Here is a 57,671-nt window from a genome sequence, read left to right as displayed (position 1 = left end):
GTATCGTTGAATTCATGAGTTACTCCACGTTGCCGAGGATGGTGGCCAGATCGTTTTCCACGCTGCTAACCGGGATCATACCGAACTCTTTTTGCAACAGTGCCAGCAGGTTATCGGTGAGGAATGCCGGGGAGGTTGGGCCGGTACGAATGTTTTTTACCCCCAGTGATAACAGCGTGAGCAGTACGACAATGGCTTTTTGTTCAAACCACGAAAGCAGCAGTGACAGCGGCAGGTCGTTGACGCCGCAGTTGAGTTTTTCTGCCAGTCTGACCGCCAGCATAATGGCCGCGTAGCTGTCGTTACACTGGCCCACGTCCAGCAGGCGTGGTAACCCTTCGATATGGCCAAACTCCAGTTTATTGAAGCGGTATTTCCCGCAGGCCAGCGTCAGCACCAGGCAGTCCTGTGGGATCGCCAGCGCCATATCCGTGTAATAGCTACGCTGGTCACGGCTGCCATCACAGCCACCCACCAGGAACACATGGCGCAGTTTCTGGCGGCTTACCAGGTCGATGATACTGTCACAGGCATCCAGCAGCACTTTACGCCCGAAGCCGACAGTGATCTCATGAGGAATTTCACTCCAGGGGAAGCCCGGCATACTCTCTGCCTGGTCGATGACGGCAGAGAAATCGTCACCTTCCAGGTGATTGACGCCAGGCCAGCCGACGATGCTGCGTGTCCAGATACGCTGCTGATAATCGCCTACCAGCGGGTCAATAATGCAGTTGGAGGTCATCACTATCGGGCCTGGGAAGCGGGCAAACTCCGTTTGCTGGTTCTGCCAGCCACTGCCGTAGTTACCCACCAGATGCGGGTATTTTTTGAGTTCCGGGTAGCCGTGGGCAGGTAACATCTCGCCGTGGGTGAAAACGTTAATGCCTCTTCCGGCGGTCTGCTCCAGCAGGAACTGGAGGTCTTTCAGGTCGTGACCAGAAATCAGGATCGCCTTGCCGGCCACCGGGCGGACATTGACGGTGACGGGCTGTGGATCGCCATAAACCGTCGTTTGCGCTTCATCCAGCATCCCCATGATGGTGAAGTTCATTTTGCCGATCTGCATGGCGCAGGCCACCAGATCGTTGGTGGCAGAAGGGTTTGTCCCCAGCCAGGCCATGATCTGATGATACTCAGCATAGATCGCGTTATCGAAGCGGTTATGGACGTGTGCATGCTCCATGTAGGCTGCCGCCCCTTTTAGTCCATAGAGACAGAGCAGACGCAACCCGAGGGTATCGGCATCCGCGCCACCCTCGTTCAGTGCAAACTGTGCGGCCTGCTGCTGCAACCCGGCAATTTCATGGCTTGCCAGGTTGAGCGCGGCGAGCGGGTGATCGAGAAGCAGGCTACCCCCCCTCTGCACGCAGCGCTGTTGCAGACGATCGCGCAGGGCGATCGCTTCAAACGCATAATCCACGATACGCGCGGAATCAAAGTTGACGTTAGTCAGCGTGGAGAAAAACGCGCGCGGGGCGAAATTATCCACTTCGTGATCGATAATTCCCAGACTGCGTGCCTGAAGTGCCCAGGCTGACAAGCCCTGAAGCACCGCCACCAGCAGATCCTGTAGATCGGACGTTTCCGCTGTTTTACCGCACATACCTTGCGCGTAAGCACAGCCGTCGCCGACCGGAGTACGCATTGTTTGCTCACATTGAATACAGAACATGGTCTCACCTTTTATAAGATGTATTTAATATGCATCTTTATGTATGAGATTACGGCCCGGGATACAAGCAGCCGTAAAGATTAACCTGCCCTGGTTTGATCTGGCGCAATTCTGCAACGGCAAACAGCGTTTTTTCTCCGTGGCTTGACCCACCGACGCAGGCCGACCATTCTCAATACAAAAGCAAAAAGGGGCAAAGATGATTCTGGAAAAAATGGCCATCGTCGGCTTTCGTGGCATCAACCGCTTGTCGTTGCCGCTGGAAGGAAACAACGTTCTGATTGGCGAAAATGCCTGGGGGAAATCCAGCCTGCTGGATGCGCTGACGCTGTTGCTGGCTCCTCAGCAGGATCTGTACCAGTTCAGGCGGCATGATTTTCATTACCTGCCGGGTGAACGGCATCGTCGGGAACGCGATGTGCAGATCGTACTGACGTTTTGCGAACGCGAGGTGGGTGAGGCGGAAGCGGTGCAGTATCAGCCGCTTTCCTCCCTGTGGTGGCGAGGCGAAGGCGGATTGCGCCGTCTTGAACTCTGTATCGAGGGGCGGCTGCTGGACGAAGAACAGATAGTAACCCGCCGACAGTTTCGAGATGCTCGCGGACAAAGCATCATTAGCGGCGACCAGGCGACGGAGGCGATAACAGCACTGATCCGCCTGCATCCCGTGCTGCGCCTGCGCGATGCACGTTTCAGCCGACGCCAGCCACACGATGCAGCACCGTCTGCGCCGCTGACTGAACTGACAAGTATGATGGAAGATCTGATGCGTGACGTGGCGATCTGCCCGCAAAATCTGACGGATACCGCACTGCGCGAAGGGCTGAATACCCTGCAACAACTGGTGGAACACTATTTTTCTTTTCAGTCGTCCCAGGCCTCTCTTCCGGCCAGCCGTGTCCCTCCCCAGCAGCGTGAATCCGGCAGTGGCTGGCGTCATCTGCGGGAGATGAATCACCTGATTGCCGAAGGCGACCGCAGCCGTCGACTGATCCTGTTGCGCATGTTTGCCCTGCTGGTTCAGGCGCGTGGCGCGCAGCAGTTGGATGCGCAGGCCCGGCCGTTATTACTGGTGGAAGACCCGGAAACCCGCCTGCACCCGACCATGCTGGCAGTGGCCTGGGAGTTACTCTCCCTGCTGCCCCTGCAAAAAATCGTCACCACGAACTCGGGTGAACTGCTGTCGCAAGTGCCGGTGGAGCAGGTGTGTCGCCTGGTACGCGAGCCACAGCGCGTAGCCGCGTGGCGTATTGGCCCCGCAGGCATGAGCGCTGAGGACAGCCGACGCATCGCTTTTCACATTCGTTTTAACCGCCCGTCTTCGCTGTTTGCGCGCTGCTGGTTACTGGTGGAAGGTGAAACAGAGGTGTGGGTGATGAACGAGCTGGCGCGCCAGTGCGGTTATCATTTTGCGGCAGAAGGCGTGAAGGTGATTGAGTTCGCCCAGTCCGGGTTAAAGCCGTTGCTGAAATTCGCTCAACGTATGGGCATTGAATGGCATGTTCTCACCGATGGCGATGATGCCGGAAAGAAATATGCTGCTACGGCTCGCAGTATGCTGGATCAGGCGCGGGCAGACGAACACCAGCACCTGACGCAATTACCCGCACTGGATATGGAGCATTTCCTGTACAAAGCGGGTTTTGCTGCGGTCTATCATCGTATCGCCAGGCTGCCTCCCAATGTACCGATGAATATGCGGCGAATTATTGGCAAGGCCCTCCAGCACGCTTCCAAGCCGGAGCTGGCCATTTCAGTGGCGATGGATGCCGCTGAACGCGGAACGGAGTCAGTACCGCCTTTGCTGCGTAACATGTTTGCCAGCGTACAGGGGCTGGCGCGAGGGAAAGCGGATTAATGCCGTTATTTCCGTTCATGGCATTCTGCCTGGGTTGAAAAACGCATCTGTCCACCCATATTAGGAGAGTGAGCAGAGCGCCCAATAAAAATGCCAGCATCACTGGCTGGCATTTTGTCGCAGGGTTGTACAGAATGAGTAAAGGGTCATGCGCTGATAGCGATGGCCTCTTCAACAGGGACGATGAGGCTGGCATGATTGCCTTTTGGGCCCTGATGCAAATCAAACTGGACTTGTTGCCCGGCTTTCAGCGTTCTGTAACCGTCCATCTTAATCGTTGAGTAGTGAGCGAAAATATCCTCGCCGCCGCCCACCGGACAGATGAAACCGAAGCCTTTGGCGTTATTAAACCACTTAACAGTACCCGTCTCCATGCTTCTACATCCCTCGCAAGACATTCAAATTGAGTGAGGTGTCCAGGTTTAAAAACCTGACGGCTGGTTAATCTTCATTCAGCCTGTGTTTGTACTGTAGAGAATTGGCATCAAGGGTCAAGCAAACGGGCGGTTATGATGGGGATGAAATCATCAAAATTTGAAGCAGTTAACGCTATTGCGAATTTTGTGATGAAGGTCGCGATTGATGATTTCTGTACACAATTTCAACCGCGCTGTACAACATTGTGCTCATGTTATTCCTAACATGAATGATGTTAGTCTGGCGTAAGTAAGCAATGTTGATCACACTGGGTAGGTATGGGAAAGACTAACGATTGGCTTAATTTTGAAAAGCTTGCAGACGATAAAGTCCGTGAGGAGCTCAAGCCACCCTCGATGTATAAAGTTATTCTGAATAATGACGATTATACGCCTATGGAATTTGTTATTGACGTTCTGCAAAAGTTCTTTTCTTATGATGTTGAACGTGCAACGCAACTGATGCTCGCGGTTCACTACCAGGGAAAGGCGATATGCGGTGTGTTTACTGCTGAAGTCGCAGAGACTAAAGTCGCTAATGTGAACAAGTATGCCAGGGAAAATGAGCATCCGTTGCTTTGTACGCTGGAAAAAGCCTGAATAAGGCGATCTATTTGTGGGGGAGGTGCCTATGCTCAATCAAGAACTGGAACTCAGTTTAAACATGGCTTTCGCCAGAGCGCGCGAGCACCGACATGAGTTTATGACCGTCGAGCATTTGTTACTGGCATTGCTCAGTAACCCGTCGGCCAGAGAGGCACTGGAAGCCTGTACGGTGGATATTGTCGCGTTACGGCAGGAGCTCGAAGCTTTCATTGAACAAACCACCCCGGTCTTGCCGGTCAGCGAAGAAGAGCGCGACACACAGCCGACGCTAAGTTTCCAACGCGTACTGCAACGTGCTGTTTTCCACGTGCAGTCATCCGGCCGCAGCGAAGTTGCGGGCGCTAACGTACTGGTCGCGATCTTTAGCGAGCAGGAGTCGCAGGCTGCTTATCTGCTGCGCAAACATGAAGTCAGTCGTCTTGATGTGGTGAACTACATCTCACACGGCACACGCAAAGATGAACCAGGCCCGGCATCGGGTGCTGAGAATCCGGTTAATGAAGAGCAAGCAGGCGGGGAGGAACGTATGGAAAACTTCACCACCAACCTTAACCAGCTTGCTCGTGTTGGCGGTATTGACCCGCTGATCGGCCGTGATAAAGAGCTGGAACGCGCCGTTCAGGTTCTCTGCCGCCGTCGTAAAAATAATCCACTGCTGGTGGGCGAATCTGGGGTCGGTAAAACGGCAATTGCGGAAGGTCTTGCCTGGCGTATTGTGCAGGGTGATGTGCCGGAAGTGATGAAAGATTGCACCATCTATTCACTGGATATTGGTTCTCTGCTGGCGGGCACTAAATACCGTGGTGACTTTGAGAAACGCTTTAAAGCGTTACTGAAACAGCTTGAGCAGGACACCAGCAGCATTCTGTTTATCGATGAAATTCATACGATTATTGGTGCTGGCGCGGCATCAGGCGGCCAGGTGGATGCCGCAAATCTGATTAAACCGCTGCTGTCGGGTGGGAAAATTCGCGTGATGGGTTCTACCACTTACCAGGAATTCAGTAATATTTTCGAAAAAGATCGTGCGCTGGCACGTCGCTTCCAGAAAATTGATATTACTGAGCCAACGGTTGAGGAAACGGTGCAGATCATCAATGGTCTGAAGCCGAAGTACGAAGCGCACCACGACGTTCGTTACACCGCAAAAGCGGTGCGTGCGGCGGTGGAGCTGGCGGTGAAATACATCAACGACCGTCATCTGCCCGATAAGGCGATTGACGTTATTGATGAAGCCGGTGCCCGTGCGCGTCTGATGCCGGTCAGCAAACGCAAAAAAACCGTCAACGTGTCGGATATCGAAACGGTGGTGGCGCGTATTGCCCGTATTCCTGAGAAGAGCGTGTCGGCTTCCGACCGTGATTCACTGAAAACGCTCGGCGATCGCTTGAAGATGCTGGTATTTGGCCAGGATAATGCCATTGAAGTGCTGACCGAAGCGATCAAAATGAGCCGTGCAGGTTTGGGCCAGGATCGTAAACCTGTTGGTTCCTTCCTGTTTGCCGGCCCGACCGGTGTTGGGAAAACCGAGGTAACGGTTCAGCTGGCGAAAGCGTTGGGTATTGAGCTGCTGCGTTTTGACATGTCCGAGTATATGGAACGTCACACCGTCAGTCGTCTGATTGGTGCGCCTCCGGGCTATGTTGGTTTCGATCAGGGCGGCCTGTTAACCGATGCGGTGATCAAACATCCGCATGCGGTGGTGTTGCTGGATGAGATTGAGAAAGCGCATCCGGATGTCTTCAACCTGCTGTTGCAGGTGATGGATAACGGCATGCTGACGGATAATAACGGCCGTAAAGCGGACTTCCGTAATGTGGTGGTCGTGATGACCACGAACGCCGGGGTACGTGAAACCGAACGTAAATCTATCGGCCTGATCCAGCAGGACAACAGTACCGATGCGATGGAAGAGATCAAAAAGATCTTCACACCAGAGTTCCGTAACCGTCTGGATAATATTATCTGGTTCAAACATCTCGACCAGGTCGTGATCCATCAGGTTGTCGACAAGTTTATCGTCGAACTCCAGGCCCAGTTGGATGCGAAAGGTGTCTCGCTGGAAGTCAGTGATGACGCCCGTGACTGGCTGGCAGAGAAAGGCTACGACAAGGCAATGGGCGCACGCCCAATGGCCCGTACCGTTCAGGAGAGCCTGAAGAAACCGTTAGCCAATGAGCTGCTGTTTGGTTCACTGGTTGATGGGGGATCGGTGTCGGTGGCGCTGGATAAAGATAAAAACCAACTGACCTATCACTTCCTGAGTGCACAGAAGCGTAAAGCGGAGGGGACCGTGCATTAATTTGCCGGACCTGCGCGAATAAAAAAGCCTGATGATGATTCATCAGGCTTTTTTTTGTCTATTTACAGGCGGGCTGTTGCGCCAGTAGGGCGGTCCAGTGCGTTTCCCAATGACCCCCGTGTGTCAGCCCAGGAACCTCAACGATTTGTACGCAGGAAGAGTGGCTGGCATCCGCATAGCCTTGTGCCACGCTGTGCGGCACCACCCGATCCTCACTGCCAGAGAAGTGGATCTGTGGCAGCCCTGACAGCCTTGGGGCAACGTCTTTGGCATTCAGCGACTGTGGCATCGGGCTGGCCTGATGCAGACGGTTCACCTCATCCATATCGAGATTTCCCGCCACCGTGCGCAGCGACTGCACATCATGGCGCCGCGCCGTGACTAACGCAGCCACCGCACCACCACCCGAGTAGCCTACCAGCACGAGCGGCTGACCGGGGGCCTGGCGGGCAATCTGTGTGATGGCATTATTCATTGCATTAATCACCTCTGGAGCAAAGCGGCGGTCGGTCCACCAGCTCTTGTTACAGACGGGATTGCGCGTCATTGGGATGTACTGGCAGGGACGTGCCAGATAGACCACATTCAGGGCAGGGTCGGCAGCGGCAAGTTTAAGCGCAGTAGGGTTAAACGGGGTGGGATCGCGTGAGGGCTGACTGGGAGTGACCCAGGCAAAACCATCACCTTCAATATAGAGATGCACAGGCTGCTGAGGATCGCGAATGCGCCCCCACCAGCTGAGTACAAAGGGGGCGGAGTTGATTTCACCCTGCTGTAAACCCGCCGCACGCGCAATGGCGTCGGCGGTGACAACTCGGTTATCGGTGGCGCAACCGATGAGCAGGCTGCACCACAGTAACCCAACGCAACGGGATGTGAATTTCACCCGTGGCTTAGAACAGCTTACGCACTTGCAGACTGACGGTCTGACCCATGAACTGCGGTGCAGTTTGCAGGTCGTAACGCGCTTCCAGGGTCAGGTCATCGGCATGAGCCAGTGAAACACCGACGCTGGTATCTGCACTGTCTGCAGCCTGGCGGGCACCCTGCGAGGTAAAGCGGGTTTCCCCCAGACTGTCCGCGCTGAAACCGGAATTAGTGGTCATCGGGCTGCGATCGTACTGATGGCTCCACATTACCTGGACAAACGGAGACAGGTCGCCGGCAGGCGTTGACCAGCTGTGCGCCAGTTTACCGCCGAGGCTGCTTTCGACCGACTGGCTGTGGGCGCTGTCGACATCCAGCGCACTGCCGTTGTCGCTATTTTCCTGATAGCTGCCCTGATGAAGGTAGCTGTAGCTCAGGCTGGCCAGCGGGGTCAGGGTGGTGTTAGCCCCTAATGCCAGCGGGTAACCGACCTCCGACTTCAGTGCCACCTGCTGCCCGGTAAAGTGCGCGCTGGCGTTGTCGTTGAAGCCGTCGAAGGCCACCTGACGCTGGCTGTCGTAAGACTGACGGGTCAGGCTGGTGCTGAGGTTAACAAACCACGGCTCGCCGCTGTAGGTGGCATAAAGAATGCCGCCCCATGCGTCAACGTCGCTGCTGCTGCCTTTGACGTTGTCCTGGCCTTTAACGGAGGTGCGGCTGTAGCTTAACGCCGCACCGGCACGCCAGCTATCCAGAATCTGACGGTCAGCACCCAGCACCAGGCCGCCGTAATGGGCGCGGTAACCACTGACGTTATCGACCATGCCCTGACGCGCGCTGCCGTAGAAAGGTTTGCCCCATGCTGCCCAGTCGAGGCTGTCGTCACCGGTGGCGACACCACGTGCGCTGGCGCCCGGGGTGATGCGCAGGCCGTCCAGATGCGTGCCAACGACGCCCAGGGCATCCATGGATGCGGCCGAGGTGGCGGCGGATGCCATGCTGTTCTGGCCTGGCGAAAGCTGCTCGCCGATGCGGTTGGCTTCTGCTTCCGTGGTGATGGTTTTTGAGGCGTTGAAGAGATTCAGCAGCGCAGGGGAGGAGATGCCGCTGTAGCTCGACAGACCATTCAGTGACGAGATGGCATTGCCAGTTGTCGGAAGCGGTCTGCCCGTGCTTGGGGTATTGCCACCACCGTTGTTATTACCGCCACCGCTGTTATTACCGCCGGACAGATAGACGACCAGGTTGTCGGTATTACTGACTTCGTCGCTAATCGCTGTACCTGTCACTGTGCCATTAAACGTGTCAGCACTGTAGTGCAGCTTGCTGGCATTATAATCGGCAGTACTGGCTTTGATCACCACATAGCGCTGACCATCGGCAAAACCATAGCTGCCTGTATTGAGTAATTTGATTGAAGACCCTGCATCAATCACCGCATTTCCTCTGACGTTCAGGCGTCCATAGCCACTATCCAGCGCGCTTCCCAGCGCCTGGGAGGCATCGGAAACCCCAATACGCAGGATCGCGTTAGCGGTCTGATGGTAGTTGCCGTCGACCTTCAGACTCTCATTAACCAGAACATCAGCGTTGTTGGTCAGGGTATGAGTGCCACCCAGATACACGTTGTCGTTCAGCAGCAGCTGTCCCGTCTGGAAACGCACATCTGCCCCTGTGCTGTTTATCGCACCAATCGGTGAGGATGTTGGTAATGAGAATGAATAAATCATCTGATTACTACCGATCAGCGAACCGCGACGATTTACGCCCCCGTTGATCACCAGAGCATTACTGGTATTGTTGACAATGTCACCGGCGATGGTTCCGCTGTTGTTGATCGCGCCAATCGTACCTTTGTTGAGAATGGCAATGCTATCAGATGAGTTCAGCCCGTTACCATACACGCCAATATAACCATCGTTATTCAGAGTCGTTATCACGCCAACGTTAAAAATAGCTTTTGTTCCCCCGATGATTTCACCGGTATCGGTGTTAGTCAGCGTAGTGATCGTACCGAAGTTAGCGATCCCTGACATCGGATCCGACGTGCTTGATGTGTTGTTGCCAGAGGTGATTAGCCCGCTGTTTACCAGAGAACCAATCGTGTTGTCGTTTTCCAGCGCAATGAAATCTGTTGAGTTCATTACCCCTGAGTTTTTCAGAGAGGAAAGCGTTCCCCCGCCACCGTTATAGAAAGCAAGCTTGGAGTCGTTGTAGATACTGCCCTGATTATCCACTAAATCGGTATCTTTCATATTGGCTACGGTAGCAAGATACGACATGGATGTGGTAGTTGAACTCAAGGTTGCCGCAGGCTCAATCGTCAGAATATCGGTAGAGACGGTGAGCTGATTAATGACAGCTGAGTGACTAATTATCTCTTCGGTTTGTGCCGGGTCGGCGTGAGCAAGGTTAAAACATTGAGCCGCCGCCAGCGCAACAACCAGCGGCTTGAGTGGGAAAGAATACAGCGATTTATTCATTGTGTTTGCCACCATCAGAGTTAACAAGACGGTTTTCTCCGTCCGTTTTATAGGAATTATCTGATTTATCGGCAGCATTGAGAGGCACTTTAGATGTGCAAATCACTATATTTCAGGCATAAAAAAACCGGACTGAAAGCAGTCCGGTTTGGCGTAGCGGTACTGCAGGCAGCGCCCCGGTATAGAAGCCAGAGGCACCACTTTTGCAGCAGGATTACTGCGGCAGACTACACCGCAGTAATCCAACGCCTGGGGGCATGAATTTCACCCGTGGCTTAGAACAGCTTACGCACTTGCAGGCTGACGGTCTGACCCATGAACTGCGGTGCAGTTTGCAGGTCGTACCGCGCTTCCAGCGTCAGGTCGTCGGCATGGGCCAGTGAAACACCAACGCTGGTATCCGCACTGTCTGCAGCCTGGCGGGCGCCCTGTGAGGTAAAGCGGGTTTCCCCCAGGCTGTCCGCGCTGAAACCGGAGTTAGTGGTCATCGGGCTGCGATCGTACTGATGGGTCCACATCACCTGGACAAACGGAGACAGGTCGCCGGCAGGCGTTGACCAGCTGTGCGCCAGTTTACCGCCGAGGCTGCTTTCGACCGACTGGCTGTGCGCGCTGTCGACATCCAGCGCACTGCCATTGTCGCTGTTTTCCTGGTAGCTGCCCTGATGCAGGTAGCTGTAGCTCAGGCTGGCCAGCGGGGTCAGTGTGGTGTTAGCCCCTAATGCCAGCGGATAACCGACCTCCGACTTCAGTGCCACCTGCTGCCCGGTAAAGTGCGCGCTGGCGTTGTCGTTGAAGCCGTCGAAGGCCACCTGACGCTGGCTGTCATAAGACTGGCGGGTCAGGCTGGTGCTGAGGTTGACGAACCACGGCTCGCCGCTGTAGGTGGCATAGAGAATGCCGCCCCATGCGTCAACGTCGCTGCTGCTGCCTTTCACGTTATCCTGGCCTTTAACGGAGGTGCGGCTGTAGCTTAACGCCGCACCGGCACGCCAGCTGTCCAGAATCTGACGGTCGGCACCCAGCACCAGGCCGCCGTAATGTGCGCGGTAACCGCTGACGTTATCGACCATGCCCTGACGCGCGCTGCCGTAGAACGGTTTGCCCCAGGCGGCCCAGTCGAGGCTGTCATCACCGGTGGCGATACCGCGTGCGCTGGCGCCCGGGGTGATGCGCAGGCCGTCCAGATGCGTGCCAACGACGCCCAGGGCATCCATGGATGCGGCCGAGGTGGCGGCGGACGCCATGCTGTTCTGGCCTGGCGAAAGCTGCTCGCCGATGCGGTTGGCTTCCGCTTCCGTGGTGATGGTTTTTGAGGCGTTGAACAGATTCAGCAGCGCAGGGGAAGAGATGCCGCTGTAGCTCGACAGACCATTCAGTGACGAGATGGCATTGCCCGTCGTCGGAAGCGGTTTACCCGGCTTTGGCGTATTGCCGCCACCGTTGTTATTACCGCCACCGCTGTTATTACCGCCGGACAGATAAACGACCAGGTTATTGGTATTATTGACTTCGTCGCTAATCGCTGCACCTGTCACTGTCCCATTAAACGTGTCAGCGCTGTAATGCAGCATGGCGGCATTATAATCGGCCGTGGTGGCATTGATCACTACATAGCGCTGGCCGCTGGCGAAACCATAGCTGCTGCCAGTACTGGTTAAGCGAATGGACGACCCAGGGTCTATCTGTGCATTGCCATTCACGTTCAGGCGGCCGTAGCCCACATCGAGAGTGCTGCCGTTAGCGTTTGTAAAGTCGGTAACACCAATATTCAGGACGGCCGCAGCAGTTTGATGATAATTCCCATTAATGTTTACCGGTTGGGTAATCAGAACGTCAGCGCTATTGGTCAGTGTACCGTTGCTGCCGAGCCCGACATTATCATTCAACCAAAGCTTGCCCTGCTGGAAAGCGAGATTAGCATTGTAACTGCCCAGTGTACCGAGCGTTGAGTTTGGTAAGATTATCGAATCACTTGTGATGCCGGTCAGTATGCCACGTCGGATGTTCCCACCGTTTATCACCAGGTCGGTCATGGAGTAACTGGTGACATTCCCGATGATAGTACCGCTGTTATTAAGGGTCGTCAGCGTGCCGTAGTTGGTGATAGCCGTTCCAATATAGATGTTGCTATTACCCAACTGACGAATGGTGCCCTCGTTGTTCAGCTCGGTAATGGTACCTGAATTGAAGATGGCCGTATTAGTGCTGGAAATAGTGCCGAGCGCCTGATTAGTCAGTGTCGTAATGATTCCATTGTTCTGAATCCCCGCAGCTCCCATACCGGGCATCGGCATAGACGTACCATTGGTACTGATGGTACCGCTGTTAATCAGGTTAGTAATGGTGGCGTTATTGGTGTTGTAAATCGCGCCGCCCGATAAAACCATTCCACTGTTGGAACCAATAGTGAGCTGACCTGAATTGCGCAGGGTGTCGATGATCCCCTGGTTCATCAGCGTCGATGAGTAAATCGAGTTGAGAATGCCCTGATTATCCACCCGTTGGGTATGCTGCTGGTTATTTACCGCAATGCTGGAGATGGAAAAGTTGGCGTCAGGTGTGAACGTCAGAATATCAGTAGTGGGGCTCAGTGTTGTCGTATAGCTATAACTGGCGTCAACAACCTGCTCAGTCTGTGTTGGGATGGCATGTGCCAGAGACGTCAGACTTTGAGCCGCCGCCAGTGCAATAACCAGCGGTTTAAGAGGGAAAGAGTGCAGCGTTCTTATCATTTATTTGCCACCATCAGAATTATAAGGTTGAGGTACCCATTTTTTAAGAATTATCTGATTTATCGGCAAGGAGGCAACGGCACTTTAGGGGCACGAATCACTATATTTCAGGCGTAAAAAAACCGGACTGAAAGCAGTCCGGTTTGGCGTAGCGGTACTGCTGGCGATTAACGCGGCAGCACCTCAGAATGGGTCACTTAGCGACTACGGAAGACAATGCGGCCTTTGCTCAGGTCGTACGGGGTCAGCTCTACAGTGACTTTGTCGCCCGTCAGGATGCGGATGTAGTTTTTGCGCATTTTACCGGAGATATGAGCGGTAACCACGTGACCGTTTTCCAATTCAACGCGGAACATGGTGTTAGGTAACGTATCGAGTACGGTACCCTGCATTTCAATATTGTCTTCTTTGGCCATCGAATCCTCTAGGTGGACTACCTTAGTTTTGAACCGGCGAGATAATGCCGAATTTCACGTATTAAGTAAAGAATTGCGGATGAATTCATCCACATCAATCCCTCTGACGCGCACCTGGCGCAGACGGATTACGAATTAATCTGGAGTCAGTGACGTCAGCGTGGGGGAACAGCGGGCTAAGAATCTGTTTAAAATATGCTTTGGTCGCACGATTAAAACAGTTCTGAAAAGGTGCGTTGAGATTCCCAGCCTGGTATTCCGCATCACCATCTTGTACCGGTGAAAGGCGGACGACATACCAAACGCGCATATTATATCACTGTTCTTGCCCTGTTGCGTGCAAAACATAGAAGGATTGCATTAAAAAAGCCGACGTGGCTGCCAGCAATCAGCAGAAAGAGGCTGATGCGCCAGAGAATGGACATATTGCAGGTAGGCCGCGCGGGGAATTTCCTGCGCGCCCAGAGAGAGGGTATGAGGATTAAGCACCTGGCAGTCGATTAACTTGCCACCCTGTTGCTGAAAGTACTCACTGAAGACCAGCAATGCCGTTTTGGAGGCATTCTCGCTGCGGCTGAACATCGATTCACCGCAAAAGATTTGCCCCAGTTCCAGCCCGTACATACCGCCGACCAGGTCTTCACCACGCCATACTTCTATCGACTGTGCGTGTCCCAGCTCATGCAACTTTTGCCAGGCGCGTTTCACCTCATGGGTGATCCAGGTTCCTTCATTACGATCGCTGGCGCAGCCTTCTATCACCTGCTGAAATTGTTGGTTCAGTGTGACCTGATAAGGGGATTTTTGATGAAAGCGTTTCATACTGCGGCTGAGATGGAAATGTTCAGGCAGCAGCACTGCCCGCGGATCGGGTGACCACCAGAGGATAGGATCGCCAGGGGAAAACCACGGAAAAATGCCCCGATGATAAGCGTTAAGCAAACGCTGCGGACTGAGGTCTCCCCCCATTGCCAGCAGGCCATTGGGTTCCCGCAACGCCATTTCTGGCGGCGGGAAATTAAGCGATTCACGTGAGAGCTGGATCAGGCGCATCGGGCAATACTCATCAGCACGAGAGGTAATGACTATAGCGCAAAGCGCTGCAGAAATGTCCAGTATCGGCCCTGTTTTGAGACTAATTCCTGGTGATTGCCTTGTTCAATAATCTGGCCGCTATCCATAACACAAATTCGATCGAAATGTGCCAGACCCCGCAGACGGTGCGTCACCATAATCAGGGTTTTCCCGCGGGCGACCTGGCGCAGCAAAGCCAGGATCTGCTGTTCGGTTTCCGCATCCAGGCCTTCCGTCGGTTCATCCAGTAACATTAAATCGCCGCCGTGCAGCAACGCGCGCGCCAGACCCAGTCGGCGCAGCTCCCCACCGGAAAGCTGACGACCGCCTTCACCCAGCCAGGCATTGAGTCCCTGATCATTATCCAGCAGTGTCTCCAGCCCGACCTGATGAAGGGCATCACACAGCTGCTCATCGCGGAATGCCGGTGCGGCCAGCAGCAGATTGTCACGCAGGCTGGCGCTGAACAGATGCACACGCTGGGTGACCACGCTGGTGCGGGCACGTAAATCGGCTTCACTCCAGTCAGTCAGCGGTTGACCATTCAACAGGATAGTCCCTTGTTGCGGATCCCAGGCGCGGGTGAGTAGTTGCAACAGCGTGGACTTGCCGCAGCCAGTCCGACCGAGCAGGGCGATATGTTCGCCAGCGCCAATCTCAAGCGTCAGCCCGGCAAGGGCGTACGGGCCTTCGCCGTAACGGAAGCTGACATCACTCAGGCTCAGCGCCGCACCAGCACTCTGTAATGTTCCACTTTCCGCTGTGAAGTTAACGGCCGGTCGCTGTTCGATAATCTGTGAAACGCGTTTTGCTGAGGCGATAACGTGGCCGAGATGCTGGAATGCAGTACCGACCGGTGCCAGCGCTTCAAAGGCCGCCAGCGCACAGAAGACAAACAGCGCAATGTAAGCACCAGGATAAGGATCGCCGCCGATGCCAACAGCACTTAACCACAACAGCAGCGTGACGGCGATGCCACCCATCAACATCACCAGTCCCTGAGACATCCCGGTCAGGCTCGCCTGACGCTGTTGCGCAGCCAGCCAGTTCTGCTCGGTGGCATTCATTGTGCTGCGGAACTGGCTGGCAGCCCCATACAGACTTAATTCGGCTTGCCCCTGAAGCCAGCGGGTCAGGCCGCTGCGATATTCGCCACGCAGGCGAGTTAAATCAGCGCCTACCGGCAGCCCGGCACGGTAAAACACAGGAGGGATAACAATCAGCGTCAGCAGCATCAGTGCGCCAAGGGTCAGTGCCAGACTGGTATCCAGCCAGCTCAGGCCGATCGTCACCACCACAATGACGGCCAGCGCCCCCACCAACGGTGAAATGACACGCAGATAGAGATGATCCAGCGTATCCACATCCGCCACCAGACGGTTGAGCAAATCGCCTTCACGGAAACGGGCGATACCGGCAGGAGAGAGCGGCAGCAGCTTGCTGAAGGTGAATACCCGCAGATGCTGAAGCACACGGAAGGTAGTGTCGTGGCTGACCAGGCGCTCCAGGTAGCGTGCCACCGTACGGCTGATTGCCGTGCCGCGAACCCCGGCGGCAGGAAGCATATAGTTAAAGCTGTAGATCCCGGCGACGCCCGCCAGAGACGTCGCGGCGAGGAACCAGCCCGACAGCGTCAGCAGGCCGATACTGGCCAGTAGCGTCAGCACAGCCAGCACAATGCCCGCCAGTAACCGCAGGATATGGCGACGATAGAGTCTTAAAAACGGCAGCAGGGTTTTCATTCGAGCGATCCTCCTCGCTGGGCCATCAGGTCTGCAAATGGGCCTGGTTGATGGGCCAGAGCCTCCCAGCTTCCTGTCTGAACAATTTCGCCTTTGCGCATCAGCCAGATTTCATCCCACTGATCCAGGCGATCGAGCTGGTGGGTGATCAACAGCGTACTCTGGGCATGAGAAGCCTGTAACAGCGCGTGGTTAACATGCTGTTCACTGTGCGCATCGAGGCTGGCATCAGGTTCATCCAGCAGCAGCAGCTGGCAGGGCTTCATCAACGCACGTGCAACGGCAACACGCTGCGCCTGGCCAACAGAAAGCCCCGCAGCCTGATCACCGGTTTCACTGTCAAGACCCGCGGGTAACTGTGAGAGGAATTCATTCACACCAGCCAGTGCCAGCACCTGGTGCAGACGGGCTTCATCGCTATTACCGCTCAGCAAAATGTTCTGCCGCAGTGTACCGGCGGGAAGGTGCGGGTTTTGGCCCACCCAGGCCAGCTGCAGCTGCCAGTGCGGCAGAGCGATATCTCGCAGCTCTGTGCCATTAATCAGCAGCGAACCGCGATAGGGCAGGTAGCCGAGCAGCACATTCATCAGCGAAGTTTTGCCCGCACCGCTTTGCCCGACCAGCGCCACGCGTTGTCCCGGTTGTAAAGTAAAACTCAGTGGACCCGCAAGCGGTGTGCCTTCTGCCGTAGTGATGACCAGATCCTGGGCCACCAGACTCAATCCATTACTCAGGTCCGGAGTCAGCGATCCACGTTCAACTGAGGCAGACTCACTCTCTTCAAGGAAGGTTTGCAGCGCATCGGCGGCGCCAATCGCCTGTGCCTTGGCATGGTAGTAAGTCCCAAGGTCACGCAGTGGCTGGTAAAATTCAGGGGCGAGTATCAGCACGAGGAACCCGGCAAACAGGGTAACCGGGGTGCTGTAGTGACCAAAATTGAAGACGCCAAGATAAGAGAAACCGAAATAGACCGCGATCAGGGCAATGGAGATTGACGCGAAGAACTCCAGCACCGCCGAGGACAGAAACGCCATGCGCAGCACTTCCATGGTGCGCAGACGGAACTGCTCGGACGCTTCTGCGATGGTGGCGGTTTCAGCCTGTGCGCGGTGAAACAGACGTAACGTTTCCAGCCCGCGCAGACGGTCAAGGAACTGACCGCTCAGACGTGCCAGTGCCTGAAAGTTACGGCGGTTTGCATCGGCAGCACCCATTCCCACCATTGCCATAAATAAGGGGATCAATGGTGCAGTCGCCAGCAGGATCAGCGAGGCTGCCCAGTTCACCGGGAACAGCAGGATCAGTACCAGCAATGGGATGATCCCCGCCAGCATCATCTGCGGCAAATAGCGCGCATAGTAATCCTGCATCTCCTCAATCTGTTCCAGCAGCAATGTGGCCCAGCTCCCGGCGGGTTTACCCTGAATCCAGGCGGGCCCGAGATCAGACAGACGGTTCAATACCTGACGGCGCAGGGTCTGGCGGATAGCCTGGCCGGTTTTGAAACCGATCTTTTCGCGCAGCCATGCCAGAAAGGCACGACCCGCAAAGCAGGCCAGTAGCAGAATAAAATGCAGCAGCTGGCTATCACGCGGCTGATGGTCAATCAGCAGGGCCTGAAGCAGCGAGGCAAGAAACCAGGCCTGGGCTAAGATCAGCAGGGCGCTCAATGTGCCTAGCAGGTATGAGAGGCGCAGCCAGCGATGGCCATGCACACTCTGACTTTTCAGCCAGCGGGTGAGTTGTTGTTGTCGTGTTTTATTCATCTGTTGCCGTATTGCCCTGACGTAAACAGTAGTGAGGCAAAGGCCCCAGGAAGATAGGTGTCAAGCGCGGCAATGTTACAATGCGGAGGATAAAAAGGCGACAATTGCTCGTCGCCTTAGGCAAGATTAGCTCAGAGTTTTAACAACTTACTGATTATTTTTAACTAAACCGTCAAGATAACGCTCTGCGTCCAGGGCGGCCATACAGCCCGTTCCGGCAGAGGTAATCGCCTGGCGGTAAATATGGTCCATCACATCACCTGCGGCGAATACGCCCGGAATGCTGGTCTGCGTGGCATTACCCTGAAGTCCGGACTGGACTTTGATGTAACCATTTTCCAGTGCTAACTGACCATTAAAGATAGCGGTGTTCGGGCTGTGACCGATAGCAACGAACAAGCCTGCGACTTCCAGTGTTTTAGTCTGATCGTCTTTGGTGGAGCGCAGACGCAATGAGCTGACGCCCATCTGATCGCCCAGCACTTCATCCAGCGTGTGGTCAGTATGCAGCACGATATTGCCGTTTTTGACCTTTTCATTCAGACGGTCAATCAGGATTTTTTCCGCACGGAAGCTATCGCGACGGTGGATCAGATGCACTTCGGCGGCGATATTCGCCAGATAAAGCGCTTCTTCCACTGCGGTGTTACCACCGCCAATCACCGCGACTTTTTGGTTACGGTAGAAGAAACCGTCACAGGTGGCGCAGGCTGAAACACCGCGACCTTTGAACGCTTCCTCTGAAGGCAGACCCAGGTAACGAGCGGATGCACCGGTAGCAATAATCAGTGCATCAGCAGTGTACACACCTTCATCGCCGGTCAGCCGGAACGGGCGGTTTTGCAGATCCACGCTGTGGATATGATCGAAAATGATCTCGGTGTTAAATTTCACCGCGTGCTCGTGCATGCGTTCCATCAGCAGTGGCCCGGTCAGCTCGTTCGGATCGCCTGGCCAGTTTTCCACGTCGGTGGTGGTGGTCAGCTGACCCCCTTTTTCCAGACCGGTGATCAGCACCGGGTTGAGGTTAGCGCGGGCTGCATACACGGCAGCGGTATAACCTGCCGGGCCCGAGCCCAGAATCAGTAATTTACTGTGTTTAGCCGTACCCATGAGACCCTCATTAATTGACTGGCAAACCTATACCCGGATTGTAGGGAATTTAGCGAGGCAAAAAAAGCATTCTGCGATTTTGTTAACAATTAATGAAAAAGGTCTGGCCAATCGTTGTCCGTATGACAGGGTGAGGGTGGAAAAATAGCATTTCAGCCATTTTTTGTCATTTTGGCGACAAAATTGTCATTGAAAAACAGAGAGACAGCATTCGCTTTGGCATGTTGTACTGATTTTGTTTGTTTTGCTTTGACAATCGGCTGCGCTTTTGCGAAAACATTATGGGAAGCAGAGTGTATTTGGTCACCTAAGTCAGGGTTTCATCCCGGATTTTGCGTTTATCGCCCGATATACTCAGCCTGTTATTTGGAATGACGCATGGTGTGGACAGACAACATGCGTCATGCAGATAGAGCGTTTAATACCGCGACAGGCTCGATGTCTTCACTTAGATCAACCCTGTTACATTGAGTCGTTCAGGGTATGGCAGGTAAAGGGAAGAAATTTAAGAGAGACAATAATAATGGTAGACAATAAAAAACGGCCGGGTAAAGATCTCGACAGAATTGACCGCAACATCCTGAATGAACTGCAGAAAGATGGGCGTATTTCTAACGTCGAGCTTTCCAAGCGCGTAGGCCTATCACCCACGCCGTGCCTTGAGCGCGTTCGCCGTCTGGAGCGACAGAACTTCATTCTCGGCTACACTGCTCAGTTAAATCCGCACTATCTGGATGCATCACTTCTGGTATTCGTTGAGATTACTCTGAATCGTGGTGCGCCTGATGTGTTTGAGCAGTTTAACGCCGCAGTACAAAAACTTGAGGAAACTCAAGAGTGTCACCTCGTTTCCGGTGATTTTGACTATCTGCTAAAAACCCGTGTTCCAGATATGTCTGCGTACCGTAAATTGCTGGGCGAAACCTTGCTACGTCTGCCGGGTGTGAACGATACCCGTACTTATGTGGTCATGGAAGAAGTGAAACAAAGTAACCGGTTAGTGATTAAAACCCGGTAACACAGGGCAGGTGCAAAACCTGTTAGTTTTCGGTACACTCCTGTGAATTCATACAGGTTCAGCGCCGGGCATGCCCGGCGCTGTTACCTCCATAGTTTACAGGCACCTGGAGAGTACTCTTGAGCCAGGAATACACAGAAGATAAAGACGTTTCGTTAGAACCGTTGAGCAGCGGGCGTCGCCTGCTGGAAGCGCTATTAATTGTTGTTGCTCTTTTCGCCATTTATCTGATGGTGGCGCTGGTGAGCTTCAATCCTTCCGATCCCAGTTGGTCACAAACCGCCTGGCACGAACCTATCCACAACATCGGTGGTGGCGTTGGGGCGTGGCTTGCAGATACGCTATTCTTCATCTTTGGCGTGATGGCTTATGCGCTTCCTCCCGTGATTTTAGGCCTGTGCTGGATCACGTTCAGCCGACGCCACTTCCAGGATTACATTGACTATTTTGCCGTTGGTTTGCGCATGATTGGCGTGCTGGCGCTGGTGGTTACTTCCTGTGGTCTGGCCGCATTGAATGCTGACGATATTTGGTATTTTGCGTCGGGTGGTGTGATTGGGAGCTTGTTAAGCAATGCGATGGCTCCCTATTTTAGCGGGCCGGGCGGCACGCTAACCCTGCTGTGCATTTGGGCAGCGGGGCTGACGCTCTATACCGGCTGGTCATGGCTGACGATTGCCGAGAAGATTGGTGGCGTGGTGATGGGAGTACTGACTTTCGCCAGTAATCGCTCACGTGCTGATGAGAAATGGCATGAAGAAGACGATGAAGATGAAGTGGATGCGCCGGTAGCGGTACGCAGTGCACCGATGCATGCTGACGATCACGACGACGTACTGCTGACGAAACCACAGCCCGTTCACGCAGATGATGAGGAGGGCGAGCAGGACGATCCGCTGCTGGCCAAACCGACATCCAGCGATGTTGTTTCGGTTCCTGCGCAGCAATCTGCGATTGCCCCCGTTGCGCCGGTCATTGCTCCTGCTCAGGAATACGCAGCCCAGGCTGAGGTGCAGGTTTCCACACCAGTGGCACCGCCACAACCATCGCTCTATCGTTTTGAAGTGCCAGCAGAAGCCAGGACGCCAGCGCCTTCGCTACCGGTTGATGAAGAAGACGGTCCGCAGATGGGCAACTGGCAGGATACCTCAGCGGCTTCGCCGTTTGATTTCTCCACACCACATGCCTCTCATCCAGCCTCAGTAGCTGCTGCTGCAACCGGAGCTGCGCTTGGTGCTGTTGCACAGTCAGCCAGCAGTAATATGCCGTTTATGCCGGGCTTTACGGCAACCAGTGGCGACGATCTTAATCCCCAGGTTAAGCAGGGTATCGGCCCTGAACTGCCGCGCCCAAATCCAGTAAAATTGCCGACACGCCGCGAATTGGCTTCTTACGGCATTAAGTTGCCTTCGCAGCGCATGGCGGAAGAAAAAGCCAAAGAGCAGGAGTCCCTGCAGCCAGAGGTTGCTGAAGGAGATGCCTGGCAGGCTGTCACGCCTGACGAGCAGGATGATGCGGAACAGGCACAGCTACGTGAAGCGTTCCTGGCACGGGAACAGCAGCGTTACGGCGAAGAGTTTGCTGCTGAAGATGAAGAAGCACTGCAACAGGCGGCGCTGGCGCGTCAGTTTGCTGAACAGCAGCAGCAGCGTTATGCCGCCGAAACGTCAGGCCAAAGCCCAACCTTTACGCTTGATACCTCCGGTGCTTTCGATTTCTCACCGATGGACGATCTGGTCAATGACGGCCCGACTGAGCCATTGTTTACGCTGTCGGCAGCACCGGAAACAGAGTCCGTTGCCCCCGTTCAGTCACAGTGGCAACAGCCCGAAGAGGCGCAACCGCAGGCTCCCATTGCGCAGACTTCTCCTGCCTGGCAACCCGCTGCTGCACCTCCTGTGACGGCCCAGCCAGTGAAGCCGCAAGAACCGGATATGGACAGTTTGATCCATCCGTTCCTGATGCGTCATGAGCAGCCAACGTACAAACCAACCACGCCGCTGCCAACGCTCGATTTGTTAGCGTCGCCGCCAGCCGAAACGGAACCGGTAGACCAGTTTGCGCTTGAGCAGACCGCTCGTTTGATTGAGGCGCGGCTGGCTGACTATCGCGTGAAGGCTGAGGTGGTTGGGTACTCACCGGGTCCGGTTATCACCCGCTTTGAGCTGGATTTGGCGCCGGGCGTAAAAGCTGCGCGTATCTCTAACCTGTCGCGGGATCTGGCTCGCTCATTGTCAGCTGTTGCCGTGCGTGTGGTGGAAGTCATCCCTGGCCGTCCATATGTGGGGCTGGAGTTGCCTAATCTGAATCGCCAGACGGTTTATCTGCGAGAAGTGCTGGATTGCCCGGCATTCCGTGATAATCCCTCCCCGTTGTCGATTGTGCTGGGCAAAGATATTTCCGGCGATCCAGTGGTAGCCGATTTGGGCAAAATGCCTCACTTGCTGGTTGCCGGTACGACCGGTTCCGGTAAGTCGGTAGGCGTTAATGCCATGATCCTCAGTATCTTGTATAAAGCCACGCCAAAAGAAGTGCGCTTTATTATGATCGACCCGAAAATGCTCGAATTGTCGGTGTATGAAGGCATTCCACATCTGTTAACCGATGTGGTCACCGACATGAAAGATGCGGCCAATGCGTTGCGCTGGTGTGTGGTTGAGATGGAGCGTCGTTACAAGCTGATGTCGGCACTGGGTGTGCGTAACATCGCGGGCTATAACGAGAAGGTGGATATGGCTGAGGCGATGGGGCGTCCCATCCCTGACCCGTTCTGGAAGCCAACCGACAGCATGGATATGACACCACCGGTACTGGAAAAAGAGCCTTATATCGTGGTGATGGTGGATGAGTTTGCAGACCTGATCATGACCGTCGGCAAAAAAGTGGAAGAGCTGATCGCACGTCTGGCACAGAAAGCACGTGCGGCGGGGATTCATCTGGTGCTGGCCACACAGCGACCTTCTGTGGATGTGATCACCGGTCTGATTAAGGCCAATATTCCGACACGTATTGCCTTTACGGTATCCAGTAAAATTGACTCACGTACCATTCTCGATCAGTCGGGTGCAGAATCTTTGCTGGGCATGGGTGACATGCTGTATCTGGCACCTAACTCTTCTATTCCGGTCCGAGTCCATGGTGCCTTTGTTCGCGACCAGGAAGTGCATGCCGTCGTGAAAGACTGGAAGGCACGCGAACGTCCTCAGTATAAAGAAGGTATCCTTAGCGGCGGCGACGATACTGAATCGGGTGCGGGTGGCGTTGACGGTGACGAAGAACTGGACCAGTTGTTCGACCAGGCCGTTGAGTTCGTTGTCGACAAGCGTCGCGCCTCGATTTCCGGCGTTCAGCGGCAATTCCGTATCGGTTATAACCGTGCTGCGCGTATCATTGAACAGATGGAAGCGCAGGGAATTGTTTCGTCACCGGGGCATAACGGGAACCGCGAGGTGCTGGCACCACCTCCGCATGAGCGTTAAGTCTTCTTGTTTCGCTCACCATCAACGGGTCAGGCACTGCCTGGCCCGTTGAATTCCTGACAGCAGTCCCAATATTTGTAGGGTACGGACTGGGAGATTCAGTTTTTTCTCCTGTTGTTGTTATCAGCGCCTGGCTAAAGTTATCCACGTCACGCTTAACCCGAACGGGATACAAGAGTTTCAATAAGGATGCCGTAATGAAAAAATTAATGATTTCCTGCTGTGTGTTGGCTGCTTTTTCCTCGGTTACCGCCTGGGCTGATGCATCTGGCGATTTGCAGCAACGCCTGGATAAGGTGAAAAGTTTCCATGCCACGTTTAGTCAAAAAGTAACCGACAGCACCGGTGCATCGGTGCAGGATGGCGAAGGTGAGATGTGGGTTCAGCGTCCGAACCTGTTCAACTGGCATATGACAGCGCCGGATGAAAGCACCCTGATTTCCGATGGTAAAACGTTATGGTTCTACAATCCGTTTGTTGAGCAGGTTAGCGCCAGCTGGGTGAAAGATGCCACCAGCAATACCCCCTTTATGCTGATTGCACGTAACCAGGCGAGTGACTGGAAGCAATACAACGTTGCGCAAAAAGGGGATGACTTCTCTCTGACGCCAAAAAATGCTGATGGCAACCTGAAGCAGTTCACCATCAACGTGGCGACCAATGGCACCATCAATCAGTTCAGCGCGGTAGAGCAGGATGGGCAGCGCAGTAGCTATACGCTGAAAAGCCAGCAAAATGGCAGCATCAGTGCCGATAAGTTCAAATTTACGCCACCTCAGGGTGTGACTGTGGACGACCAGCGTCAGTGAGGTTTGCGTGAGTAACCTGTCCCTCGACTTTTCCCGTAATGAGTTTCAGCCTCTGGCCGCGCGTATGCGGCCACGTACGCTGGCCGAGTATATTGGCCAACAGCATCTGCTGGCAGCGGGTAAACCGCTGCCGCGCGCTATTGAGGCGGGTCATCTTCACTCGATGATTCTATGGGGACCGCCGGGGACGGGGAAAACCACGCTGGCCGAAATTATCGGTCACTATGGACAGGCTGACGTTGAGCGCATTTCCGCTGTCACCTCCGGGGTGAAAGAGATCCGTGAGGCGATTGAGCGTGCGCGGCAAAACCGCAATGCAGGTCGGCGTACCATCCTGTTTGTTGATGAAGTTCACCGTTTTAATAAAAGCCAGCAAGATGCTTTTCTGCCACATATTGAAGATGGCACCATTACCTTTATCGGTGCCACAACGGAAAATCCCTCATTCGAACTGAATTCAGCGCTGTTATCGCGTGCCCGCGTGTATCTGTTGAAATCTCTGACCACGGAAGACATTGCTGCCGTGCTGAACCAGGCGATGCAAGACGGTGAGCGTGGCTATGGTAATGACAACATCATCCTGCCTGAAAATACCCGCAATATGATTGCTGAGCTGGTCAACGGCGATGCGCGCCGCGCGCTGAATACGCTGGAAATGATGGCCGATATGGCTGAGGTGAATAGCAAAGGCAAGCGTGAACTGACGCCGCAGTTGCTCAATGAAGTGTCTGGCGAGCGTAGCGCACGCTTTGATAATAAAGGTGACCGTTTCTACGATCTCATATCGGCGCTGCACAAATCAGTGCGGGGGTCGGCCCCGGATGCGGCACTTTACTGGTATGCACGGATCATTACCGCAGGCGGTGATCCGCTGTATGTCGCGCGACGTTTGCTGGCTATCGCCTCCGAAGATGTTGGCAACGCGGATCCGCGTGGCATGCAGGTAGCGATCTCTGCCTGGGATTGTTTTACTCGTGTCGGCCCGGCAGAAGGTGAGCGGGCGATCGCCCAGGCGATTGTTTACCTGGCCTGCGCGCCAAAAAGCAACGCGGTGTATAACGCTTTCAAAGCGGCCATGCGTGATGCGCGTGAAAGCCCGGATTATGATGTTCCTGAACATTTACGTAATGCGCCAACCAAACTGATGAAAGAAATGGGGCTGGGAGCGGAATACCGTTATGCCCACGATGAACCTAACGCGTATGCAGCAGGTGAGGACTATTTCCCGGCGCAAATGGCACAAACCCGCTATTACCATCCGACCACGCGTGGGCTGGAAGGGAAGATTGGTGAAAAGCTCGCCTGGTTGATTGAACAGGATCAAAATAGCCCGACAAAACGCTACCGCTGACAGTGACGTTGCGGTAAGGTTAGCAATGAATTCAACGCATTCGATATGTCGGTGCGCCCCTTCTTTTTTAACTCAATCAATCATCACAGGACAAGCATGCTCGATCCCAATCTACTGCGTACTGAGCCAGACGCAGTCGCTGAAAAACTGGCACGCCGTGGCTATAAGCTGGACGTTGATACGCTGCGCGCACATGAAGAGCGTCGTAAAGTACTGCAGGTCGAAACTGAAAATCTGCAGGCAGAGCGTAACTCGCGATCCAAATCCATCGGGCAGGCCAAAGCACGTGGGGAAGACATCGAGCCATTGCGTCAGGAAGTGAACGTACTGGGCGAACGCCTGGACGCTGCAAAAGCAGAGCTGGATGCACTGTTGACCAGCATCAATGACTTTTCAATGGCCATTCCCAATATCCCTGCGGATGTAGTTCCACTGGGCAAAGATGACAGTGAAAACCAGGAAATCAGTCGCTGGGGTGAGCCGCGCAAGTTTGACTTCGCGGTGCGCGACCACGTTGAGCTGGGCGAAATGGCCGCAGGCCTCGATTTTGCCGCCGCAGTTAAACTGACCGGTTCACGTTTTATCGTGATGAAAGGCCAGATTGCACTGATGCATCGTGCTTTGAGCCAGTTCATGCTCGATCTGCATACCGAGCAGCATGGCTACCTGGAAACCTACGTACCTTACCTGGTGAATCATGCCAGCCTGTACGGCACGGGCCAGTTGCCTAAATTTGGCGAAGACCTGTTCCATACACGTCCGTTGGAAGAAGAAGCCTCCAGCAGCAACTATGCTCTGATCCCGACCTCCGAAGTCCCGCTGACCAACCTGGTACGCGATGAGATTCTGGAAGAAGAATCACTGCCGATCAAAATGACCGCACATACGCCATGTTTCCGTTCCGAAGCTGGCGCGTATGGTCGTGACACTCGTGGTCTGATCCGCATGCATCAGTTCGATAAAGTTGAAATGGTGCATATTACACGCCCTGAAGACTCAATGGATGCGCTGGAAGAACTGGTGGGTCATGCAGAGAAAGTGCTGCAACTGCTGAACCTGCCATACCGTAAAGTACTGCTCTGTACTGGTGACATGGGCTTTGGTTCTCACAAAACCTACGATCTGGAAGTGTGGTTGCCAGCGCAGGATACCTACCGTGAGATCTCGTCCTGCTCCAATATGGGCGATTTCCAGGCGCGTCGTATGAAAGCGCGCTGCCGTCCACGTGGTGAGAAAGCAACACGCCTGGTACACACCCTGAATGGCTCTGGCCTGGCAGTGGGTCGTACTCTGGTTGCGGTGCTGGAAAACTACCAGCAGGCTGATGGCCGTATCGCCGTACCGGATGTTCTGCGTCCGTATATGAAAGGCCTGGAGTTTATTGGCTGATCCACGCACAGGTTCGAGGCTGTACCAGCAGGATAAGTCGCCCTGAACAGTGTTTTGAAAAACCCGCCACTGGCGGGTTTTTTATTGTCAGAGATTGAGCAAAAATAATGATGGATAATAGTGATGCTATTCTGACTTATTACATGTGAATTCAATAAGATAATTCCGTCGACAGTCCTCTGCTAAACAGCTCTAAGCCATTGAAGATAAAAATTTTAAATCGCGTAGCTACAAATCGTGCTATTGCCTTTTTATTGTGCTTTTCCAATCGTCTACTCAGTGGCATGATGCGCGCAAAATCTCCCTCGTTTTCGGTCCCCCAACTACTATGTCCACCTGGTCACGTCCTGTTTTGGTGCTGCTGTGCGGCTTGCTGCTGCTAACAGTCTCTATTGCTGTGCTCAATACGCTGGTGCCGCTCTGGCTCACGCATGATGCACTGCCGACCTGGCAGGTGGGGATGGTCAGCTCGTCATATTACTGCGGGAACCTGCTGGGAACGCTGATGGCGGGTTGGGTGATCAAACGCTATGGCTTTAACCGTAGCTACTATCTCGCCTCTCTGGTCTTTGCTCTGGCAACGCTGGCACTGGCGCTGGGTACCGGCTTCTGGTCCTGGACACTATGGCGCTTTGTGGCCGGTATTGGCTGTGCGCTGATCTGGGTTGTGGTGGAAAGTGCGCTGCTGTGTAACGGGACGCTGCGTAACCGTGGACGACTGCTGGCTGCCTATATGATCATTTATTATATTGGCACGGTTATCGGGCAATTACTGGTCAGCAAAGTCTCGACTGAATTGATGCACGTTCTCCCCTGGGTCAGCAGTGTGATACTGGCTGCGGTTCTGCCATTGGTCTTTTGTCGTGTCACTGCCAGCCAGGAAGGTGACGAAGAAACACCTGCAGGGCGGCTGTGGCCGATGCTGCGCCGCCGTAATGCCCGTCTTGGTATCAATGGCTGTATTATTTCAGGCATTGTTCTGGGGTCGTTATATGGTCTGATGCCGCTTTACCTTTCGCATCAGGGGATGAGTGACTCAACGGTAGGTTACTGGATGGCGTTACTGGTGAGCGCCGGTATTATTGGCCAGTGGCCGGTAGGCCGTCTTGCCGATCGTTATGGGCGCCTTTTGGTGTTGCGGGTGCAGGTGTTTGTGGTGATCCTCGGCGCTCTGGCGATGCTGAGTAATGCTGCGATGGCACCTGCCTTGTTTATTCTCGGCTGTGCAGGCTTTACTCTTTATCCAGTGGCGATGTCCTGGGCGTGTGAAACCGTTGCCCACCATGAACTGGTTGCGATGAATCAGGCGCTGCTGCTGAGTTATACCGTTGGCAGTCTGGTGGGGCCGACGATGACCTCAATGTTGATGCAAAGCTATTCAGACCGCTTGCTGTTTGTAATGATTGCCGCGGTCGCAATGGTGTATCTGGCGATGTTGCTGCGTAAGGCCGATCACCACGTCAATCCTGTGGCACACGCATAAAACAGACATTAAAAAGGCTGACCTTCTGGCCAGCCTTTTTAATCACTAAAATTGAGTCCGAACCGCTAATACATCACGTAGTGACCGTAGCTTTCGAGAATACTTTTGACCCGTTCCATCGTGTCGGCTTTCGGTGGATGAACGCCGTCCAGCTTGTACTCTTCCCCCATTGCCACCCACTTATGTTTGCCCAGTTCGTGATAGGGCAGCAGTTCGATTTTCTCAACATTGCCCATATCGCGTGTGAACTCACCCAGACGATGAGCCGATTCATCATCATCAGAATAGCCTGGCACAACAACATAGCGGATCCAGGTGCGAATGTTACGCTTGGACAGATAACGAGCAAAATCGAGTGTACGGTGGTTGGATACGCCGACCAGAATCTGGTGGACATCATCATTGATCTGCTTAAGGTCGAGCATCACCAGATCGGTAACGTCGAGCAGTTCGTCAATCACCGGGTCATAGCGGCGAACAAAACCGTTAGTATCCAGGCAGGTATTAATCCCTTCAGCTTTACAGGCACGGAACCAGTCACGTACGAATTCGGCTTGCAGGATAGCTTCCCCGCCTGACGCGGTAACACCACCGCCAGAAGCATTCATGAAGTGGCGATATGACACCACGTCTTTCATCAGTTCTTCTACGGTGATTTCTTTGCCGCCGTGCGTATCCCAGGTATCACGGTTATGGCAATACAGGCAGCGCATCAGGCAGCCCTGGAAGAAGGTGATAAAACGGATGCCGGGGCCGTCAACGGTCCCGCAGGATTCAAAAGAGTGGATGCGACCGAGTACTGACATTGCGATGAATTCTCCACGGTGACACAGTCTTTAGCTGTGTTAAGTCTGTTTTGGCAGGCGTCCGTATCAGGCGACTGACAAAACCGGCTGGTGGTGAGCAGGCCCCCTTACGGGAGCCTGTTTAGAGCGCAGCGACTTACATAGACTGTGTAAAGGTACGTGTAATCACGTCCTGCTGCTGCTCTTTAGTCAGTGAGTTGAAGCGTACTGCATAGCCTGATACGCGAATGGTGAGCTGCGGGTATTTTTCCGGGTTCTCCATTGCTTCTAGTAGCATTTCACGGTTCATCACATTGACGTTCAAGTGTTGACCACCTTCGATGCTGGCTTCGTGATGGAAGTAACCATCCATCAGACCCGCAAGGTTGGTTTTGCGTACGTCGTCATTTTTGCCCAGTGCGTTTGGCACGATGGAGAAGGTGTAAGAGATACCATCTTTCGCGTAAGCAAACGGCAGTTTTGCAACCGAGGTAAGAGAGGCAACCGCACCTTTCTGATCGCGACCATGCATTGGGTTTGCACCTGGCCCGAATGGTGCGCCAGCACGACGTCCGTCCGGGGTATTACCCGTTTTCTTACCATACACCACGTTAGAGGTAATGGTCAGTACGGATTGAGTTGGCACTGCATTACGGTAGGTTTGCAGTTTCTGAATTTTCTTCATGAAACGTTCAACCAGGTCGCAGGCAATGTCATCCACACGTGAATCGTTGTTACCAAACTGCGGGTATTCACCTTCGATTTTGAAGTCTACAGCCAGACCATCTTCATCACGAATGGTGGATACTTTGGCGTATTTGATAGCAGACAGGGAGTCAGCCGCAACGGACAGACCTGCGATACCGCAAGCCATAGTACGGTAAACATCACGGTCATGCAGTGCCATCAGTGACGCTTCATAGCTGTATTTATCGTGCATATAGTGGATAACATTCAGCGCAGTGACGTACTGTTTTGCCAGCCAGTCCATAAAGTGATCCATACGGTTCATCACTTTATCGTAGTCCAGCACTTCATCCATCATTGGCGCTTCTTTTGGGCCAACCTGCATTTTCATTTTTTCATCCACGCCGCCGTTAATGGCATACAGCATGGTTTTCGCCAGGTTGGCACGTGCACCGAAGAACTGCATTTGTTTGCCGACGATCATCGGGCTTACGCAGCAGGCAATAGCGTAATCATCATTGTCAAAATCAGGGCGCATCAGATCATCATTCTCATACTGCAGAGAAGAGGTATCGATGGACACTTTTGCCGCGTATTTTTTGAAGTTCAGTGGCAGTTTTTCAGACCACAGAATGGTCATGTTTGGTTCCGGTGAAGGACCCATGGTGTAAAGGGTATTCAGGAAACGGAAGGTGTTTTTAGTCACCATGGTACGGCCGTCAACGCCCATACCTGCCAGTGATTCTGTCGCCCAGATTGGGTCACCTGAGAACAGTTCATCGTATTCAGGAGTACGCAGGAAACGTACCATACGCAGCTTCATCACCAGGTGGTCGATCAGTTCCTGTGCTTCCAACTCGTTAATCACGCCTGCTTTCAGGTCGCGTTCAAAGTAGATATCCAGGAAGGTCGATACGCGACCAAAGGACATTGCTGCACCGTTCTGGGATTTCACCGCAGCAAGGTAACCGAAGTAGGTCCACTGTACCGCTTCTTTTGCATTGGTAGCCGGACCAGAGATATCACAGCCATATTTTGCTGCCATCTCTTTAATCTGCTGGAGTGCGTGATGCTGGTCGGCAATTTCTTCGCGCAGGCGAATTGTCGCTTCCAGGTTAACACCGTTTTCCATATCGCTCTGCAGTGAGGTGAACTGAGCGAATTTATCTTTCATCAATGCATCGATACCGTACAGCGCTACACGGCGGTAGTCACCAATGATACGGCCACGACCGTATGCGTCAGGCAGACCCGTCAGCACACCTGATTTACGGCAGCGCATAATATCTGGAGTGTAGACATCGAATACACCCTGGTTATGGGTTTTACGGTATTCGGTGAAGATTTTTTTCACGGTAGGATCAAGTTCGCGGCCATACACTTTGCACGAACCTTCAACCATTTTAATTCCGCCGAAAGGGATCAGCGCGCGTTTCAGTGGAGCTTCTGTCTGCAGACCAACGATTTTTTCCAGGCTTTTATTGATATAGCCGGCATCATGAGAGGTAATGGTTGATGGCAGGTCGGTATCAAAGTCAACCGGTGCATGAGTGCGGTTTTCTTGTTTGATGCCTTCCATCACTTTGTCCCACAGGGCAGTTGTTGCCTCAGTGGCACCGGCCAGGAACGCTTCGTCGCCTTCATACGGTGTGTAGTTTTTCTGGATGAAGTCACGGACGTTAACGCTGGTCTGCCATTCGCCCTGTGCAAAGCTTTCCCAGGCAGTCGCCATTTTTTGATTAAGCTCGGTCATTTGATACCTACCTTATAACGTGAAGTTCGTTGTACGTTCCCGCCGTGTGACATCACACCGACGGTTGCAAAATTCTGTTAGTGGGTGAATCAGTGATGATCGCCATCACGCAGATAAATTACCCAGTAAGTTAAACCAACAAGCAAACCACCACCGATGATATTGCCCAGGGTAACCGGGATCAGGTTATCGGTAATAAAATGGCCAACGGTGAGGTGCGAAAACTGCTCTGCACTTGCTCCGGTAGCTTGCCAGAATTCGGGAGTCGCAAAGTCTTTAATGATGATCGCCATCGGGACGAGAAACATGTTGGCGATGCTGTGCTCAAATCCACTGGCAACAAACATCGCAACCGGCAGTACCATGGCAAACATTTTATCCATCAGACTACGACCGGAGTAACTCATCCATACTGCCATGCACACCATCAGATTCGCCAAAATGCCAAGGCAGACTGCTTCAGTGAAGGTATGGTGCATTTTGTGGTCAGCGGTTTGCAGGACATTCAGTCCCCAGGCACCGTTGGCCGCCATGTATTGCCCGGCAAACCAAATCAGAGCGACAAATAAGATGGCACCGATAAAGTTACCGACGTAGACGATAATCCAGTTGCGTGCGAGCTGCGCCCAACTGATACGACCGCTGGCTTTAGCAACCACGGTGAGAACAGTGGAAGTAAACAGGTCAGCACCGCAAACCACAACCAACATCAGACCCAGTGAAAAGCAGATACCACCAACCAGTTTTGCCAGCCCCCATGGGACAGCAGCCGTACCCGTTGTCGCAGTAATATAGAAAGCAAAGGCGATGGAAATGAAGACTCCAGCGGTAATTGCCAGAAAAAATGTGGTGAAGGGGTGTTTCGTTGCTTTATAGACACCTGCATCTTCAGCAACTTTCGCCATTTCTGACGGTAATAATAAATCAAAGGGGTTGCCAGCTTTCACACTAACGTCCTCCCAAAAGTAATCAGCGAGGAAAGTCTAACAAAGGAGTATAGGAAAGAATTTGATGTGGATCATATAGGCCCGGCTAATTCGCGGATAAGACCCTATTTTTATCATGGGTTTATTGTTTAAGTTGTTGTTTTATTTAAATAAAACTTTTTTAATTATTAAAAAAATATTTGAATCTCAGATGTGTTTCGCGAAAGAGTGGGTGAATAAACGAGAGTAAATATAGCCAGGTTGTAACAATTAAAAAGGTAACAGCCTGCGCTGTTACCTTTTATTAACCTGCAGATAGAGATCGGCTGCGGTGAAATAATCTTGTCTGTTTATAACCCCCTTTAACCGGGTGCTATTTTTATAGTCAATTATTTCCAGTAAAGACGTTTGGCCGCCTGAAGTTTTTCATAAGCCGCCAGCAGAGATTGGTGTGCCGGGAACGCTTTCAGATCGTTATCAACCGCCTGCAAACCATAAAATGGCGCTTCACCACTGATAGCTGCTGAAGCTGTGTCTACGGCTTCCTGCCCATACATACGGACGAATGCCGTATGATACTGCAAAGGGTCGCGACCTTCTTCCTGGCTCAATAACAGCAGTGTTTGCAGGCAGCGATAGTAGTTGGCGCGTTCGGCGCTGAAGATCGACTGATTGAACTCCATGGTCCATTCCGTCCAAATCAATGCCTGTTCCAGATCGCCTGCTGCCAGTGCTAACATCGCCTTAAGTTCACCAATACGCAGTGTGTACCAGCCGTTATCTTTACCCGTTGCAAGGCCCAGCAGTTCGCGTACACGGGTGAAGTCGTCATGGCCGTCTTCATCCAGCTGCTCCAGCAGAGACAGATAGTCTTCTTTTTCCCAGCTGCTTTCCGGCAGGCTGAGTAGTGTATCGCGCAGGTAAGCACCCATGCTGTTGTTCGCCAGCAGCAGGTCTTCTGCCGGGTAGATATCAGACATGCCCGGCACGATGATGCGGCAAGCGTACACATCCAGATGCTCATAGTCCGCGATGTAAACTTCCTGATCTTCTGACTTGAATATGTCCATCAGTGTCGAGAACTCTTCTTCAGTGCTGCCTTTAAAGCTCCAGTCAACAAACGGATAATCGGCGTCATCCTTAAACATATCCCACGAGATCAGACCGCTGGAATCGATAAAGTGTGTTTCCAGGTTGGCGTGTTCCGCCACTTCTTCATCGTCGAAGGTCGGCGGTGTGAACACATCCAAATCTTTGAGGCCACGACCTTGAAGCAGTTCGGTGACGGTACGCTCAAGCGCTACGCCAAAGTCAGGGTGAGCACCAAAGGAGGCGAAGCACGTGCCATTAGCAGGGTTAAACAGCACCACACAGATAACAGGATATTTACCGCCCAGTGAGGCGTCGTAAGAGAAGATTGGGAAACCTTCTGCTTCCAGCGAGGCGATGGCTTCGACAACGCCTGGATAACGATTTAACACGTCTTGCGGAATGGCTGGCAGGCTGATTGATTCCGCGATAATACGGTTTTTAATATAGCGCTCGAATACCTCTGACAGCCCCTGAACGCGGGCTTCGTTGGCGGTATTACCGGCAGACATACCGTTTGATACATACAGGTTGCCGATAATGTTCATCGGGATGTAAACGGTTTGCTGATCCGACTGACGGGTAAACGGCAGGCCACAGATGCCGCGTGCGGCATTGCCCGACTGCAAGTCAACCAGTTCGCTGGCGCTCACTTCGTTTTCCGGGTCGTAGAATTTACGCAGTCGTGGATCCAGAATGCCTTCTGGCAATTGGTCATCTTCCGGCAGTGGGAACCACTTCTCGTTAGGGTAGTGAACGAAGTCGCCGTTAGCGATCTTCTCGCCTAACCAGAAGTCAGCGAAGAAATAGTTGGTGGACAGGCGTTCAAAGTATTCGCCCAGCGCAGAGGCCAGAGCCGCTTTTTTGCTCGCGCCTTTACCATTGGTAAAACATAGCGGGCAGTCGCGATCGCGGATATGAACTGACCAGACATTCGGGACCGGGTTCAGCCAGGATGCTTCTTCGATGTTGAAGCCAAGATCCTGCAGTTTTTGCTGAAAGCGTGCGATGGAAACTTCCAACGCGGCGTCTTTGCCTGGGATATAAGTTTGAGTCATTTTGCCCACTCGTTATTGATTGTGCGGAAAGCGCGCAATGATACGGGGTTTCCGGCGGAATCGCTATCCGACATCATTAATTTCATGAACGCAAGAATGCCATTTTAGGATGAAAAGATAACGGGTCTGTTTTTCAAACAGGAAAACACCTCACAAAATATCGTCTGCTGTTGCATTTCCCCTACAAGCTGTTGCGGCACAGGCCGGTGAACTGGTCGGTCGACCTGATAAATCATTGCAGCAACGGGGTGGCAATGATAAAACCGATAGAGGAATCAAAACCGATTGATCTGAAAGTGGTGAGGGGAAATGAGTCAGGTTTTCAATTTTAGCTCAGGCCCGGCTATGTTGCCGGTAGAAGTACTTCGTCGCGCTGAACAGGAACTCTGCAACTGGCAGGGTTTAGGAACCTCCGTAATGGAGATCAGCCACCGTAGTAAGGAATTTATTCAGGTCGCGGAAGAGGCTGAAAAAGATTTTCGTGATCTGCTGAAAATCCCCTCCAACTATAAAGTTTTATTCTGCCATGGCGGTGCACGCGCTCAGTTTGCTGCCATCCCGATGAATCTGTTGGGGCAGCATGCTACGGCGGACTATGTTGATGGCGGTTATTGGGCAGCCAGCGCAGTAAAAGAGGCTCAGAAATACTGCACGCCAAATGTGATCGATGCCAAAACGACGATTGATGGCCTGCGCGGTATCAAACCAATGAGCGAGTGGGCACTGTCTGATGATGCTGCCTACGTTCATTACTGCCCGAACGAAACGATCGACGGTATCGCGATCCCGGAAACCCCGGACTTTGGTGATAAAGTGGTAGTGGCCGATCTTTCTTCCACGATTCTGTCGTCCCCGATCGATGTTAGTCGTTACGGCGTGTTGTATGCCGGCGCACAGAAAAATATTGGTCCTGCCGGGTTAACACTGGTCGTTGTGCGTGAAGATCTGTTGGGTCAGGCGCGTAAAGAATTGCCTTCCATCCTGGATTATAAGGTCCTGGCGGATAACGAATCTATGTTCAACACGCCACCGACCTTTGCCTGGTATCTGTCCGGCTTGGTGTTTAAGTGGCTGAAAGAGCAGGGCGGCGTGGCGGAACTGGATAAACGTAACCAGGCAAAAGCCGATCTGCTGTATGGCACCATCGATAACAGCAGTTTCTATCGCAACGATGTGGTAGCCGCTAACCGTTCACGTATGAACGTACCCTTCCAACTGGCTGATGCCACACTGGACAAACTGTTCCTTGAAGAGTCATTTGCAGCAGGTCTGCATGCTCTGAAAGGCCACCGTGTGGTCGGCGGCATGCGTGCTTCGATCTACAATGCGATGCCGTTGCAGGGCGTGAAAACGCTCACCGATTTTATGGTCGACTTCGAACGTCGCCACGGCTAAGGTACGCCTGCATTGGCAGTAAGTTTTGAATCTGAAACCCCGCAGCCCAGCGGGGTTTCATTGTAATTATTTTGGAGAATACGTTTCACATGCAGGATTCCCTGACGTTACAACCTATCGCCCTGGTCGATGGCACCGTTAACCTTCCCGGCTCTAAGAGTGTGTCTAACCGCGCGCTGCTGCTTGCCGCACTGGCAAAAGGCACCACCCGCCTGACGAATCTGCTTGATAGCGACGATGTTCGCCATATGCTGAATGCACTACAGGCGTTGGGTGTTCATTTCACACTGTCTGCCGATCGCACGGTGTGTGAAGTCGAAGGTCAGGGCGGTGCACTTCAGGCAGAAGGCGCGCTGGAACTGTTTCTTGGCAATGCCGGAACGGCAATGCGCCCTCTGGCGGCGGCACTGTGCCTGGGCAGCAACGACATCGTTCTGACCGGTGAGCCTCGCATGAAAGAACGTCCGATTGGCCACCTGGTTGATGCTTTACGTCAAGGGGGGGCCGATGTCGAATACCTTGAGCAGGAAGATTACCCGCCGCTGCGCCTGAAAGGCGGGTTCCGCGGTGGCGAAGTCGCCGTCGATGGTAGCGTTTCCAGTCAGTTTCTGACGGCGTTGCTGATGGCCGCACCGTTAGCCGAAAACGATACTCGCATTGTGATTAAAGGCGATTTGGTATCAAAACCCTATATCGATATCACGCTCAACCTGATGGCGACTTTTGGCGTTAACGTTGAGAATGAAGATTACCGCGCGTTCCACATTCGTGGCCAGCAGCAGTATCAGGCACCCGGCGACTACCTGGTTGAAGGTGATGCATCCTCTGCGTCTTATTTCCTTGCCGCGGCAGCAATCAAAGGTGGAACGGTGAAAGTTACCGGTATTGGCCGTAACAGTATGCAGGGCGATATTCGTTTTGCCGACGTACTGGAAAAAATGGGCGCCAGCGTGGAGTGGGGCGATGATTTTATTGCCTGTACGCGTGGGGATCTTAATGCTATCGATCTGGATATGAATCATATCCCTGATGCTGCGATGACCATTGCAACAGCTGCCCTGTTTGCGAAAGGTACAACGGTTATGCGCAATATCTATAACTGGCGTGTGAAAGAGACCGACCGTCTGGCGGCGATGGCCATTGAACTGCGTAAAGTGGGTGCTGAAGTTGAAGAAGGCCATGACTTCATTCGCATTACACCACCCGCGCAGGTTAAATTTGCTGAAATTGGAACCTATAACGATCATCGTATGGCGATGTGTTTCTCCCTGGTTGCTCTTTCCTCAACGCCAGTGACCATTCTTGATCCAAAATGCACGGCGAAAACGTTTCCCGACTACTTCGAACAGCTCGCCCGTATCAGTCAACTGGCGTAACGGGCATCTTCGTCAGGAATGCGTGCCGCCTATGACAGAATACGGTGCGCAACCAACGCAGTTGCAGCTTCATGCATGAGGGGTATAATGCGCGTCGATATTTGTCTGGGCACCCGTTGCCCAGGCATTCCACCGACAGGAGAACGACATGATGGCAATAGCCCCAGTGATCACCATTGATGGCCCAAGTGGTGCAGGGAAAGGTACATTGTGTAAAGCGATGGCCGAGGCGTTGCAGTGGCACCTGTTGGACTCCGGTGCAATTTATCGCGTTCTGGCCCTGGCTGCGCTGCATCATCAGGTGGATATGGCTTCTGAAGAAGCTTTGGTTCCTATCGCCGCCCATCTTGATGTGCGTTTTGTTTCTAACAACGGCGAAATGGAAGTGATTCTGGAAGGTGAAGATGTTACCGGTGAAATCCGAACTCAGGATGTCAGTAACACCGCCTCCAAAGTGGCCGCATTCCCTCGTGTGCGTGAAGCATTGCTGCGTCGTCAGCGTGGTTTCCGGGATTTTCCGGGATTGATTGCCGATGGTCGCGATATGGGCACGGTGGTTTTCCCTGATGCACCAGTGAAAATTTTCCTTGATGCCAGCTCTGAAGAACGTGCTAACCGTCGTATGCTACAGTTGCAGGAAAAGGGCTTTAGTGTTAACTTTGAGCGCCTTTTATCTGAGATAAAAGAGCGTGATGAGCGAGATCGTAATCGAGCCATTGCACCACTGGTGCCGGCTGATGATGCGTTAGTGCTTGATTCGACAACGATGTCGATCGAGCAGGTTATCGACATTGCATTAAAGTATGCGCGTGAGAAGCTCGCGCTGGCGTAAATATCAACTACGCTTAATGACCTCTGCATGAGCTTCGGCTTGCAGAATGATTTATCTAACTCTGTGATATGGATGTCATGGAGCATGTGAAACAACCCCACCCGGCAGGATGTCAGGTGGACGTTAAATTGAAGAATCCTGAAGATTATCAATATGACTGAATCTTTTGCTGAACTATTTGAAGAATCCCTAAAAACAATCGAAACCCGTCCGGGTTCCATCGTTCGTGGCGTTGTTGTCTCTATCGACAAAGACGTAGTCCTGGTTGATGCGGGTCTGAAATCTGAATCTGCGATCCCTGCAGAGCAGTTCAAGAACGCAGCCGGCGAACTGGAAATCCAGGTAGGCGACGAAGTTGACGTTGCGCTGGATGCAGTGGAAGACGGCTTCGGTGAAACTCTGCTGTCTCGTGAGAAAGCTAAACGTCACGAAGCATGGATTACACTGGAAAAAGCTTACGAAGATGCTGAAACTGTTACCGGTGTTATCAACGGCAAAGTTAAAGGTGGCTTCACAGTTGAGCTGAATGGCATTCGTGCGTTCCTGCCAGGTTCACTGGTAGACGTTCGTCCAGTGCGCGATACACTGCACCTGGAAGGCAAAGAGCTTGAGTTCAAAGTCATCAAGCTGGATCAGAAACGTAACAACGTTGTCGTTTCACGTCGTGCGGTTATCGAATCCGAAAACAGCGCAGAGCGCGATCAGCTGCTGGAAAACCTGCAGGAAGGCATGGAAGTTAAAGGTATCGTTAAGAACCTTACTGACTACGGTGCATTCGTTGATCTGGGCGGCGTTGATGGCCTGCTGCACATCACTGATATGGCATGGAAACGCGTTAAGCATCCAAGCGAAATCGTGAATGTTGGCGATGAAATTACCGTTAAAGTTCTGAAATTCGACCGCGAGCGTACCCGTGTTTCTCTGGGTCTGAAGCAGCTGGGCGAAGATCCATGGGTTGCTATCGCGAAACGTTACCCAGAAGGCACTAAGCTGACTGGTCGTGTAACTAACCTGACCGACTACGGCTGCTTCGTTGAAATCGAAGAAGGCGTTGAAGGCTTGGTACACGTTTCTGAAATGGACTGGACCAACAAAAACATTCACCCATCTAAAGTTGTTAACGTTGGTGATGTTGTTGAAGTTATGGTTCTGGACATCGACGAAGAACGTCGTCGTATCTCCCTGGGTCTGAAGCAGTGCAAATCTAACCCATGGCAGCAGTTTGCAGAAACCCACAACAAGGGCGACCGTGTTGAAGGTAAAATTAAGTCAATCACTGACTTTGGTATCTTCATCGGCCTGGACGGCGGCATCGACGGCCTGGTTCACCTGTCTGACATCTCCTGGAACGCTACCGGAGAAGAAGCAGTTCGTGAATACAAGAAAGGCGACGAAATCGCTGCTGTTGTTCTGCAGGTTGACGCAGAGCGCGAGCGTATCTCCCTGGGCGTTAAGCAGCTGGCAGAAGATCCGTTCAACAACTACATCTCTCTGAACAAGAAAGGTGCAATTGTTAACGGTAAAGTGACTGCAGTTGACGCTAAAGGTGCTACAGTTGAATTGGCAGACGGCGTTGAAGGTTACCTGCGTGCTTCTGAAGCATCGCTGGACCGCGTAGAAGACGCAACTCTGGTTCTGAACGTTGGCGACGATGTTGAAGCTAAGTTCACCGGTGTAGACCGTAAAAACCGCGTTGTTAGCCTGTCTGTTCGTGCAAAAGACCAGGCTGATGAGAAAGAAGCAATCAATACTGTTAACACCAAACAGGAAGAAAGCAACTTCTCTAGCGCAATGGCTGAAGCTTTCAAAGCAGCTAAAGGCGAGTAATCGCTTTCAGGGCAGCGCAAGCTGCCCTGTACCGTCGTTACTGTCAGAACTTTTCCTAACAAGGATTAACCGGAGGTTATATGACCAAGTCAGAACTGATTGAAAGACTTGCCGGCCAGCACTCTCATATTCCGGCGAAAGTCGTTGAGGATGCGGTAAAAGAGATGCTTGAGCATATGGCAACAACGTTGTCAGATGGCGAACGCATTGAAATCCGGGGATTTGGCAGCTTCTCTTTACACTATCGTGCACCTCGTACTGGCCGTAACCCGAAAACGGGTGACAAAGTGGAGTTGGAAGGTAAATACGTTCCACACTTCAAGCCAGGTAAAGAGTTGCGTGATCGCGCTAATATTTACGGCGGTTAATACCTTAGGGTATTGCGATGAATCGATAAAACGACACTCCGGTGTCGTTTTTTTTTGCCCAAAATAAAACCATTGGTTTATGCATAAAATCTTGATGACATTTGCAAATAGCGAAAATTGTTTGCGAGGTGTTTTCCACATCCTTTCCGGGTGATATGACTTTCAGGAGTGATTGCTGCACACTGGTCATCATTGATACAGGGAGGTGTCATGTTGATAACTGTGAACCGGCTGGCATGGAGTGTCATTGCTGCAACGCTACCGCTGAGTTTCCTGTCTAAGCTTCCTGCTGCTGTCTACGACCTGCCCGTTTTGTCCGCAGCTGTTCTCATGGCGCTGTCCGGATGGCGTTGTGCAAAATTGGTCGCCCTGATATTAGTCTTGTTCCTCTGGGCAGTCTGTGCTGGGCGGGTCATGTTGGATCAAATAGAACAGCTGACGCACGGGCAGTTGAAAGCAGAAATTGTCGTAGAAAACGTACTACCCGATGGGAAGATGGTTAAAGTACGGCTGCTGCGCTACAAAGACAGGATTCTGTTCCCTCCGATTTATGCCACCTTGAAAGTTCCGCCGCAGGAGATAGCCTTTTGCGCCGGACAGCACTGGAACATGGAACTTGTTCTGCGTCCAGTGCATGCTCAGCTCAATGAAGGAGGATTTGACCGACAGCGTTTTGCGCTGGCTAATCATACGCCACTCACTGGCAGAGTGGTGTCGACAGAGGTTATTGATTCACAGTGCAGCTGGCGTGCCAGGGTGATTAATGCAACGCAAAAGAACTATGGGCATCTGACGTGGCAGGCATTGATTTCTGCACTGGCCTTTGGCGAAAGAGCGGAAGTCGACAGGGAAACAAATCTGCTATTGCGTGAAACTGGCACGGCACATCTGATGGCGATTTCAGGTATGCATATTGCCCTTGCCGCGAGTTTCGGCTGGTTATTATCGCGTGGTGTTCAGTTCCTGTTGCCTGCCTGGTGTATTGGCTACCGATTGCCTATGTATTGCAGCCTGATGATTGCATTAGCCTATTGTTGGTTATCCGGTGGCAATCCCCCCGCGCTGCGGGCAATGCTGTCTTTACTGGTCTGGAGTACGCTTCGTTTGCGTTTTATCCACTGCCATAGTTGGCAGGTATGGTGCCTGTGCATCGCTTTGATCCTGTTTTTTGATCCATTAAGCGTACTTTCTGACAGTCTTTGGCTGTCAGCGCTGGCGGTAGCGGGTCTGTTACTGTGGTTTCACTTTTTTCCTCTACCTCGCCGTTTTAACCGTGGTAAACGCTGGTTGCTCTTGCGTTTGCTGCATCTTCAAATTGGAATGCTACTGTTATTAATGCCACTACAAGCGATGCTGTTTCATGGGTTTAGCTTGAGCGCGTTGGTAGCAAATTTGTGGGCAGTGCCGTTAATCACGATGCTGACAGTGCCTTTGATTCTTGTGGCGATCGTGTGCAATCCGTTGCCGTGGGTCAGCCCGCTACTGTGGCAATGGGTTGACCACTCTCTGGCTCTGGTTTTTATTCCTCTTCAACATTTACCTCGCGGCTGGTTTCCTTTGGACCAAACGTTGGGCGCTGCCAGCCTGTTATGCTGGCTGATACTTTTGAGTCTGCGTTTCGGCTGGTGGCGTACCTCACCTGTCAGCCTGTTTAGTGCGGCTCTTTTGCTGTGTAGCTGGCGCGAAGTAGGATCCCATCCGCATTGGCGTGTTGATATGTTAGATGTTGGCCATGGGTTAGCCGTCGTTGTCTCTCGTAACGGCGAGGCAACGCTATACGATACCGGTAACCGCTGGCCAGGAGGGGATGTTGCCCGTAGTCAGATCCTGCCCTGGCTCAACTGGCAGGGATTAAACGTCACCGATGTTATTATTAGTCACGGCCATCTTGACCATATTGGCGGGCTGGAAACGGTGCAGGCTGCATTCCCGGCGGCGCGTGTACGCAGCGCTCTGGCGCGTAGGGGGCACTTACCCTGTCGCCAAGGTACTCGCTGGCGCTGGCAGGAACTTCAGTTCAGCGTTCTCTGGCCACCCGAGGCGGAAAAAGGTGAGGGGAACAACCAATCCTGTGTCGTCGCCATCACGGACGGAAAATGGCGAGTGCTACTGACAGGAGACATTGAGGCCCCGGCAGAGCTAAAACTGGTCGCAGAACAGCGTGCCAACCTGTCGGCGGATCTGTTGCAAGTTCCACATCACGGTAGCAGAACGTCCTCTTCTCCACCTTTCTTACGCGCGGTGGGCGCCACAGCGGCGGTCGCATCAGCCGCGCGTTACAGTGCCTGGCGGCTACCAGCTGCGAAGATTATCCAGCGTTACGATAAAAATCACGTCGAATGGCATGATACGGCCCTTTCGGGACAGATCAGCGCCCATTTTTTTGTTGATAACTGGCAACTTATGGGGTTAAGAGAACAAATAATGAACCGTTGGTATCATCAGTGGTTTGGCGTAGTCAGGGATTCCAGGTAGAATGAGCGGCTATTTCATTCAAAGCTGGTTAAATAATGCATCTGGATAAAGATCTCTCCACCTGGCAGACCTTCCGTCGACTCTGGCCAATGATTGTGCCATATAAGGCGGGATTGATTGTGGCTGCAGTCGCACTGATTCTTAATGCGGCTGGCGATACACTCATGCTGTCACTGCTGAAGCCTTTACTCGATGATGGTTTTGGTAAAGCGAACAACGCCGTACTGCTATGGATGCCGCTTGTCGTAATGGGTCTGATGCTCGTTCGCGGCGTTACCAGCTACGTTTCCAGTTACTGTATTTCCTGGGTGTCTGGCAATGTGGTCATGGGCATGCGCCGCCGCCTGTTCAGCCATATGATGGGCATGCCGGTCGCCTTTTTCGACCAGCAGTCTACCGGTACGCTGCTATCGCGCATCACCTATGATTCTGAACAGGTTGCCTCATCCTCTTCCGGTGCCCTGGTGACTGTGGTGCGTGAGGGTGCTTCGATTATCGGCCTGTTTATCTTGATGTTTTACTACAGCTGGCAGCTGTCGCTGATCCTGATCGTTCTGGCGCCGATCGTTTCATTTGCTATTCGTACGGTCTCAAAGCGTTTCCGCAATATCAGTAAAAATATGCAAAACACCATGGGCCAGGTGACGACCAGCGCTGAACAGATGTTGAAAGGGCATAAAGAAGTACTGATCTTTGGTGGTCAGGAGATCGAAAGCGAGCGCTTTAACCGTGTGAGTAATCGCATGCGTCAGCAGGGGATGAAACTGGTTTCAGCATCCTCTATTTCAGACCCGATTATTCAGATGATCGCCTCGCTGGCACTGGCCTTTGTGCTGTATGCCGCGAGCTTCCCGAGTGTGATGGAGACCCTGACGGCGGGTACGATCACCGTGGTGTTCTCGTCAATGATTGCCCTGATGCGTCCGCTGAAATCACTGACTAACGTCAATGCTCAGTTCCAGCGCGGTATGGCTGCCTGTCAGACGTTGTTCTCCATTCTCGATAGCGAACAGGAAGTGGATACCGGTAAGCGCATAGTTGAGCGGGCAAAGGGCGACATTGAGTTCCGTGAGGTAACATTTACCTATCCTGGTCGCGAAGTGCCTGCCCTGCGAAATATCAATCTGACGATCCCTGAGGGTAAGACGGTGGCTCTGGTCGGGCGCTCGGGTTCAGGTAAATCAACGCTGGCGAGCCTGCTGACCCGTTTCTATGATGTGCAGCAGGGGGCCGTCCTGATGGATGGACATGACCTGCGTGAATATACCCTTGCCTCACTGCGTAATCAGGTGGCGCTGGTATCGCAAAATGTGCATTTGTTCAATGACACCATTGCCAATAATATTGCCTATGCGCGCGAGGAACAGTACAGCCGCGAAGATATTGAGAAAGCGGCAACGATGGCCCATGCCATGGACTTTATCGGCAAGATGGAGAATGGCCTGGATACGATGATTGGTGAGAATGGTGTATTGCTCTCAGGGGGGCAGCGCCAGCGTATTGCCATTGCCCGTGCCCTGCTGCGTGACAGCCCGATTCTGATCCTGGATGAAGCCACCTCGGCTCTGGATACCGAATCTGAGCGTGCTATTCAGTCAGCCCTGGACGAACTGCAAAAGAACCGGACTTCGCTGGTGATTGCCCACCGTCTTTCCACGATTGAAAAAGCGGATGAGATTGTAGTGGTTGAAGATGGTCAAATCGTTGAGCGTGGCAGTCACGAGATGTTGCTGGCAGAACGTGGTGTTTACGCGCAGCTGCATAAGATGCAATTTGGCCAATGATTGAACGCATCTGGAGCGGCCGCTCTGCGCTTTATCTGTTGTTGTTGCCTTTCAGCCTGTTATACGGGCTGATCAGTAATGTGCTCCGTCTTAGCTATTACTGGGGCTGGCGTAAAGTGTGGCGTGCACCCGTTCCGGTGGTAATCGTCGGTAATCTTACTGCCGGCGGGAATGGTAAAACGCCAGTGGTCATCTGGCTGGTACAGGCACTGCAACAGCGGGGTTTTCGCGTTGGGGTGGTGTCTCGTGGTTATGGTGGTAAAGCAGAAAGCTATCCGCTGGTGCTGGGCGAAGAGACGACTACCCGTGAAGCCGGTGATGAACCGGTTCTGATCTATCAGCGTACCGGTGCGGCGGTCGCGGTCGCACCCCAGCGCCGTCAGGCCGTAGAGGCGTTGGTGAGCGGTGGCGGGGTGGATGTCATTATCACTGATGATGGATTACAGCACTATGCTCTGGCGCGTGATGTTGAAATCGTCGTCGTTGATGGTGAACGTCGCTTTGGTAATGGCTGGTGGTTGCCCGCAGGTCCCATGCGGGAACGCGCTTCTCGCCTGAAAAGTGTGACTGCCGTCATCGCCAACGGTGGCCATGCACAGCCGGGTGAACTGTCGATGCAACTGGTGCCGGGCCAGGCGGTAAACCTGCGTTCAGGGGAACATCGTCCGGCCGCACAACTGCAAAATGTGGTGGCAATGGCCGGTATTGGCCATCCGCCACGTTTTTACAACACGCTGCGTCAGCAGGGGGTTGTGATCCAAAAAGAGGTCTCTTTCGCTGACCATCAGAATTACACTGCCGCTACTCTGAATGCCCTGATAACGGAAGGACAGACACTGTTGATGACAGAGAAAGATGCGGTCAAAGCGCGCGCTTTTGCCACTGACAGCTGGTGGTATTTACCGGTTGATGCCATGCTTCCCGATGAGCAGACCATCGTATTGCTGAACAAAATCAGTGCATTAATTCCACGTTAATTCAGTCCACAACTCTCCACATCGCGCTACACTAAAGCCATCTGAACTTTACGGATGGCATCATGACGGCGGTAACTCTTTCTCTTGTTCAGGCGCGCCAGCTTCAGCTGGCGGCTCAGGGCCTGCTGCGGCCACCTTCACATAAAGCCCGGTTTGACGATCTACTGTCGGCGGTACGCCGAATGTCACTGCTGCAAATCGATACCATCCATGTGGTGGCGCGTAGCCCTTACCTTGTGCTATTCAGCCGTCTCGGCGAGTATCCGCACATCTGGCTTGAGCAGGCGCTGGCACAGCGAAACCTGTTTGAATATTGGGCGCATGAAGCCTGCTTTATTCCCATTGAGGATTACCCTCTGCTGCGTCACCGCATGCTGAACCCCTCAGCATTAGGCTGGAAGTACAGCCAGACATGGATGGATGAGCATCAGCAGGATATCACCCATTTGCTGGCACATATCCGTGAAAATGGCGCGGTTCGTTCGGCGGATTTTACCGCTCCGGCAGGGCAGAAGCCTGGTTGGTGGGCGTGGAAACCTCATAAGCGCCACCTGGAAAATCTGTTCACCGCCGGTGAGTTGATGGTCAGTGAACGTCGTCAGTTTCAGCGCGTTTATGACCTGCGTGAGCGGATGATGCCAGATTGGGATGATGCACAGCATGCACTCACCGAAGCAGAAGCGGTACAGCGTATGCTGGATAACAGTGCGTGCAGTCTGGGGATCTTTCGTCTGGCCTGGCTGGCAGATTATTACCGTCTGAAACGGGCGCCAGTTATCCAGGCCATCGATCGCTGGCTGGAGCAGGAAACAGTACGTGAGGTACAGGTTGAAGATCTCGGCACGATGTATGTCCATCACAGTCTGTTTACACAACTGGCTCACCCGCAAGCCGCTACTCATACTGCTATTCTGTCGCCATTTGACCCACTGGTGTGGGATCGCAAACGCGCGCTTGAACTGTTTGATTTTGACTATCGCCTGGAATGTTACACCCCGGAGGAAAAACGGCAGTATGGATACTTTGTCCTGCCTGTTTTGCATCGAGGTGCGTTAAAAGCACGACTGGATGCCCGTATGCAGCGCAAAACAAAAGTGCTGGAGGTCAAACAATTATGGCTGGAGCGGCACACACGCGTCAGCCAGCAGTTCGTGGATGATGTGCAGCGTGCTCTGACGAAATTTGCACGCTGGCAGGGGGCGGAGATGATCGAGGTCAATAAACTCCCTGACGCAATGGGTTCCTGCTGGCCAACTCGCTGGGAAATATAATCCGGGGCATGTTTTTCGTGGTGAGCGGGTAACTGCACCAGTACAGCTATGGTATTCTTAGCCCATTGCAAAATTGGATTTATCGCGGAGGATTTATGGATCATCGTCTACTCGAAATCGTTGCTTGTCCGGTCTGTCATGGCAAGTTGTACTACAACAAAGAGCAGCAGGAACTCATCTGCAAACCAGATGGTCTGGCGTATCCGGTACGTGACGGTATTCCTGTGCTGCTGGAAGTTGAAGCACGCGCATTGACACTTGAAGAGAGCCATCCATGAGTTTTGTTGCCATTATTCCTGCCCGCTTTGCTTCCACCCGTTTGCCGGGTAAACCCCTGGTCGATATTCACGGCAAACCGATGGTGGTTCACGTGATGGAACGTGCACTGGAATCCGGTGCTGAACGGGTAATTGTAGCCACGGATAATCAGGATGTGGCACGCGCGGTTGAAGCTGCGGGTGGTGAAGTCTGTATGACCCGTCCTGACCATCAGTCCGGCACTGAACGCCTTGCCGAAGTAATTGATCACTACCAGTTCCCGGATGACACGGTGATTGTTAATGTTCAGGGTGATGAGCCCATGATCCCACCGGTTATTATTCGCCAGGTGGCGGATAATCTGGCCAGCAGCACTGCGGGTATGGCAACGCTGGCGGTGCCGATTGAATCAGCGGAAGAAGCCTTTAACCCGAATGCGGTGAAGGTGGTACGTGATGCCAACGGTTATGCGCTGTACTTCTCACGAGCCACTATCCCGTGGGATCGTGAGCGCTTTGCGGCTTCCCATGACACTATCGGTGACCACTTCCTGCGCCATATTGGTATCTACGGTTATCGTGCCGGATTTATCCGCCGTTATGTCCGATGGGAAGCCAGTCCGCTGGAGCAGATCGAGCTGCTGGAGCAGTTGCGAGTGCTTTGGTACGGCGAAAAAATCCATGTTGATGTGGCAAAAGCCATTCCCAGCGTGGGTGTTGATACGCCAGAGGATTTGCTACGCGTTCGCGCAGCCATGCAGTAAATCCGCGTCGGGGCCACAGTGCTGGCCCCGCACTTTATACGACGAATTTGATCCAGTTCGGAGCAAATCTCATCCATTCGCACCATCATAAGACCTCTTGCCTGATAAGGAGGGCAGATGGAACAACTGCGATCTGAACTGGCACTGGTACTGGGCGAACCCGTCAGCCGGGTGGAGTGTATCAGCCAGCAGCCTTACGCCAGTCTTTATACTCTTTACGATGACAGTGGTCATTCACTGCCGTTAGTGGCGAAATACTTCAATATGAAGGGCATTGCAGCCCAGGAAGCGCATAAGCTCTCAATGCTGATGCGTGAAGGGAAGGTGCGTGTGCCTGCCGTATATGGTTTGGTGATCAGCCAGCAGCCGCCCCTGCATGAAGTCTTACTGATAGAGCGTATTGGTGGCGTTTCCGTTGAGGCGCCCACGCGTACGCCCGAGCGCTGGCAGCAGCTGCAGGAACAGATTGTTGAAGGGATGCTCGGCTGGCATCGTATCGACAGTCATGGGCTGGTGGGAACGGTAGATAGCACCCAGCAGAACCGATGGCCCGCCTGGTATGCGCAGCGAGTGGAGGTGTTGTGGGCGACGCTCAACTACCTGCGACCGGCATTGCTGAGTATGGATGACCGACGTGTGCTTTATCGCAGCCGTCAGAGTCTGCACGCACTGTTTAAAGATTTTGACGATCCCTGTGTTCTGGTCCACGGCAACCTGGTGCTCAGCAGCATAATGAAAGAGGCCTGGGGGGATCAGTTACTGGCGATGATCAATCCCGGTACGATACTTTGGGCACCACGAGAATTCGAACTGTTCCCGCTATGCGCATCCGGCGCAGGCGACGGCATCGTCAGTGAATACTTGCGGCGAGCCCCCGTAGCGGAAGGGTTTGTTGCACGCCGTTGGTTCTATAGTCTTTGGGAGGAAACTGCGCGGCTCATTCACACCGCGCAGTTTGACCGTGCGCGTTTTACGGCAGCCAGCCAGTCACTCCTTCCCTGGCTCGACTGACGGTTTGGCGGCGGGTTTCAGCCATTGCCACAAACGCCCCAGGCTTTCGTAGATCGCGCGCTCGCTGTGGCCCAGCCAGAATGATGAAGGTAAAACCCGCTCCCAGAAGTTCAGTGGTGATGTGACTGCCAACTGGTTTGCAGGCGCAGGCCAGGGGGCCAGGCCCTGACGCTGGAAGAAGATCATGGCCCGCGGCAGATGGTTAGCGGAGGTCACCAGCGCAAATGGTCGCTGCCCGACAATATGGGAAACTTCCAGGGCTTCCTGCTCAGTGTCACTGGGTTTATCCAGCGTAATAATCGCACTTTGCGGTACGCCCAGTGATTGTGCCACGAGTGAGGCCACTGCTGCTGAACTCATCGGGTTGCCCTGCGCATGTCCGCCGGTCACAATCAGTTTTGCCCCTGGGTTCGCCTGTAAAATACGAATGCCCTCTGTGAGGCGTGGCAAGCTATTGTTGAGCATATTTGAGCTGGGTGCCCATTGCGGATTCCATGTGTAGCCACCGCCGAGAACCACAACATATTCCACCGGGTGCTGATTGTGCCAGGTGGGATAGTTATTCTCGATGGGGGCCAGCAGTCTGTCAGCAACAGGTTGCAGGCTGATCAGCAACAGAATAGCCCAGGCAACGGAGATGAGTGTTTTGCCGCTTTTCTGCCAGCGGCTGAACCAGAGTAAGATAATCCCTAGTGCCATCACCAGCAGCAGCATTGGCAGTGGAAGCAGCAGGCCGCCAACAATTTTTTTCAGTGCAAAAAACATCAAAAAGGGTTCCTTTTGTCCGAAAAAACATCACACAATCACGAAGCGATGACTGAAAGGTTCATTATTTGCCAGTGTATGCCAAAATACCCCGCATCTTTCAAGCTACAGACGCGCTGACGCATTCCCTTCACTTCGCTGAATGACGTGAATGAGCACAGTGTAACGTCTGAACGCCGCTCGAAATAGCCGGGTAACCCCGTAGAATAAAGCCCTGAATGCCGGAGTCGTTGTATGCAGGATCGCAACTTTGATGATATCGCAGAAAAATTTTCTCAGAATATTTACGGTACCACCAAAGGCCGTATTCGCCAGGCCATTCTCTGGGAGGATCTTGATGCGTTGTTAACATCGTTCCCTGACGGTCCTTTATCTGTGCTGGATGCAGGGGGCGGAGAAGGGCAAACCGGCTGTGGCATTGCAGCCCGGGGTCATCAGGTGCTGCTTTGTGATGTCTCCGAAGAGATGTTGTCCCGTGCCCGCCGCCTCGCCGATGAAAAAGGTGTGAGCGGTAACATGCAATTCGAACAAATTAGCGCTCAGCAGGTCGGTCAACATTTGGATAAACCGGTTGATCTGGTATTGTTTCACGCGGTGCTGGAATGGGTGGCGGAACCTCAGCAGGTGCTGGCGGCGTTGTATGATGCACTGAAGCCTGGTGGTGTCCTGTCGCTCATGTTCTATAACCTCAATGGTTTGCTGATGCAGACGATGGTGCTCGGCAACTTCGGCTATTTACAAACGGGGTTGGCCAAACGTAAAAAGAAAACCTTGTCTCCGGACTACCCAAGGGATCCTGAACAGGTGTATGGCTGGCTACAAGAGTGTGGCTTTACGATTGAGCACAAAACCGGCATCCGCGTTTTTCACGACTACATGCGTGATAAAACCAAACAGATCGATCGTTTTGATGAGGTTCTGGCCCTGGAAAAGCAATACTGCCGCCAGGAGCCGTTTTTAAGTTTAGGGCGTTATATCCACGTTACAGCGCGGAAACCCATAAGGCAGACGAACTATGAGTGAATTTTCCCAGACTGTACCGGAGCTGGTAGCCTGGGCGCGAAAAAATGATTTTTCCGTCTCATTGCCAACCGAACGTCTGGCTTTTTTGCTGGCGATTGCCACCCTTAATGGGGAGCGCATGGATGGCGAAATGAGTGAAGGCGAACTGATTGATGCCTTCCGCCATGTCAGTGAAGGCTTCGAACAGACCAGCGAAACTGTCGTGGTACGTGCCAACAATGCCATTAACGATATGGTGCGCCAGCGCTTGCTCAATCGTTTTACCAGCGAACATGCAGAAGGTAATGCGATCTATCGTCTGACGCCGTTGGGCATCGGCATTACCGACTATTATATTCGCCAGCGTGAATTCTCCACCCTGCGTCTCTCTTTGCAGTTGTCGATCGTAGCGGGTGAGCTAAAACGTGCCGCCGATGCTGCTGATGAAGATGGCGACGAGTTTCACTGGCACCGCAACGTGTTCGCTCCGTTGAAATATTCGGTGGCAGAGATCTTCGACAGCATTGATATCACCCAGCGCATCATGGATGAACAACAACAGGGCGTTAAAGATGATATTGCTCAGTTACTCAACAAAGACTGGCGTGCGGCGATATCCAGCTGTGAACTGTTGCTGAACGAAACGTCCGGTACGCTGCGTGAACTTCAGGATACCCTGGAGGCTGCGGGCGATAAGCTACAGGCCAATCTGTTGCGCATCCAGGATGCCACGATGAATAGCCCCGATCTCGGCTTCGTCGACAAGCTGGTGTATGACCTGCAAAACAAGCTCGACCGCATTATCAGCTGGGGCCAGCAGGCGATTGACCTGTGGATCGGCTATGACCGCCACGTGCATAAATTTATCCGTACCGCGATTGATATGGATAAGAACCGCGTCTTTGCCCAGCGTTTACGTCAGTCGGTACAGAATTACTTCGATCAGCCCTGGGCGCTGACCTATGCCAATGCTGACCGCCTGTACGATATGCGTGATGAAGAACTGACGCTGCGCAGTGAGGAAGTGACGGGCGAACTGCCTTCTGAACTGGAATACGAAGAGTTCAATGCTATCCGTGAACAGCTGGCGGCGATGATTGAAGAAGCACTGGCCATCTACAGGACACAGCAAAAGCCGCTGGATCTTGGGGCGGTGATTCGTGATTACCTGACACAATACCCGCGTGTACGTCACTTTGACGTGGCGCGTATTGTCGTCGATCAGGCTGTACGCTTAGGCGTGGCCGAAGCAGATTTCTCTGGCCTGGCTGCAAAATGGCAGGCGATTAATGATTACGGAGCCAAGGTGCAGGCACATGTCATCGACAAATATTGAACAAGTGATGCCAGTTAAACTGGCGCAGGCACTGGCCAACCCGATTTTCCCGGCACTGGACAGCCAGTTACGCGCAGGGCGCCATATTGGTATTGAAGAGTTAGATCAACACGCCTTTCTGATGGACTACCAGGAATTTCTGGAAGAGTTCTATGCCCGTTACAACGTTGAGCTGATCCGTGCGCCGGAAGGTTTTTTCTACCTGCGGCCACGTTCCACCACGCTGATCCCGCGTTCAGTGTTGTCCGAGCTGGATATGATGGTGGGTAAAATCTTATGTTATCTCTACCTCAGCCCGGAACGTCTGGCCAATGAAGGGATCTTTACCCAGCAAGAACTGCACGACGAGTTGATGTCGCTGGCCGATGAAAGCAAATTGCTGAAGCTGGTTAACCAGCGTTCTACCGGCTCAGACCTTGACCGCCAGAAACTTCAGGAGAAAATGCGCGCGTCGCTTAATCGCCTGCGTCGCCTGGGAATGGTGTGGTTTATGGGTAATGACAGCAGTAAATTCCGTATCACCGAATCCGTCTTCCGCTTTGGCGCCGATGTGCGCAGCGGTGACGATGCGCGTGAAGCGCAGCTGCGGATGATCCGCGACGGTGAGGCGATGCAGCTTGACGGTGGCCTGGCGCTGAATGATGAAAGCGAAGACGGTGAAAGTGACACTGAAAACAGTGTGCCGGACAGCGCGGAGGAAGAATAAATGATTGAACGTGGAAAGTTTCGCTCGCTGACGCTGATTAACTGGAACGGTTTTTTTGCCCGTACTTTTGACCTCGACGAATTGGTGACAACGCTGTCAGGTGGGAACGGTGCAGGTAAGTCGACCACGATGGCGGCATTTGTTACTGCGCTCATCCCCGACCTGACACTGCTGCATTTCCGTAACACTACTGAAGCCGGGGCAACCTCAGGTTCCCGTGATAAAGGCCTGCACGGCAAACTGCGCCCAGGCGTTTGTTACGCTGTGCTCGATGTGGTGAACTCGCTGCATCAGCGCGTGCTTGTTGGGGTCCGACTGCAACAGGTTGCCGGCCGTGACCGTAAAGTGGATATCAAACCTTTTAGCATTCATGGCCTGCCGACCTCCATTAACCCGACCGAAATTCTGACTGAGACGGTGAATGCCCGTCAGGCGCGTGTGGTGCCAATCAGTGAACTGAAAGAGCGGTTTGAAGCGATGGAGAGTGTGCAGTTTAAACAGTACAACTCCATTACGGATTACCATTCTGTGATGTTTGACCTCGGTATTGTGGCGCGTCGTTTACGCTCTGCCGCTGACCGTAGCAAGTATTACCGCCTGATTGAAGCCTCGCTGTACGGGGGGATTTCCAGTGCGATCACGCGTTCCCTGCGAGATTACCTGCTGCCTGAAAACAGCGGAGTACGTAAAGCGTTCCAGGACATGGAAGCCGCGCTGCGTGAAAACCGCATGACGCTGGAAGCGATTCGCGTGACCCAGTCTGATCGCGATCTCTTTAAGCATCTGATCTCAGAAGCGACCAGCTACGTGGCGGCAGACTATATGCGTCATGCCAACGAGCGCCGTATCCATCTGGATGGTGCGATGCAGGTGCGTAATGATCTTTTCACCAGTCGTAAACAGTTATCCGCTGAGCAATATCGTCATATTGAGATGGCGCGGGAACTGAGTGAGCACAATGCCGCTGAAAGCGATCTGGAAACAGATTATCAGGGTGCCAGCGACCATCTCAATCTGGTTCAGACGGCACTGCGTCAGCAGGAAAAAATTGACCGCTACGATGCCGATCTCGAAGAGCTGACCTTCCGCCTCGAAGAGCAGAATGAGGTCGTCGCTGAAGCGCGTGAAGGGCATGAAGAAAATGAAGCGCGTAGCGAAAATGCTGAGCTGGAAGTGGATGAGCTGAAAAATCAGCTGGCTGATTACCAGCAGGCGCTGGATGTGCAGCAGACGCGCGCCATCCAGTATCAGCAGGCGTTGCAGGCACTTCAGCGTGCTCAGGAAATCTGCCAGATACGCGACCTCAGCGTGGATAACGCAGATGAATGGCAGGAAACCTTCCAGGCGAAAGAGCAGGAAGCGACCGACAAACTGCTGATGCTGGAACAAAAAATGAGTGTGGCGCAGGCCGCACACAGCCAGTTTGAGCAGGCGTTTGAACTGGTCAGTAAAATTGCCGGCCCGGTTAGCCGTAGCGAAGCCTGGCAGGTAGGGCGCGATCTGCTCCGTGATGCCAGCAACCAGCGTTATCATGCCGAACAACTACAGCCGCTGCGCAGCCGCCTGAGTGAACTGGCACAGCGTGTACGTGAACAGCAGGATGCCGAACGCCTGCTGAGTGACTTCTGCAAGCGACACGGTCAGCATGATGCCAGTGAGCTGGAGTCCTTACAGGCTGAACTGGAAGCACAGATTGAGCTGTTAAGCGAAAGCGTGGCGGACGCCGGTGAGCGCCGTATGACACTGCGCCAGGAGCTGGAGCAGCTCCGTGAACGCATTGCGCGTTTGACTAAACAAGCGCCGCAGTGGCTGGCCGCGCAGGAAATCCTCTCGCAGTTGAGTGAACAAACGGGCCAGGCGCTGGAAAACAGCCAGCAGGTCACCGAGTTTATGCAGCAACTGCTGGAGCGTGAGCGTGAAACCACGGTAGAACGTGATGAAGTCTCAGCCCGTAAGCGCGACATTGAGAAGCAGATTGAGCGTCTCAGCCAGCCGGGCGGGGCAGAAGACGCTCGCCTGAACAACCTCGCCGAACGTTTTGGTGGCGTGCTGCTGTCAGAAATTTATGATGATGTCACCATTGATGATGCGCCGTACTTCTCAGCATTGTATGGCCCGGCTCGTCATGCCATTGTGGTGCCTGACCTGTCACTGATCCGCGATCAGCTCGACGGTCTGGACGATTGCCCGGAAGATCTCTACCTGATCGAAGGGGATCCGCAGTCGTTTGATGACAGCGTATTTAATGTCGAAGAGCTGGAAAAAGCCGTCGTGGTGAAAGCGGGGGATCGCCAGTGGCGCTATTCTCGTTTCCCGAAAGTACCGCTGTTTGGTCGTGCTGCGCGTGAAAACCAGTTAGATGTGCTGCACGCTGAGCGCGAGGCGCTGGCCGAACGTTACGCTACGCTGTCATTTGATGTTCAGAAAACCCAGCGTCTGCATCAGTCCTTTAGCCGCTTTATCGGCAGCCACCTTGGCGTAGCGTTTGAGTCCGACCCTGAAGCAGAAATGCGCCTGCTCAATACCCGCCGTAACGAGGTGGAGCGTGCGCTGACGAATCATGAAAGCGAAAACCAGCAGCAGCGCCAGCAGTTCGAACAGGCGAAAGAGGGCGTTGCCCAGCTTAACCGTCTGTTGCCTCGCGTCAGCCTGCTGCTGGATGATACGTTACAGGATCGTCATGAAGAGATTCAGGAAAAGCTGGATGAAGCGCAGGAAGCCGCGCGCTTTGTGCAGCAGCACGGTGCTCAACTGACGAAGCTGGAACCCATTCTCTCTGTCCTGCAGAGCGATCCTGAGCAGCATGACCAGTTAAAACTGGACTACCAGCAGGCGCAGCAGCAGCAGCGCGATGCGCGTCAGCAAGCCTTTGCCCTGACCGAAGTGGTTCAGCGTCGTGCGCACTTTGGCTACATTGATTCTGCAGGTATGCTCAACGGCACCAGCGACCTCAATGAGAAGCTGCGCCAGCGCCTTGAACAGGCGGAAGGTGAACGTACCCGCGCCCGTGAGCAGCTACGTCAGCATCAAACCCAGTTAGCGCAATACTCCCAGGTTCTGGCCTCGCTGAAAAGCTCCTATGACGCGAAACGCGACATGTTGAAGGAGCTTCAGCAGGAGATGCTCGATATCGGCGTGCAGGCGGATGCCTCCGCTGAAGAGCGGGCGCGGCTGCGTCGTGACGAACTCTACAGTGCCCTGAGCAACAACCGACTGCGTCGTAATCAGCTGGAAAAACAGCTGACCTTCTGTGAAGCCGAAATCGATGCGTTGCAGAAAAAACTACGCCGTCTGGAGCGCGAGTACCAGATAGGCCGTGAGCAGGTTGTGAGTGCGAAGGCGGGCTGGGTTGCGGTACTGCGACTGGTGAAAGACAATGGCGTTGAGCGCCGTCTGCACCGTCGTGAGCTGGCGTATCTCGGCGGTGACGAGCTGCGCTCCATGTCGGATAAGGCGTTAGGTGCGCTGCGTCTGGCGGTAGCGGATAACGAACATCTGCGCGACGTGCTGCGTCTGTCGGAGGATCCGAAGCGGCCGGAGCGTAAAATTCAGTTCTTCATTGCGGTTTATCAGCATCTGCGTGAGCGTATCCGTCAGGATATCATTCGCACCGATGATCCGGTCGAAGCCATTGAGCAGATGGAAATTGAGCTGAATCGCCTGACGGAAGAGCTGACTGCCCGTGAGCAGATGCTGGCCATCAGCTCGCGCAGCGTGTCGAACATTATTCGCAAAACGATTCAGCGCGAACAGAATCGTATTCGTCAGTTGAACCAGGGCTTGCAGGCCGTGAGTTTCGGGCAGGTGAAGAGTGTGCGTCTCAACGTTAACGTGCGGGAAGCTCACTCTACGCTGCTTGATGTGCTGTCTGAGCAGCATGAACAGCATCAGGATCTGTTTAAGAGCAATCGTCTGACCTTCTCCGAAGCACTGGCAAAACTCTACCAGCGCCTGAACCCACAAATCGATATGGGCCAGCGTACACCGCAGACCATTGGTGAGGAGCTGCTGGATTACCGCAACTATCTTGAGATGGAAGTGGAAGTTAACCGTGGCTCTGACGGCTGGTTGCGTGCAGAAAGTGGGGCGTTATCGACAGGGGAAGCGATTGGTACCGGTATGTCGATTCTGGTGATGGTGGTACAAAGCTGGGAGGAAGAGTCACGCCGTCTGCGCGGGAAAGATATCTCCCCTTGCCGTCTGCTGTTCCTTGATGAGGCCGCGCGTCTGGATGCAAAATCCATTGCCACCTTATTCGAGCTGTGTGACCGACTGGAGATGCAGCTGATTATCGCGGCACCGGAAAATATCAGCCCTGAAAAAGGCACCACTTACAAACTGGTTCGTAAGGTCTTCAATAATACTGAACATGTTCACGTTGTTGGGCTGCGTGGATTTGCTGCAGAACCGACGATAACGGCAAAAGATGTTGAGGCAGGAGCCTGATTCACGAAATCCTGTAAAAAATAATGGTACGCAGTGGTAAAATTTCTGTGTCCAGATTACTCTGCATAACGGCATTTGCAACGTAAGAGGCAAATGCCGTTTTCTGTTTCTATACTTATAACAACGACTAATTGCTGCGGGTTACTCATCCGGCAGTCTTAACAGGGAGCAAGGGATGTTGCTGCAGAAATCGTTTTCCACC

General features: G+C 53.3%; 42 protein-coding genes (2 of these 42 cut by a window edge). 26 read left to right on the top strand and 16 right to left on the bottom strand.

From position 1 onward, the window contains the following. A protein-coding gene (gene hcr / locus FVB43_RS23410) for an NADH oxidoreductase (protein WP_133841060.1) crosses the window boundary here: on the bottom strand, positions 1-16 show its beginning. It extends 965 nt beyond the left edge of the window; only the first 16 of its 981 coding nucleotides appear in the window; it begins with the start codon at positions 14-16; its stop codon lies off the left edge, out of view. Between the two features lie 3 nt (positions 17-19). Then, positions 20-1,672 carry a hydroxylamine reductase gene (gene hcp / locus FVB43_RS23405; protein WP_133841059.1) on the bottom strand — a complete coding sequence of 551 codons (1,653 nt, stop codon included), beginning with the start codon at positions 1,670-1,672 and terminating at the stop codon, positions 20-22. Positions 1,673-1,871: 199 nt separating this feature from the next. On the opposite strand from hcp, the gene FVB43_RS23400 reads away from it, so the two are divergent. Beyond that, complete coding sequence (locus FVB43_RS23400; protein ID WP_167864868.1) at positions 1,872-3,530, top strand: ATP-dependent nuclease; 1,659 nt, start codon at positions 1,872-1,874, stop codon at positions 3,528-3,530. Positions 3,531-3,676: 146 nt separating this feature from the next. On the opposite strand, the gene cspD is transcribed toward FVB43_RS23400, so the two are convergent. After that, a complete protein-coding gene (cspD, locus tag FVB43_RS23395) occupies positions 3,677-3,904 on the bottom strand; it encodes a cold shock-like protein CspD (protein ID WP_133841057.1) in 228 nt (75 codons plus the stop codon). 321 nt (positions 3,905-4,225) lie between these two features. Here cspD and clpS point away from each other — a divergent pair, with 321 nt between their 5' ends. Further along, positions 4,226-4,546, top strand: a complete 321-nt coding sequence (gene clpS, locus FVB43_RS23390) for an ATP-dependent Clp protease adapter ClpS (protein ID WP_133841056.1) — start codon at positions 4,226-4,228, stop codon at positions 4,544-4,546. 31 nt (positions 4,547-4,577) lie between these two features. Next, positions 4,578-6,854 (top strand): ATP-dependent Clp protease ATP-binding subunit ClpA, encoded by a 2,277-nt coding sequence (gene clpA / locus FVB43_RS23385; RefSeq protein ID WP_167864867.1) that lies wholly within the window; start codon positions 4,578-4,580, stop codon positions 6,852-6,854. 58 nt (positions 6,855-6,912) lie between these two features. Here the strand turns inward: clpA and FVB43_RS23380 are convergent, their stop codons facing one another. The 8 genes from FVB43_RS23380 to trxB all read right to left on the bottom strand — a co-directional run bounded on the left by FVB43_RS23380 (position 6,913) and on the right by trxB (position 19,050). Further along, a complete protein-coding gene (locus tag FVB43_RS23380; RefSeq protein ID WP_167864866.1) occupies positions 6,913-7,740 on the bottom strand; it encodes an alpha/beta hydrolase in 828 nt (275 codons plus the stop codon). Positions 7,741-7,747: 7 nt separating this feature from the next. Continuing rightward, complete coding sequence (locus FVB43_RS23375) at positions 7,748-10,204, bottom strand: autotransporter family protein (RefSeq protein ID WP_167864865.1); 2,457 nt, start codon at positions 10,202-10,204, stop codon at positions 7,748-7,750. Between the two features lie 275 nt (positions 10,205-10,479). Then, positions 10,480-12,939 carry an autotransporter family protein gene (locus FVB43_RS23370; RefSeq protein ID WP_159337138.1) on the bottom strand — a complete coding sequence of 820 codons (2,460 nt, stop codon included), beginning with the start codon at positions 12,937-12,939 and terminating at the stop codon, positions 10,480-10,482. 197 nt (positions 12,940-13,136) lie between these two features. Next, positions 13,137-13,355, bottom strand: coding sequence for a translation initiation factor IF-1 (infA, locus tag FVB43_RS23365; protein ID WP_002211347.1), 219 nt, complete (start codon positions 13,353-13,355; stop codon positions 13,137-13,139). Between the two features lie 360 nt (positions 13,356-13,715). Next, the gene (gene aat, locus FVB43_RS23360) at positions 13,716-14,408 is read right to left on the bottom strand and encodes a leucyl/phenylalanyl-tRNA--protein transferase (RefSeq protein ID WP_133841051.1); all 693 of its coding nucleotides are present in this window, start codon (positions 14,406-14,408) and stop codon (positions 13,716-13,718) included. Between the two features lie 32 nt (positions 14,409-14,440). Then, a complete protein-coding gene (cydC, locus tag FVB43_RS23355; protein WP_167864864.1) occupies positions 14,441-16,171 on the bottom strand; it encodes a heme ABC transporter ATP-binding protein/permease CydC in 1,731 nt (576 codons plus the stop codon). After that, the gene (cydD, locus tag FVB43_RS23350) at positions 16,168-17,937 is read right to left on the bottom strand and encodes a heme ABC transporter permease/ATP-binding protein CydD (RefSeq protein WP_133841049.1); all 1,770 of its coding nucleotides are present in this window, start codon (positions 17,935-17,937) and stop codon (positions 16,168-16,170) included. The genes cydC and cydD overlap by 4 nt, the downstream gene beginning before the upstream one ends. 147 nt (positions 17,938-18,084) lie before the next feature. After that, a complete protein-coding gene (gene trxB / locus FVB43_RS23345) occupies positions 18,085-19,050 on the bottom strand; it encodes a thioredoxin-disulfide reductase (protein ID WP_159337136.1) in 966 nt (321 codons plus the stop codon). 523 nt (positions 19,051-19,573) lie between these two features. Here trxB and lrp point away from each other — a divergent pair. From lrp to FVB43_RS23315, 6 genes are all read left to right on the top strand, one after another. After that, complete coding sequence (gene lrp, locus FVB43_RS23340) at positions 19,574-20,068, top strand: leucine-responsive transcriptional regulator Lrp (protein ID WP_133841047.1); 495 nt, start codon at positions 19,574-19,576, stop codon at positions 20,066-20,068. Between the two features lie 119 nt (positions 20,069-20,187). Beyond that, positions 20,188-23,547, top strand: coding sequence for a DNA translocase FtsK 4TM domain-containing protein (locus FVB43_RS23335; protein WP_133841046.1), 3,360 nt, complete (start codon positions 20,188-20,190; stop codon positions 23,545-23,547). Positions 23,548-23,744: 197 nt separating this feature from the next. Next, positions 23,745-24,356 carry an outer membrane lipoprotein periplasmic chaperone LolA gene (gene lolA, locus FVB43_RS23330; protein ID WP_167864863.1) on the top strand — a complete coding sequence of 204 codons (612 nt, stop codon included), beginning with the start codon at positions 23,745-23,747 and terminating at the stop codon, positions 24,354-24,356. Positions 24,357-24,363: 7 nt separating this feature from the next. After that, positions 24,364-25,707 (top strand): replication-associated recombination protein A, encoded by a 1,344-nt coding sequence (locus tag FVB43_RS23325; RefSeq protein WP_167864862.1) that lies wholly within the window; start codon positions 24,364-24,366, stop codon positions 25,705-25,707. Positions 25,708-25,803: 96 nt separating this feature from the next. Continuing rightward, positions 25,804-27,096, top strand: a complete 1,293-nt coding sequence (gene serS / locus FVB43_RS23320; RefSeq protein ID WP_133841043.1) for a serine--tRNA ligase — start codon at positions 25,804-25,806, stop codon at positions 27,094-27,096. Positions 27,097-27,424: 328 nt separating this feature from the next. After that, a complete protein-coding gene (locus tag FVB43_RS23315) occupies positions 27,425-28,579 on the top strand; it encodes an MFS transporter (RefSeq protein WP_167864861.1) in 1,155 nt (384 codons plus the stop codon). A 65-nt stretch (positions 28,580-28,644) separates the two neighbouring features. On the opposite strand, the gene pflA is transcribed toward FVB43_RS23315, so the two are convergent. The 4 genes from pflA to ycaO form a co-directional block, all read right to left on the bottom strand. After that, a complete protein-coding gene (gene pflA, locus FVB43_RS23310) occupies positions 28,645-29,385 on the bottom strand; it encodes a pyruvate formate lyase 1-activating protein (RefSeq protein ID WP_133841041.1) in 741 nt (246 codons plus the stop codon). 136 nt (positions 29,386-29,521) lie between these two features. After that, complete coding sequence (gene pflB / locus FVB43_RS23305) at positions 29,522-31,804, bottom strand: formate C-acetyltransferase (RefSeq protein ID WP_133841040.1); 2,283 nt, start codon at positions 31,802-31,804, stop codon at positions 29,522-29,524. A gap of 89 nt (positions 31,805-31,893) precedes the next feature. After that, positions 31,894-32,751 carry a formate transporter FocA gene (focA, locus tag FVB43_RS23300; RefSeq protein ID WP_159337134.1) on the bottom strand — a complete coding sequence of 286 codons (858 nt, stop codon included), beginning with the start codon at positions 32,749-32,751 and terminating at the stop codon, positions 31,894-31,896. A gap of 368 nt (positions 32,752-33,119) precedes the next feature. Then, the gene (gene ycaO, locus FVB43_RS23295; RefSeq protein WP_159337133.1) at positions 33,120-34,877 is read right to left on the bottom strand and encodes a 30S ribosomal protein S12 methylthiotransferase accessory factor YcaO; all 1,758 of its coding nucleotides are present in this window, start codon (positions 34,875-34,877) and stop codon (positions 33,120-33,122) included. A 309-nt stretch (positions 34,878-35,186) separates the two neighbouring features. Between ycaO and serC the strand changes: the two genes are divergently transcribed. The 12 genes from serC to FVB43_RS23235 all read left to right on the top strand — a co-directional run bounded on the left by serC (position 35,187) and on the right by FVB43_RS23235 (position 49,214). Next, a complete protein-coding gene (gene serC, locus FVB43_RS23290; protein WP_133841037.1) occupies positions 35,187-36,272 on the top strand; it encodes a 3-phosphoserine/phosphohydroxythreonine transaminase in 1,086 nt (361 codons plus the stop codon). Between the two features lie 89 nt (positions 36,273-36,361). Then, positions 36,362-37,648 (top strand): 3-phosphoshikimate 1-carboxyvinyltransferase, encoded by a 1,287-nt coding sequence (gene aroA, locus FVB43_RS23285; protein ID WP_159337132.1) that lies wholly within the window; start codon positions 36,362-36,364, stop codon positions 37,646-37,648. 148 nt (positions 37,649-37,796) lie between these two features. Then, positions 37,797-38,480, top strand: coding sequence for a (d)CMP kinase (gene cmk, locus FVB43_RS23280; RefSeq protein ID WP_133841035.1), 684 nt, complete (start codon positions 37,797-37,799; stop codon positions 38,478-38,480). A 153-nt stretch (positions 38,481-38,633) separates the two neighbouring features. After that, positions 38,634-40,307 (top strand): 30S ribosomal protein S1, encoded by a 1,674-nt coding sequence (gene rpsA, locus FVB43_RS23275; protein ID WP_133841034.1) that lies wholly within the window; start codon positions 38,634-38,636, stop codon positions 40,305-40,307. Positions 40,308-40,387: 80 nt separating this feature from the next. Further along, entirely contained in the window at positions 40,388-40,675 is a 288-nt protein-coding gene (gene ihfB, locus FVB43_RS23270; RefSeq protein WP_062743871.1) for an integration host factor subunit beta, read from the top strand. 210 nt (positions 40,676-40,885) lie between these two features. Beyond that, positions 40,886-43,150 carry a ComEC family protein gene (locus FVB43_RS23265; protein ID WP_167864860.1) on the top strand — a complete coding sequence of 755 codons (2,265 nt, stop codon included), beginning with the start codon at positions 40,886-40,888 and terminating at the stop codon, positions 43,148-43,150. Positions 43,151-43,185: 35 nt separating this feature from the next. After that, the gene (msbA, locus tag FVB43_RS23260) at positions 43,186-44,934 is read left to right on the top strand and encodes a lipid A ABC transporter ATP-binding protein/permease MsbA (RefSeq protein ID WP_167864859.1); all 1,749 of its coding nucleotides are present in this window, start codon (positions 43,186-43,188) and stop codon (positions 44,932-44,934) included. Then, a complete protein-coding gene (gene lpxK, locus FVB43_RS23255) occupies positions 44,931-45,911 on the top strand; it encodes a tetraacyldisaccharide 4'-kinase (protein WP_167864858.1) in 981 nt (326 codons plus the stop codon). The genes msbA and lpxK overlap by 4 nt, the downstream gene beginning before the upstream one ends. A gap of 62 nt (positions 45,912-45,973) precedes the next feature. Next, complete coding sequence (locus tag FVB43_RS23250) at positions 45,974-47,182, top strand: winged helix-turn-helix domain-containing protein (RefSeq protein ID WP_133841030.1); 1,209 nt, start codon at positions 45,974-45,976, stop codon at positions 47,180-47,182. A gap of 95 nt (positions 47,183-47,277) precedes the next feature. Continuing rightward, positions 47,278-47,460, top strand: coding sequence for a Trm112 family protein (locus FVB43_RS23245; RefSeq protein ID WP_023654621.1), 183 nt, complete (start codon positions 47,278-47,280; stop codon positions 47,458-47,460). Further along, complete coding sequence (gene kdsB, locus FVB43_RS23240; protein ID WP_133841029.1) at positions 47,457-48,203, top strand: 3-deoxy-manno-octulosonate cytidylyltransferase; 747 nt, start codon at positions 47,457-47,459, stop codon at positions 48,201-48,203. Before FVB43_RS23245 ends, kdsB begins: the two co-directional genes overlap by 4 nt. Before the next feature lie 117 nt (positions 48,204-48,320). Beyond that, entirely contained in the window at positions 48,321-49,214 is an 894-nt protein-coding gene (locus FVB43_RS23235; RefSeq protein WP_167864857.1) for a YcbJ family phosphotransferase, read from the top strand. Here FVB43_RS23235 and elyC read toward each other — a convergent pair. Further along, entirely contained in the window at positions 49,191-49,979 is a 789-nt protein-coding gene (gene elyC, locus FVB43_RS23230) for an envelope biogenesis factor ElyC (RefSeq protein ID WP_133842089.1), read from the bottom strand. The genes FVB43_RS23235 and elyC overlap by 24 nt on opposite strands. 234 nt (positions 49,980-50,213) lie before the next feature. On the opposite strand from elyC, the gene cmoM reads away from it, so the two are divergent. The 5 genes from cmoM to ldtD form a co-directional block, all read left to right on the top strand. After that, positions 50,214-51,002 carry a tRNA uridine 5-oxyacetic acid(34) methyltransferase CmoM gene (gene cmoM / locus FVB43_RS23225; protein WP_133841027.1) on the top strand — a complete coding sequence of 263 codons (789 nt, stop codon included), beginning with the start codon at positions 50,214-50,216 and terminating at the stop codon, positions 51,000-51,002. Further along, the gene (mukF, locus tag FVB43_RS23220) at positions 50,995-52,317 is read left to right on the top strand and encodes a chromosome partition protein MukF (protein ID WP_133841026.1); all 1,323 of its coding nucleotides are present in this window, start codon (positions 50,995-50,997) and stop codon (positions 52,315-52,317) included. The genes cmoM and mukF overlap by 8 nt, the downstream gene beginning before the upstream one ends. Next, on the top strand, positions 52,298-53,023 hold the full coding sequence (gene mukE / locus FVB43_RS23215; RefSeq protein WP_133841025.1) for a chromosome partition protein MukE: 726 nt from the start codon (positions 52,298-52,300) through the stop codon (positions 53,021-53,023). Before mukF ends, mukE begins: the two co-directional genes overlap by 20 nt. Then, complete coding sequence (gene mukB / locus FVB43_RS23210) at positions 53,024-57,469, top strand: chromosome partition protein MukB (protein WP_167864856.1); 4,446 nt, start codon at positions 53,024-53,026, stop codon at positions 57,467-57,469. Between the two features lie 175 nt (positions 57,470-57,644). Continuing rightward, a protein-coding gene (gene ldtD, locus FVB43_RS23205; protein WP_133841023.1) for a L,D-transpeptidase crosses the window boundary here: on the top strand, positions 57,645-57,671 show its start. 1,827 nt of this gene lie beyond the right edge of the window; 27 of the gene's 1,854 nt are visible here — the first part of the coding sequence; it begins with the start codon at positions 57,645-57,647; its stop codon lies beyond the right edge, outside the window.

This window comes from Erwinia rhapontici (assembly GCF_012271765.1).
GTDB classification, from domain to species: Bacteria; Pseudomonadota; Gammaproteobacteria; order Enterobacterales; family Enterobacteriaceae; genus Erwinia; species Erwinia rhapontici.
Note: the sequence above shows the minus strand (reverse complement) of the source record. Positions and strands in the feature narration are given on the sequence as shown.

Bases quoted from the DNA above. Each gene is read 5' to 3' on its own strand.
- FVB43_RS23400 (WP_167864868.1), top strand. From the start codon at position 1,872: ATGATTCTGGAAAAAATGGCCATCGTCGGCTTTCGTGGCATCAACCGC.
- pflA (WP_133841041.1), bottom strand. From the start codon at position 29,385: ATGTCAGTACTCGGTCGCATCCACTCTTTTGAATCCTGCGGGACCGTT.
- ihfB (WP_062743871.1), top strand. From the start codon at position 40,388: ATGACCAAGTCAGAACTGATTGAAAGACTTGCCGGCCAGCACTCTCAT.
- ycaO (WP_159337133.1), bottom strand. From the start codon at position 34,877: ATGACTCAAACTTATATCCCAGGCAAAGACGCCGCGTTGGAAGTTTCC.
- FVB43_RS23370 (WP_159337138.1), bottom strand. From the start codon at position 12,939: ATGATAAGAACGCTGCACTCTTTCCCTCTTAAACCGCTGGTTATTGCA.
- msbA (WP_167864859.1), top strand. From the start codon at position 43,186: ATGCATCTGGATAAAGATCTCTCCACCTGGCAGACCTTCCGTCGACTC.
- mukE (WP_133841025.1), top strand. From the start codon at position 52,298: ATGTCATCGACAAATATTGAACAAGTGATGCCAGTTAAACTGGCGCAG.
- cydC (WP_167864864.1), bottom strand. From the start codon at position 16,171: ATGAAAACCCTGCTGCCGTTTTTAAGACTCTATCGTCGCCATATCCTG.
- serS (WP_133841043.1), top strand. From the start codon at position 25,804: ATGCTCGATCCCAATCTACTGCGTACTGAGCCAGACGCAGTCGCTGAA.
- pflB (WP_133841040.1), bottom strand. From the start codon at position 31,804: ATGACCGAGCTTAATCAAAAAATGGCGACTGCCTGGGAAAGCTTTGCA.
- FVB43_RS23265 (WP_167864860.1), top strand. From the start codon at position 40,886: ATGTTGATAACTGTGAACCGGCTGGCATGGAGTGTCATTGCTGCAACG.
- mukF (WP_133841026.1), top strand. From the start codon at position 50,995: ATGAGTGAATTTTCCCAGACTGTACCGGAGCTGGTAGCCTGGGCGCGA.
- serC (WP_133841037.1), top strand. From the start codon at position 35,187: ATGAGTCAGGTTTTCAATTTTAGCTCAGGCCCGGCTATGTTGCCGGTA.
- elyC (WP_133842089.1), bottom strand. From the start codon at position 49,979: ATGTTTTTTGCACTGAAAAAAATTGTTGGCGGCCTGCTGCTTCCACTG.
- infA (WP_002211347.1), bottom strand. From the start codon at position 13,355: ATGGCCAAAGAAGACAATATTGAAATGCAGGGTACCGTACTCGATACG.
- cspD (WP_133841057.1), bottom strand. From the start codon at position 3,904: ATGGAGACGGGTACTGTTAAGTGGTTTAATAACGCCAAAGGCTTCGGT.
- FVB43_RS23235 (WP_167864857.1), top strand. From the start codon at position 48,321: ATGGAACAACTGCGATCTGAACTGGCACTGGTACTGGGCGAACCCGTC.
- kdsB (WP_133841029.1), top strand. From the start codon at position 47,457: ATGAGTTTTGTTGCCATTATTCCTGCCCGCTTTGCTTCCACCCGTTTG.
- clpS (WP_133841056.1), top strand. From the start codon at position 4,226: ATGGGAAAGACTAACGATTGGCTTAATTTTGAAAAGCTTGCAGACGAT.
- mukB (WP_167864856.1), top strand. From the start codon at position 53,024: ATGATTGAACGTGGAAAGTTTCGCTCGCTGACGCTGATTAACTGGAAC.
- rpsA (WP_133841034.1), top strand. From the start codon at position 38,634: ATGACTGAATCTTTTGCTGAACTATTTGAAGAATCCCTAAAAACAATC.
- lrp (WP_133841047.1), top strand. From the start codon at position 19,574: ATGGTAGACAATAAAAAACGGCCGGGTAAAGATCTCGACAGAATTGAC.
- FVB43_RS23250 (WP_133841030.1), top strand. From the start codon at position 45,974: ATGACGGCGGTAACTCTTTCTCTTGTTCAGGCGCGCCAGCTTCAGCTG.
- aroA (WP_159337132.1), top strand. From the start codon at position 36,362: ATGCAGGATTCCCTGACGTTACAACCTATCGCCCTGGTCGATGGCACC.
- lpxK (WP_167864858.1), top strand. From the start codon at position 44,931: ATGATTGAACGCATCTGGAGCGGCCGCTCTGCGCTTTATCTGTTGTTG.
- hcp (WP_133841059.1), bottom strand. From the start codon at position 1,672: ATGTTCTGTATTCAATGTGAGCAAACAATGCGTACTCCGGTCGGCGAC.
- trxB (WP_159337136.1), bottom strand. From the start codon at position 19,050: ATGGGTACGGCTAAACACAGTAAATTACTGATTCTGGGCTCGGGCCCG.
- cmk (WP_133841035.1), top strand. From the start codon at position 37,797: ATGATGGCAATAGCCCCAGTGATCACCATTGATGGCCCAAGTGGTGCA.
- lolA (WP_167864863.1), top strand. From the start codon at position 23,745: ATGAAAAAATTAATGATTTCCTGCTGTGTGTTGGCTGCTTTTTCCTCG.
- clpA (WP_167864867.1), top strand. From the start codon at position 4,578: ATGCTCAATCAAGAACTGGAACTCAGTTTAAACATGGCTTTCGCCAGA.
- aat (WP_133841051.1), bottom strand. From the start codon at position 14,408: ATGCGCCTGATCCAGCTCTCACGTGAATCGCTTAATTTCCCGCCGCCA.
- FVB43_RS23245 (WP_023654621.1), top strand. From the start codon at position 47,278: ATGGATCATCGTCTACTCGAAATCGTTGCTTGTCCGGTCTGTCATGGC.
- cmoM (WP_133841027.1), top strand. From the start codon at position 50,214: ATGCAGGATCGCAACTTTGATGATATCGCAGAAAAATTTTCTCAGAAT.
- FVB43_RS23315 (WP_167864861.1), top strand. From the start codon at position 27,425: ATGTCCACCTGGTCACGTCCTGTTTTGGTGCTGCTGTGCGGCTTGCTG.
- cydD (WP_133841049.1), bottom strand. From the start codon at position 17,937: ATGAATAAAACACGACAACAACAACTCACCCGCTGGCTGAAAAGTCAG.
- FVB43_RS23375 (WP_167864865.1), bottom strand. From the start codon at position 10,204: ATGAATAAATCGCTGTATTCTTTCCCACTCAAGCCGCTGGTTGTTGCG.